58 protein-coding genes (2 of these 58 running past the window's edge) are annotated in these 57,671 nt (G+C 49.0%); 48 read left to right on the top strand and 10 right to left on the bottom strand.

The window, feature by feature from the left end; genetic code table 11:
* The 11 genes from lepB to NV375_RS03205 form a co-directional block, all read left to right on the top strand.
* Positions 1 to 700: the 3' portion of a signal peptidase I gene (gene lepB, locus NV375_RS03255; protein ID WP_258806949.1), read on the top strand. 224 nt of this gene lie to the left of the window's left edge; 700 of the gene's 924 nt are visible here — the last part of the coding sequence; its start codon lies beyond the left edge, outside the window; it ends in the stop codon at positions 698 to 700.
* A 2-nt stretch (positions 701 to 702) separates the two neighbouring features.
* Complete coding sequence (gene rnc, locus NV375_RS03250; protein ID WP_258806948.1) at positions 703 to 1,407, top strand: ribonuclease III; 705 nt, start codon at positions 703 to 705, stop codon at positions 1,405 to 1,407.
* Entirely contained in the window at positions 1,400 to 2,326 is a 927-nt protein-coding gene (gene era / locus NV375_RS03245; protein ID WP_258806947.1) for a GTPase Era, read from the top strand. The genes rnc and era overlap by 8 nt, the downstream gene beginning before the upstream one ends.
* Before the next feature lie 5 nt (positions 2,327 to 2,331).
* On the top strand, positions 2,332 to 3,024 hold the full coding sequence (gene recO, locus NV375_RS03240) for a DNA repair protein RecO (protein WP_258806946.1): 693 nt from the start codon (positions 2,332 to 2,334) through the stop codon (positions 3,022 to 3,024).
* The gene (pdxJ, locus tag NV375_RS03235) at positions 3,024 to 3,785 is read left to right on the top strand and encodes a pyridoxine 5'-phosphate synthase (protein ID WP_258806945.1); all 762 of its coding nucleotides are present in this window, start codon (positions 3,024 to 3,026) and stop codon (positions 3,783 to 3,785) included. The genes recO and pdxJ overlap by 1 nt, the downstream gene beginning before the upstream one ends.
* A gap of 5 nt (positions 3,786 to 3,790) precedes the next feature.
* On the top strand, positions 3,791 to 5,143 hold the full coding sequence (rlmD, locus tag NV375_RS03230; protein WP_258806944.1) for a 23S rRNA (uracil(1939)-C(5))-methyltransferase RlmD: 1,353 nt from the start codon (positions 3,791 to 3,793) through the stop codon (positions 5,141 to 5,143).
* Positions 5,144 to 5,145: 2 nt separating this feature from the next.
* Entirely contained in the window at positions 5,146 to 7,329 is a 2,184-nt protein-coding gene (gene relA, locus NV375_RS03225; protein WP_258806943.1) for a GTP diphosphokinase, read from the top strand.
* Positions 7,316 to 8,152: a nucleoside triphosphate pyrophosphohydrolase gene (mazG, locus tag NV375_RS03220; protein WP_258806942.1), complete on the top strand. Its 837-nt coding sequence runs from the start codon at positions 7,316 to 7,318 to the stop codon at positions 8,150 to 8,152. The genes relA and mazG overlap by 14 nt, the downstream gene beginning before the upstream one ends.
* Before the next feature lie 87 nt (positions 8,153 to 8,239).
* Positions 8,240 to 9,877: a CTP synthase gene (locus NV375_RS03215; protein WP_258806941.1), complete on the top strand. Its 1,638-nt coding sequence runs from the start codon at positions 8,240 to 8,242 to the stop codon at positions 9,875 to 9,877.
* A 30-nt stretch (positions 9,878 to 9,907) separates the two neighbouring features.
* Positions 9,908 to 11,203 (top strand): phosphopyruvate hydratase, encoded by a 1,296-nt coding sequence (eno, locus tag NV375_RS03210; protein ID WP_258806940.1) that lies wholly within the window; start codon positions 9,908 to 9,910, stop codon positions 11,201 to 11,203.
* A gap of 18 nt (positions 11,204 to 11,221) precedes the next feature.
* Positions 11,222 to 11,857 carry a hypothetical protein gene (locus NV375_RS03205; protein ID WP_258806939.1) on the top strand — a complete coding sequence of 212 codons (636 nt, stop codon included), beginning with the start codon at positions 11,222 to 11,224 and terminating at the stop codon, positions 11,855 to 11,857.
* Positions 11,858 to 11,859: 2 nt separating this feature from the next.
* Here the strand turns inward: NV375_RS03205 and NV375_RS03200 are convergent, their stop codons facing one another.
* Positions 11,860 to 12,576 carry a sulfite exporter TauE/SafE family protein gene (locus NV375_RS03200; protein ID WP_258806938.1) on the bottom strand — a complete coding sequence of 239 codons (717 nt, stop codon included), beginning with the start codon at positions 12,574 to 12,576 and terminating at the stop codon, positions 11,860 to 11,862.
* 73 nt (positions 12,577 to 12,649) lie between these two features.
* Between NV375_RS03200 and ftsB the strand changes: the two genes are divergently transcribed.
* The 9 genes from ftsB to rpoS are packed head-to-tail and all read left to right on the top strand — an operon-like array spanning position 12,650 to position 18,960.
* Complete coding sequence (gene ftsB, locus NV375_RS03195; protein WP_126770499.1) at positions 12,650 to 12,949, top strand: cell division protein FtsB; 300 nt, start codon at positions 12,650 to 12,652, stop codon at positions 12,947 to 12,949.
* A 4-nt stretch (positions 12,950 to 12,953) separates the two neighbouring features.
* Positions 12,954 to 13,631, top strand: coding sequence for a 2-C-methyl-D-erythritol 4-phosphate cytidylyltransferase (gene ispD, locus NV375_RS03190; protein WP_258806937.1), 678 nt, complete (start codon positions 12,954 to 12,956; stop codon positions 13,629 to 13,631).
* 12 nt (positions 13,632 to 13,643) lie between these two features.
* The gene (gene ispF, locus NV375_RS03185; RefSeq protein WP_258806936.1) at positions 13,644 to 14,126 is read left to right on the top strand and encodes a 2-C-methyl-D-erythritol 2,4-cyclodiphosphate synthase; all 483 of its coding nucleotides are present in this window, start codon (positions 13,644 to 13,646) and stop codon (positions 14,124 to 14,126) included.
* Entirely contained in the window at positions 14,119 to 15,177 is a 1,059-nt protein-coding gene (gene truD / locus NV375_RS03180; RefSeq protein ID WP_258806935.1) for a tRNA pseudouridine(13) synthase TruD, read from the top strand. Before ispF ends, truD begins: the two co-directional genes overlap by 8 nt.
* Positions 15,174 to 15,929 (top strand): 5'/3'-nucleotidase SurE, encoded by a 756-nt coding sequence (surE, locus tag NV375_RS03175; protein ID WP_258806934.1) that lies wholly within the window; start codon positions 15,174 to 15,176, stop codon positions 15,927 to 15,929. Before truD ends, surE begins: the two co-directional genes overlap by 4 nt.
* A 23-nt stretch (positions 15,930 to 15,952) precedes the next feature.
* The gene (locus NV375_RS03170) at positions 15,953 to 16,588 is read left to right on the top strand and encodes a protein-L-isoaspartate(D-aspartate) O-methyltransferase (protein ID WP_126770490.1); all 636 of its coding nucleotides are present in this window, start codon (positions 15,953 to 15,955) and stop codon (positions 16,586 to 16,588) included.
* The gene (locus tag NV375_RS03165; RefSeq protein WP_258806933.1) at positions 16,585 to 17,163 is read left to right on the top strand and encodes a YqaA family protein; all 579 of its coding nucleotides are present in this window, start codon (positions 16,585 to 16,587) and stop codon (positions 17,161 to 17,163) included. Before NV375_RS03170 ends, NV375_RS03165 begins: the two co-directional genes overlap by 4 nt.
* Positions 17,099 to 17,989 carry a peptidoglycan DD-metalloendopeptidase family protein gene (locus NV375_RS03160; protein ID WP_258806932.1) on the top strand — a complete coding sequence of 297 codons (891 nt, stop codon included), beginning with the start codon at positions 17,099 to 17,101 and terminating at the stop codon, positions 17,987 to 17,989. The genes NV375_RS03165 and NV375_RS03160 overlap by 65 nt, the downstream gene beginning before the upstream one ends.
* A complete protein-coding gene (rpoS, locus tag NV375_RS03155; RefSeq protein ID WP_126770484.1) occupies positions 17,986 to 18,960 on the top strand; it encodes an RNA polymerase sigma factor RpoS in 975 nt (324 codons plus the stop codon). The genes NV375_RS03160 and rpoS overlap by 4 nt, the downstream gene beginning before the upstream one ends.
* A 24-nt stretch (positions 18,961 to 18,984) precedes the next feature.
* On the opposite strand, the gene mutS is transcribed toward rpoS, so the two are convergent.
* The gene (gene mutS, locus NV375_RS03150; RefSeq protein WP_258806931.1) at positions 18,985 to 21,573 is read right to left on the bottom strand and encodes a DNA mismatch repair protein MutS; all 2,589 of its coding nucleotides are present in this window, start codon (positions 21,571 to 21,573) and stop codon (positions 18,985 to 18,987) included.
* Positions 21,574 to 21,623: 50 nt separating this feature from the next.
* Between mutS and NV375_RS03145 the strand changes: the two genes are divergently transcribed.
* The 3 genes from NV375_RS03145 to NV375_RS03135 are packed head-to-tail and all read left to right on the top strand — an operon-like array spanning position 21,624 to position 24,275.
* Positions 21,624 to 22,106, top strand: coding sequence for a CinA family protein (locus NV375_RS03145; RefSeq protein WP_258806930.1), 483 nt, complete (start codon positions 21,624 to 21,626; stop codon positions 22,104 to 22,106).
* A 58-nt stretch (positions 22,107 to 22,164) separates the two neighbouring features.
* Positions 22,165 to 23,223, top strand: coding sequence for a recombinase RecA (recA, locus tag NV375_RS03140; protein WP_258806929.1), 1,059 nt, complete (start codon positions 22,165 to 22,167; stop codon positions 23,221 to 23,223).
* Between the two features lie 17 nt (positions 23,224 to 23,240).
* Positions 23,241 to 24,275, top strand: coding sequence for a patatin-like phospholipase family protein (locus tag NV375_RS03135; protein ID WP_258806928.1), 1,035 nt, complete (start codon positions 23,241 to 23,243; stop codon positions 24,273 to 24,275).
* An 86-nt stretch (positions 24,276 to 24,361) separates the two neighbouring features.
* Here NV375_RS03135 and putP read toward each other — a convergent pair whose 3' ends face one another.
* Genes putP through pspF form a run of 7 tightly spaced genes read right to left on the bottom strand, consistent with a single transcriptional unit; the run spans position 24,362 to position 32,318 of the window.
* Positions 24,362 to 25,882, bottom strand: coding sequence for a sodium/proline symporter PutP (gene putP, locus NV375_RS03130; protein ID WP_258806927.1), 1,521 nt, complete (start codon positions 25,880 to 25,882; stop codon positions 24,362 to 24,364).
* A gap of 4 nt (positions 25,883 to 25,886) precedes the next feature.
* Positions 25,887 to 26,687 (bottom strand): ATP-binding cassette domain-containing protein, encoded by an 801-nt coding sequence (locus NV375_RS03125; protein WP_258806926.1) that lies wholly within the window; start codon positions 26,685 to 26,687, stop codon positions 25,887 to 25,889.
* Positions 26,680 to 27,678, bottom strand: a complete 999-nt coding sequence (locus NV375_RS03120) for an oligopeptide/dipeptide ABC transporter ATP-binding protein (protein ID WP_258240292.1) — start codon at positions 27,676 to 27,678, stop codon at positions 26,680 to 26,682. Before NV375_RS03120 ends, NV375_RS03125 begins: the two co-directional genes overlap by 8 nt.
* A complete protein-coding gene (locus tag NV375_RS03115) occupies positions 27,675 to 28,571 on the bottom strand; it encodes an ABC transporter permease subunit (protein WP_258806925.1) in 897 nt (298 codons plus the stop codon). The genes NV375_RS03120 and NV375_RS03115 overlap by 4 nt, the downstream gene beginning before the upstream one ends.
* Complete coding sequence (locus NV375_RS03110) at positions 28,558 to 29,589, bottom strand: ABC transporter permease (protein WP_258806924.1); 1,032 nt, start codon at positions 29,587 to 29,589, stop codon at positions 28,558 to 28,560. The genes NV375_RS03115 and NV375_RS03110 overlap by 14 nt, the downstream gene beginning before the upstream one ends.
* The gene (locus NV375_RS03105; protein ID WP_258806923.1) at positions 29,586 to 31,244 is read right to left on the bottom strand and encodes an ABC transporter substrate-binding protein; all 1,659 of its coding nucleotides are present in this window, start codon (positions 31,242 to 31,244) and stop codon (positions 29,586 to 29,588) included. Before NV375_RS03105 ends, NV375_RS03110 begins: the two co-directional genes overlap by 4 nt.
* A complete protein-coding gene (pspF, locus tag NV375_RS03100) occupies positions 31,245 to 32,318 on the bottom strand; it encodes a phage shock protein operon transcriptional activator (protein ID WP_258806922.1) in 1,074 nt (357 codons plus the stop codon).
* 228 nt (positions 32,319 to 32,546) lie between these two features.
* Between pspF and pspA the strand changes: the two genes are divergently transcribed.
* The 12 genes from pspA to NV375_RS03040 all read left to right on the top strand — a co-directional run bounded on the left by pspA (position 32,547) and on the right by NV375_RS03040 (position 44,938).
* Entirely contained in the window at positions 32,547 to 33,218 is a 672-nt protein-coding gene (gene pspA, locus NV375_RS03095) for a phage shock protein PspA (RefSeq protein ID WP_258240295.1), read from the top strand.
* Between the two features lie 86 nt (positions 33,219 to 33,304).
* Positions 33,305 to 33,544: an envelope stress response membrane protein PspB gene (pspB, locus tag NV375_RS03090; RefSeq protein WP_126770462.1), complete on the top strand. Its 240-nt coding sequence runs from the start codon at positions 33,305 to 33,307 to the stop codon at positions 33,542 to 33,544.
* A complete protein-coding gene (gene pspC, locus NV375_RS03085; RefSeq protein WP_258806921.1) occupies positions 33,541 to 33,942 on the top strand; it encodes an envelope stress response membrane protein PspC in 402 nt (133 codons plus the stop codon). The genes pspB and pspC overlap by 4 nt, the downstream gene beginning before the upstream one ends.
* A gap of 144 nt (positions 33,943 to 34,086) precedes the next feature.
* Positions 34,087 to 35,337 carry a methionine gamma-lyase gene (megL, locus tag NV375_RS03080; protein WP_258806920.1) on the top strand — a complete coding sequence of 417 codons (1,251 nt, stop codon included), beginning with the start codon at positions 34,087 to 34,089 and terminating at the stop codon, positions 35,335 to 35,337.
* On the top strand, positions 35,330 to 36,124 hold the full coding sequence (gene phhA, locus NV375_RS03075; protein WP_258806919.1) for a phenylalanine 4-monooxygenase: 795 nt from the start codon (positions 35,330 to 35,332) through the stop codon (positions 36,122 to 36,124). Before megL ends, phhA begins: the two co-directional genes overlap by 8 nt.
* Before the next feature lie 44 nt (positions 36,125 to 36,168).
* The gene (locus NV375_RS03070) at positions 36,169 to 36,513 is read left to right on the top strand and encodes a 4a-hydroxytetrahydrobiopterin dehydratase (protein WP_258806918.1); all 345 of its coding nucleotides are present in this window, start codon (positions 36,169 to 36,171) and stop codon (positions 36,511 to 36,513) included.
* Positions 36,514 to 36,620: 107 nt separating this feature from the next.
* A complete protein-coding gene (gene tyrR, locus NV375_RS03065; RefSeq protein ID WP_258806917.1) occupies positions 36,621 to 38,192 on the top strand; it encodes a transcriptional regulator TyrR in 1,572 nt (523 codons plus the stop codon).
* A 247-nt stretch (positions 38,193 to 38,439) separates the two neighbouring features.
* Entirely contained in the window at positions 38,440 to 39,516 is a 1,077-nt protein-coding gene (gene hppD / locus NV375_RS03060; protein ID WP_258806916.1) for a 4-hydroxyphenylpyruvate dioxygenase, read from the top strand.
* Positions 39,509 to 40,654 (top strand): homogentisate 1,2-dioxygenase, encoded by a 1,146-nt coding sequence (locus tag NV375_RS03055; protein WP_126770450.1) that lies wholly within the window; start codon positions 39,509 to 39,511, stop codon positions 40,652 to 40,654. Before hppD ends, NV375_RS03055 begins: the two co-directional genes overlap by 8 nt.
* 3 nt (positions 40,655 to 40,657) lie before the next feature.
* Positions 40,658 to 41,677, top strand: coding sequence for a fumarylacetoacetate hydrolase family protein (locus NV375_RS03050; protein WP_258806915.1), 1,020 nt, complete (start codon positions 40,658 to 40,660; stop codon positions 41,675 to 41,677).
* Between the two features lie 24 nt (positions 41,678 to 41,701).
* Entirely contained in the window at positions 41,702 to 42,343 is a 642-nt protein-coding gene (maiA, locus tag NV375_RS03045; protein WP_258806914.1) for a maleylacetoacetate isomerase, read from the top strand.
* A 102-nt stretch (positions 42,344 to 42,445) separates the two neighbouring features.
* Positions 42,446 to 44,938 carry a prolyl oligopeptidase family serine peptidase gene (locus tag NV375_RS03040; RefSeq protein ID WP_258806913.1) on the top strand — a complete coding sequence of 831 codons (2,493 nt, stop codon included), beginning with the start codon at positions 42,446 to 42,448 and terminating at the stop codon, positions 44,936 to 44,938.
* A 78-nt stretch (positions 44,939 to 45,016) separates the two neighbouring features.
* On the opposite strand, the gene rne is transcribed toward NV375_RS03040, so the two are convergent.
* On the bottom strand, positions 45,017 to 48,073 hold the full coding sequence (rne, locus tag NV375_RS03035) for a ribonuclease E (RefSeq protein ID WP_258806912.1): 3,057 nt from the start codon (positions 48,071 to 48,073) through the stop codon (positions 45,017 to 45,019).
* A gap of 514 nt (positions 48,074 to 48,587) precedes the next feature.
* On the opposite strand from rne, the gene rluC reads away from it, so the two are divergent.
* The 13 genes from rluC to tmk all read left to right on the top strand — a co-directional run.
* Positions 48,588 to 49,577 carry a 23S rRNA pseudouridine(955/2504/2580) synthase RluC gene (gene rluC / locus NV375_RS03030; RefSeq protein ID WP_258806911.1) on the top strand — a complete coding sequence of 330 codons (990 nt, stop codon included), beginning with the start codon at positions 48,588 to 48,590 and terminating at the stop codon, positions 49,575 to 49,577.
* 6 nt (positions 49,578 to 49,583) lie between these two features.
* Complete coding sequence (locus tag NV375_RS03025) at positions 49,584 to 50,258, top strand: HAD-IA family hydrolase (protein WP_258806910.1); 675 nt, start codon at positions 49,584 to 49,586, stop codon at positions 50,256 to 50,258.
* Positions 50,255 to 50,842: a nucleoside triphosphate pyrophosphatase gene (locus tag NV375_RS03020; RefSeq protein WP_258806909.1), complete on the top strand. Its 588-nt coding sequence runs from the start codon at positions 50,255 to 50,257 to the stop codon at positions 50,840 to 50,842. The genes NV375_RS03025 and NV375_RS03020 overlap by 4 nt, the downstream gene beginning before the upstream one ends.
* Positions 50,843 to 50,887: 45 nt before the next feature.
* Positions 50,888 to 51,412 carry a 23S rRNA accumulation protein YceD gene (yceD, locus tag NV375_RS03015; protein ID WP_258806908.1) on the top strand — a complete coding sequence of 175 codons (525 nt, stop codon included), beginning with the start codon at positions 50,888 to 50,890 and terminating at the stop codon, positions 51,410 to 51,412.
* Positions 51,413 to 51,430: 18 nt separating this feature from the next.
* The gene (rpmF, locus tag NV375_RS03010) at positions 51,431 to 51,601 is read left to right on the top strand and encodes a 50S ribosomal protein L32 (RefSeq protein ID WP_034729259.1); all 171 of its coding nucleotides are present in this window, start codon (positions 51,431 to 51,433) and stop codon (positions 51,599 to 51,601) included.
* Between the two features lie 21 nt (positions 51,602 to 51,622).
* Positions 51,623 to 52,648, top strand: a complete 1,026-nt coding sequence (gene plsX / locus NV375_RS03005) for a phosphate acyltransferase PlsX (protein ID WP_258806907.1) — start codon at positions 51,623 to 51,625, stop codon at positions 52,646 to 52,648.
* A 7-nt stretch (positions 52,649 to 52,655) separates the two neighbouring features.
* The gene (locus tag NV375_RS03000) at positions 52,656 to 53,624 is read left to right on the top strand and encodes a beta-ketoacyl-ACP synthase III (protein ID WP_258806906.1); all 969 of its coding nucleotides are present in this window, start codon (positions 52,656 to 52,658) and stop codon (positions 53,622 to 53,624) included.
* A 13-nt stretch (positions 53,625 to 53,637) separates the two neighbouring features.
* Positions 53,638 to 54,558, top strand: a complete 921-nt coding sequence (fabD, locus tag NV375_RS02995; protein WP_258806905.1) for an ACP S-malonyltransferase — start codon at positions 53,638 to 53,640, stop codon at positions 54,556 to 54,558.
* The gene (gene fabG, locus NV375_RS02990; protein WP_258806904.1) at positions 54,555 to 55,295 is read left to right on the top strand and encodes a 3-oxoacyl-ACP reductase FabG; all 741 of its coding nucleotides are present in this window, start codon (positions 54,555 to 54,557) and stop codon (positions 55,293 to 55,295) included. Before fabD ends, fabG begins: the two co-directional genes overlap by 4 nt.
* Before the next feature lie 126 nt (positions 55,296 to 55,421).
* Positions 55,422 to 55,661: an acyl carrier protein gene (acpP, locus tag NV375_RS02985; protein ID WP_026862150.1), complete on the top strand. Its 240-nt coding sequence runs from the start codon at positions 55,422 to 55,424 to the stop codon at positions 55,659 to 55,661.
* A gap of 72 nt (positions 55,662 to 55,733) precedes the next feature.
* Complete coding sequence (gene pabC, locus NV375_RS02980) at positions 55,734 to 56,507, top strand: aminodeoxychorismate lyase (protein WP_258806903.1); 774 nt, start codon at positions 55,734 to 55,736, stop codon at positions 56,505 to 56,507.
* Positions 56,495 to 57,514 (top strand): endolytic transglycosylase MltG, encoded by a 1,020-nt coding sequence (gene mltG / locus NV375_RS02975; protein ID WP_258806902.1) that lies wholly within the window; start codon positions 56,495 to 56,497, stop codon positions 57,512 to 57,514. Before pabC ends, mltG begins: the two co-directional genes overlap by 13 nt.
* A gap of 3 nt (positions 57,515 to 57,517) precedes the next feature.
* Positions 57,518 to 57,671 carry the 5' portion of a dTMP kinase gene (tmk, locus tag NV375_RS02970; RefSeq protein ID WP_258806901.1) on the top strand. The gene runs 479 nt beyond the window's last position, so only the first 154 of its 633 coding nucleotides appear in the window; it begins with the start codon at positions 57,518 to 57,520; its stop codon lies off the right edge, out of view.

The following is a 57,671-nucleotide window of genomic DNA, read 5'->3' as shown; positions in this document are numbered from 1 at the left end:
GGTTCTACGTTCGTTTCTTTACGAGCCGTTTCGCATTCCCTCAGCGTCGATGATGCCGACCCTGTTAGAGGGTGACTTTATTTTGGTTGAGAAATTCAGCTATAGCTTGCGTGATCCAATTTGGCGGCACGAGTTGATTGAAGTTGACACGCCTGAGCGTGGCGATGTTGCGGTCTTCAAATTCCCGCCGGAGCCAAGTCTCGATTTTATCAAGCGCATTGTCGGCCTCCCAGGCGATCGGATTATTTATCGGAATAAAACGTTGTACATTCAGCCGGCCTGTGAAGAAGGTATGCAGGATTGTCCTGAGCTTGAGGTGATTGAGCGCAATCTGGAAAGTACTGATGGTATCTTTTTCAATGGCGCGACGCCGTTGCAACAGTTCCGTGAACAGTTAGGGGCTGTCTCGCATGCTACCCTAGTGGATCCGACGGTAGGTAATCGCTCGAAATATTATTTTCAGCAGCAGGGTACCGCACGAGATGAATGGATCGTGCCAGAAGGGGCCTATTTTGCCATGGGCGATAACCGCGACAACTCAGAAGACAGCCGTTATTGGGGTTTTGTATCGGAAGAAAACTTGGTTGGTCGAGCGGTATTTATTTGGATGAGTTTTGAAATGGATCGGAAACCAACCAGTGCCTTACCGCAGTGGGTCCCATCAGGCATTCGTTGGCAGCGACTTGGAGGAGTAGAGTAATCGTGAGCTTACCAAAGCCACCCTTACGCGAGCTAGAGAAAGCCTTTGGTTATACCTTTCGTGATCGTGAGCGTGCTCAACAAGCGCTCACGCACCGTAGTGCCGCCGCACAGCATAATGAGCGACTCGAGTTTTTAGGCGACTCGGTGCTTGGTATTATCGTGAGTGAAGCTTTATTCGAGAAATTCCCCAAGATTGATGAAGGTGATTTAAGCCGCATGCGAGCGACCCTTGTGTGCGGTCGTAATCTAGCGAAAATTGCGCAGCGCTTTGAAGTTGGTAAGTTTCTCGTTTTGGGGCCTGGCGAAATGAAAAGTGGTGGGCATCGCCGCGAATCGATTTTGGCCGATGCAATGGAAGCTTTGCTCGGTGCGATGTACCTTGAAAGTGACTTAGAAACATGTCGCAAGGTAGTACTCAATTGGCTGGCTCAACAACTGCAGACGATTCAACCGGGCGCTGGGCATAAAGATCCGAAAACACGCTTGCAAGAGTTTTTGCAGGCGCAGCAATTACAGTTACCCGTTTATGATGTGGTGACGATTCAAGGGCAAGCGCATAACCAACGTTTTACCGTAAGCTGTACCGTTGAACCGTTAGCTGAACCTGTTTTAGGTTCTGGCACGAGTCGTCGTAAAGCAGAGCAGCAAGCTGCCACACAAACTTTAGAAATGTTGCAAGCGCAACAGGAGACAAACCATGTCTGACAAGTTGCCAGAGCAAGATGCGGACTTCACCTCAGCGTCTGCATTTGTGGCGATTGTAGGTCGTCCTAATGTCGGTAAATCGACTTTAATGAACCGCATTTTAGGCCAAAAAATTAGTATCACTTCGAGCAAGCCCCAGACCACCCGCCATCGGATTCTTGGGATTGAAACTGAAGGCGAACGGCAAATCGTCTATGTCGATACGCCGGGCTTGCACACGGACGAGAAAAAAGCCATTAATCGCATGATGAACCGCGCGGCAACGAGCTCAATGAGTGGCGTTGAAGTTGTATTATTCGTTGTCGAAGCCGAGCGATGGACGCAAGAAGATGAACTGGTTTTAGCGAAATTAAAGAAATCCCAACGGCCCGTTATTCTCGTGGTGAATAAAGTCGATCAAGTGAAAGACAAAGAAGCTTTATTGCCGTTATTACAAAGCCTGTCAGAGCGCCACACGTTTGCCGAAATCATTCCATTATCGGCCAAAACCGGTGCACAAGTAGATGCGTTACGTAACGTTGTTCATGCCTATGCAAAGCCGGGAGTTCATCATTATCCAGATGATTACGTGACGGACCGCTCGTTACGTTTTATGACGGCGGAAATTATTCGCGAAAAATTGATGCGTTTTACTGGCGATGAACTGCCGTACAGTACCACCGTTGAAATTGAGCGATTTCAAACTGCGCCCACAGGGACGACGCACATTAACGCGTTGATTCTCGTTGAGCGCGATGGCCAAAAGCGCATGGTAATTGGTGCTGGCGGAAGTAAACTCAAGACTGTTGGCACTGAAGCACGACGGGATATTGAACGCCTCATCGATGGTAAAGTTCACCTTGAACTTTGGGTTAAAGTAAAAAGTGGTTGGGCCGACGACGAGCGTGCCTTGCGAAGTCTCGGTTATAACGAGGACTAAGCGCAGTGGAACCGGCCTTTGTTCTGCACCGTTGGCCCTTCCAAGATTCAAGCTTATTGGTTGAATTGTTGACTCAGGAGCACGGCCGTTATCGGGTTGTCGCCAAAGGTGCGCGGCGACCCAAGAGTCAATGGCGGGCTATTTTACAGCCCTTCACACCGCTTTATGTAGTGACCCAAGGTCGCCACGAATTGCAAAACCTTCGTCATGCAGAAAGTCGCTCAAACGCTTATCCATTGCAGGGTAACGCACTCTATAGCGGCTTTTACCTGAATGAACTTATCCAACGTCTTACTTCCAGCTATCAGTCCGTCGACGGACTATTTGACGACTATCAAAATGCACTTGACGCATTGAGTCAGCGCCTTCCAATAGAGCCGGTGTTGCGTGAGTTCGAATGGCGTATGTTGTGCCATCTAGGCCACGCTTTTGATTGGTGTGCTGATACGCAAGGTGATCCAATTGCCGCGCATAAGCATTATCGATTTAATGCTGAGCAAGGTTTTACGCCGCTCGGAGATGCCATGCCAGGAACCTATTCAGGAGCTACCTTACAACGCTTAGCGGCGTTTGAGCTCACTGATGCGCACCTGCTAAACTCGATGAAACAAATCATGCGGCATGCGCTTGCTCCTTATTTAGGTGAGCAGCCATTGCGCAGCCGCGAACTGTTCGCACAAATGAAAAGGAAAGACTGATGCATCATGCGCCTTTAGGCAACTCAATTTTATTGGGAGTTAACATCGACCATGTGGCGACCGTGCGGAATGCACGTGGTGTAAGTTACCCCGATCCGGTGGCTGCTGCAGCTATCGCCGAACAAGCCGGCGCGGATGGCATCACCATTCATTTACGCGAAGATCGTCGACACATTAACGATCGTGATGTTGAAGTGCTCGCGCAAACCCTGCAAACGCGCATGAACTTGGAAATGGCGGTGACGGAAGAAATGCTGAAGATTGCTTGTCGCATTAAGCCCGCCTACGTTTGTTTAGTGCCGGAGAAGCGCGAAGAATTAACCACTGAGGGTGGTTTAGATGTCGCTGGGCAGCAAGATAAAATCACCGCAGCGGTAGAACGTTTGGGTGAAAAAGGCATACAAACTTCGTTGTTTATCGATGCTGACGAACAACAAATCGATGCGGCTGTAGCAACCGGTGCTGGTATTATTGAATTGCACACGGGCCACTATGCCGAGCAAACGGAAGTAAGTGAACAGCAGCGCAGCTTGCTGTTGCTCCATGATGCGGCCAAGTATGCACAAGCGAAAGGGTTGCAAGTGAACGCTGGGCATGGTCTGCATTATCACAATACAGCCGCTGTTGCGGCTTTACCGGAGTTGGTTGAGCTTAACATCGGTCATGCGATTGTCGCACGGGCGGTTTTAGTGGGCTTAGATCAGGCTGTGCGCGATATGAAAGCGATTATGTTACAGGCGCGTACCGCTGGGCCAAATTAATCGTCATGGCGCAATTTTATTCAAGTCGTAAGCCGGGGCGCAAGGCTACGGCGCATACCAAAGCTCCTGCGCTGCAGCAGCAACTTGTGGTAGGACTCGATCATCAAGGTCGCGGCGTGGTGCGTGGCGAACGTGGTGTACGCTTTGTGCGCGGCGCTCTGCCTAACGAAGTGATCGATTTACAGCCGCAGGGCAAGTATGACGCTCAGCTGTTACGAATTCACCGCGGCGCTGACGAGCGTGTTGATGCCCCTTGTAAATACTACGGTGAGTGCGGTGGGTGTGATTTACAGCACCTCGCCTTACCAGCGCAGCGTCAGCATAAACAGCGTGTGGTACGTGAGTTGTTGCATAAGTTTGCCGGTATCGACGCGCAACATTGGTTAGAGCCGCTCACCGATCAACCCTTAGCGTATCGGCGGCGTCTGCGTTTGGCGACACATTGGGATGCGAAACGCAGGCGTTTTCAGCTTGGACTCCGAGCACAGGCGAGTAAGACAATCGTAGCAATGGATAACTGCGTAATTGCCGTTCCTGAACTTAATGAGCTTTTAGAACCTTTGCGCGCCTTGTTGCCGCAGCTGAAGCTGGTCAGCATGCTGGGCCATATCGAGTTGCTGCAAACTGAGCAACGATTGATCGTATTACGACTGCAGGCGACTCCTGACGACGCTGACCGCCAAGCGCTTGCGACGTTTGCAAACCAGCACGGAGTTCAGGTGTGGTTACATTGTGGTGCACCGAACAACGTGCCAACGCCATTGTCTTGTGAGAAAACAGCGAGTGAACATAGCACGCCGCGTTACCAAACCTTAGGTGCTGAACTCGACTTTCAACCTGGCGACTTTTTGCAGGCCCAAGCAACGTTGAGTGAGAAGATGGTAGGGCAGGCATTAGCTTGGTTAGATCCACAGGCAGGCGAAGCGATTCTTGAACTGTATTCTGGCAGTGGCAACTTTACTATTCCGCTGGCGTTAGCCGGCGCGCAAATCACCGCTATCGAAGGGGTTCCCTCGATGGTGCAGCGTCTGCAGCGCAATGCCGAACGTTATGCGGTGAAGGTCTCGGCGTTTCATGCTGACCTAGAGCAAAACTGGAACACTTACCCATGGGCTGGGCAAAGCTATCGTAAGGTTTTACTTGATCCGGCACGCGCAGGTGCGCCACACGCCATACGTGAAGTTGCAAAGTTGCAGCCGCAACGCATCATCTACGTATCATGCGCACCAGATACCTTAGCGCGTGATGCAAAAGTGCTGGTCGAGTCAGGCTACCAATTGCGTCAGGCACAAATCATTGACATGTTCCCGCAAACCCATCACATTGAGTGTTTGACGTGGTTTGAACGGGAGGCATAGTCGTGGTGTATGTGCGCAGTACCCATGTTGATAAACCGGAACAACACGGTGACTGGTTACAGCATGTGACAGCCGAAGTAACAAAAACGCAGCTGCTAGAGCATTACCAGCAGCTGCAGGCTCACCTGCAAGCAAAGAAACATCCTGAGTGGCTGTTGAAAGGGCAAGAGATGGTCGAAATTTTGGCCGCTTTAAACCTCGACACTGACTCGTTATTAGCAGCACTCTATAGCCCCGCCTATCAGGCTCAGGCAATCAGTCGTGAGACGATCGTTAAAGACCATGGCGAAACCCTTGCTGCATTGCTTGATGCGGTGCAACAAATGCAAATGATTAGTGATTTGCAGCATTTTCAGCACGGTAAGCCGAATGTTGAACAGATCGACAACGTCCGTCGCATGTTGTTATCAATGGTGGCTGATGTCCGTGCAGTGCTGATCAAGTTAGCCGAACGCATTTGCGCTTTGCGCGAAGTGAAAAGTGCCGACGAGGAAACGCGTGTCTTAGTCGCCAAAGAATGCCAGGACATTTATGCTCCGTTGGCAAACCGTCTTGGTATTGGCCAATTAAAGTGGGAGCTCGAGGATCTGGCCTTCCGCTATTTACATCCCACCACCTATAAAACCATCGCCAAACAACTGCATGAGCGCCGCGTCGATCGCGAAAACTACATCACCGACTTTGTCGCGAAATTGCAACAAGGCTTGCAGGTTGAAGGGGTGCAAGCCGATGTGTACGGGCGACCAAAACATATCTACTCGATATGGCGGAAAATGCAGAAGAAGCATTTGAGCTTCGAGCAGCTCTACGACATTCGTGCGGTGCGTATTATTACGCACTCTTTGAAGGATTGTTACGCGGCATTAGGAGTTGTGCATAGCCAATGGCGACATATTCAATCGGAATTCGATGACTACATTGCAACGCCCAAAGCGAATGGTTACCAATCGATCCATACCGTGGTGATTGGACCCGAAGAAAAACATGTGGAAATTCAAATTCGCACTGCCGATATGCATGATGATGCCGAACTCGGAGTTGCCGCACATTGGCTGTACAAAGAAGGCAACACAAGTAAACAAAGCGGCTTTGAAGAGAAGATCGCATGGCTACGTAAGCTGCTTGCGTGGCATGAAGATATGGCAGAGAACGACGACCTGGTGGCCGAGATTCGCTCGCAAGTGTTTGAAGATCGGGTCTACGTGTTTACGCCCAAAGGTGAAGTTATCGACTTGCCGCACGGTGCTACGCCGCTTGATTTCGCCTATTACATTCACTCACAAGTGGGGCACCGTTGCGTAGGTGCTAAAGTCGATGGACACATTGTTCCGTTCACTTATACGCTCAAAAATGGTGAACGTGTCGAAATTTTGACCCAAAAGAATACCAAGCCCCGCCGTGACTGGCTGAATCCGGCTTTGGGTTATTTACGAACCTCGCGCGCGCGCAGCAAGGTCGTTACTTATTTTAAGAAACTGGATCGTGATAAAAACCTGAAAGCCGGGCGTGAGTTGCTGGAAACAGAGTTGCAAAAATTAGAAATTCCGCTGAGCCAAGCGAGCACGGTACTCGATCGCTTTAACTTTAATCAACTTGATGATTTGCTTGCCGCGATTGGCGCTGGTGATGTGCGGCTTAATCAGGTGGTCAATCAACTAAAACCTACACCTGATGCTGCGACCGAGCGTTTGGAGCGTCTCCAGCGCAAAAACCAGCGTAAGCCAGGTAAACATAGTGATGTAAGTGTTCAAGGCATTGGTAACTTAATGGTGCAGTTTGCAAAATGTTGCCAGCCATTGCCCGGCGAACCCATTATGGGCTTTGTCACCCAAGGGCGCGGAGTGAGTGTGCATCATCGTGACTGCGAACAGTTGAAGCACCTACTAGAGGTACACCCCGAGCGCGGCTTGCAAGTGCATTGGAGTCGGCAGGAGCAAGGTCGTTATCGTGCCGATTTGCGTATCGATGCCGATGATCGTAATGGTTTACTGCATGACATTACCGCTATTTTGGCTAACGAGAAGACCAGCGTGGCACAACTTGATTCACAGCTTGATACGACGACTCAACAGGCGCGTATTTCGCTAGGTGTATTCATTGAGGGTCAGGCGAGTTTGCAGCGAATTATTGACCGTTTATTACAAGTTAAAGGTATTCATAAGGTAGAACGCAGTGGCAGTCACTAAGGTAGAAGAACTGAACATCGACTCGACGGTATTTCCTGGCGTGGCAGCGCTGCTGGAAGTGATGCGCCAATTGCGCGATCCGGAGCATGGGTGCCCTTGGGATTTAAAACAAACATTAACGAGTTTGATCCCATACACCATCGAAGAGGCTTATGAAGTCGCCGCAGCTTTAACTGAAGGAAACCTAGCGGCGATAAAAGACGAGCTGGGCGACTTGCTGTTCCAAGTGGTGTTCTATACCCAGTTGACCAGCGAAGCAGGGCAATTTAGTTTTGATGAAGTGGCCGCGCAAACTGCCGACAAATTGATTCGTCGTCATCCGCATGTGTTCGGTGATGAAAATGCGCAAACCGATGCCGAAATTAAAGCCCAATGGGAAGCGATAAAACAGCAAGAGCGGGTCGAGAAAGGCGAGGTTGAATCGGTGTTTCAGGGCATACCTGATAATTTACCGGCCATTTTACAAGCGCAGAAGTTGCAAAAGCGTGCCGCGAACGTTGGCTTTGACTGGCCGAACATTGCTCCAGTAGTGGCAAAGATACAAGAGGAAATCGCTGAAGTCGAAGCGGAACTCGATGCTGAGCACATTGACCAACAAGCACTTGAAGACGAGATTGGTGATGTACTTTTTGCCGTAGTAAACCTTGCGCGACATGCTCAGGTTAACCCCGAGCATGCATTGCGGCGAACAAACCTAAAGTTTAAACGCCGTTTTCAAGCTATCGAACAGCGTCTCGCTGAAGCGGGTAAAACAGCAGAAGATATGAACTTAGAAGAACTTGAAGAGTGTTGGCAGCAAGTAAAGCGGGACAGCTTAGCTTAATTTTAAATTGTCGGAATTAAGTCGTTAAGGTATACTGTTTTCCCGTCTTGAAGCAATTCCCATTTAACCTGACGACTTAGGTTTCGCATGACAACTAATTATATTTTCGTCACCGGCGGTGTTGTATCTTCGCTGGGTAAAGGTATTGCTGCAGCTTCTTTGGCGGCAATTCTTGAAGCACGTGGCCTACAGGTCACAATCCTCAAACTGGATCCGTACATTAATGTCGATCCTGGTACCATGAGTCCAATTCAACACGGTGAGGTTTTTGTCACCGAAGACGGGGCCGAAACCGATCTCGACTTAGGTCATTATGAGCGTTTTATACGCACCCGTATGACCAAAAAGAATAACTTCACAGCAGGGCGGGTCTATGAAGACATTATTCGTCGTGAGCGTCGCGGTGAATTCTTAGGCGCGACCATCCAAGTTATTCCGCATATTACGAACGAAATCAAGCGTCGCATTATTGAAGGTGGCGAGGGGTATGACGTTGCTATCATTGAAATTGGCGGCACCGTTGGTGATATTGAATCGCAACCTTTCCTCGAAGCGATTCGACAGTTGGCTACCGAAGTCGGACGTGACCACACCATGTTCATGCATCTGACGTTGGTACCATTCTTAGGCGCTGCCGGCGAAGTAAAAACCAAGCCAACTCAGCATTCAGTGAAAGAGTTACGCTCGATTGGTATTCAACCAGATATTCTGGTTTGTCGCTCGGATCGTGCTTTACCCGCCAACGAACGCGCGAAAATCGCCTTGTTTACCAATGTTGAAGAACGCGCCGTTATTGGTCTGAAAGACGTTGATAGCATTTATAAGATCCCAGCGATTTTGAAGTCGCAAGGCTTAGATGAGCTGGTAGTCAATCGTTTCCGCTTAGACCGTCCGGAAGCCGACCTGTCGGAATGGGAGCAGGTTCTTTATCAAGAGTCGAACCCAAGTGGTGAAGTTACCGTAGGCTTTGTTGGTAAATATATTGAACTACCGGATGCCTATAAATCGGTAAACGAAGCGTTGGCGCATGCTGGCTTAAAAAATCGTTTAACGGTGAATATCCGCTATATTGATGCGCAAGATATCGAGACCAAAGGTGTTGCGAAATTAGCAGATGTTGACGCGATTATCGTTCCGGGTGGTTTTGGCGAACGCGGTATTCAAGGCAAAATCATGGCTGCGCAGTATGCTCGTGAACAGAAGATCCCGTATTTGGGAATCTGCTTAGGCATGCAAATCGCATTGATTGAATATGCTCGCCATGTTGCCGGTCTGGAAGGCGCTAACAGTACCGAATTTGACGCCGACGCAAAACATCCAGTGGTAGGTTTGATCACTGAGTGGATGGATGCACAAGGCCAAAAGGAACTCCGCGATCAGCATTCGGATCTTGGCGGCACGATGCGCTTAGGTGCGCAGCCATGCAACCTGGTAGCTGGCACTAAGGCATACGAACTTTATGCGAAAGACGTCATTCAGGAACGCCATCGTCATCGTTATGAAGTTAACGGCACCTACATCGAAAAGCTTGAAGCTGCTGGTTTGAAAATTTCTGGCTGGTCTCATGATAACCGTTTAGTTGAAATCATTGAGATCCCTGAGCATCCTTGGTTTATTGCAGCACAGTTCCACCCGGAGTTTACTTCAACCCCGCGTGATGGACACCCGCTGTTCCGTGGCTTTATTGAAGCTGCAGGTAAGTATCAGAAGCAACGTCGCGGCTGAAGGTCGCCGAAACAGGAGAGAAGTTTTAGCATGGCAACGATTCAATCAATTGTCGCTCGTGAGATTATGGATTCGCGCGGTAACCCAACTATTGAAGTTGACGTTCATTTAGCCGACGGACATTGGGGACGCGCAGCCGCGCCAAGTGGTGCTTCTACCGGCTCACGCGAAGCCTTGGAACTGCGTGATGGCGACAAAAGTCGTTATCTCGGCAAAGGGGTTTTACAAGCGGTAGCAAACGTCAACGAACGCATTGCCCCGCGGTTGAAGGGCGTGGATGCGACTGACCAAAGCACCGTAGACCAAATCATGCTGGACCTCGATGCAACCGAGAATAAAGCGAGCTTGGGTGCGAATGCGATTCTTGCTGTGTCATTGGCAAACGCCAAAGCGGCTGCGGCTAGCGCGGGCGTTCCACTGTACGCACATATTGCTCAGTTGAATGGCACTGCTAATAAGTTCAGTATGCCATTACCGATGATGAACATCTTGAATGGTGGTGAGCACGCTGATAACAACGTCGACATTCAGGAGTTTATGATTCAACCGGTTGGAGCACCAAGCTTCCGTGAAGGCTTACGCATGGGTGCTGAAATTTTTCATGCTCTTAAAAAAGTATTGCAAGAGCGTGGCTTAAGCACAGCGGTGGGCGATGAAGGTGGCTTTGCGCCAAACTTAAGCTCAAACGAAGAAGCCTTGGCCGTGATTGTTGAAGCTGTTGAGAAAGCCGGCTATCGCATGGGTGATGACATCACTCTTGCACTTGATTGTGCGGCGTCAGAGTTTTATCGCGACGGCAAATACCACTTGTCAGGTGAAGGTAAATCCTTCACGGCTGCTGAGTTTGCTGATTATTTAGCGGGTTTATGTGAGCGTTACCCAATCATTTCGATTGAAGATGGTCTTGACGAAAGTGATTGGCAAGGCTGGAAAATTCTCACCGATCGCTTGGGCGATAAAGTGCAATTAGTGGGCGACGATCTGTTTGTTACCAACACCAAAATTCTCAAGCGTGGTATTGACGAAGGGATCGGTAACTCTATTTTGATTAAATTCAATCAAATTGGCAGCTTAACTGAGACCCTTGCGGCGATTCGAATGGCGAATGACGCTGGTTTTACCGCCGTGATTTCACATCGTTCGGGCGAAACTGAAGATGCGACGATTGCTGATTTGGCGGTTGGAACCGCAGCCGGACAGATTAAGACCGGTTCGTTATGTCGCTCCGATCGAGTGGCGAAGTACAATCAACTTTTGCGTATCGAGCAGGAGTTGGGTGGTGAAGCTCCTTACCGTGGTCGCGCCGAAGTGCGGGCTGCTAAGTAAGCGACTGGTGCCCAAACAGTGAGTGAACAACGCGATATATTCGAAGTTGTTGAACAGCGACCGGGTTACGATCCGGTCGCTTTTCCTGAGCTCTGTACAGCGCTTTATGAGCGTGAACTCGCTGTATTATCGCAACTTCAGGTAAATTCCGCTGCCGGTCTTCAGCGGCGTCTACGTAGTTTAAGTTATTACATTCGCAATGCGGCTCGGGCCATGCTTAGTTGCGGTTGTCCATGCGAATTAGATGTCCAAAATGCGAGTTGGCAAGCGCCACAGAAACGGCAACTCAAAAGTACCGCCACTCGAGGACGTAAGCTTGAGAAGTGGCTGCAAAGTATAAATGTGCAGCTCGGCACGACAGTCCCCATTTTGAATTTAGATCCGCACCTGCAACAAGTAAGACTTGATTCAATTGATCGCATTGATCGTGAACAAGGTCGGGTTCATTGCAACGAGTTTGGTTGGTTCTTATTCACTGGCGAAAACTGTGAAAGCGAAGGCGATCATCTGTTGCTGGCAAAACCAGAGTTAACGTGGTTACAACCTGCGGTTTGCGGCCATCAATGGTCGCACAAAGGCCGCATTGACCCACGCACCTTGTCGCTTCGCGAACTCCTCCTCGCCACCGCGATTGATTGGCAGTTATTAAGTTAAGCCTAGCGACCAATAATCACCATTATTCCTGCGCCAATAACGAGCAATAGCGTTAACCGGCGAAATCCTTGTTCAGAGAGTTTACCGCTTAAACGATGGCCACCATAAGCTCCTAACAAAGCGCCCACGATCAAGACCAACAATGCGAGCGGATCAATCGTTGCATAGCGACCTTGCAGGCCAAAAGAAACCACGTTCGTCATTCCAAGTGCTAAAAAGAAAACCGCTAAAGTTGCACGGAATTCACTACGTGCAAGACGGTTTGCGGTTAAAAACAATACCACTGGCGGTCCGCCAAGCGTAAGCGCTCCATTCGCGAAGCCTGACAGGAGTCCAATCCCCGTTTGTTGTGGGAGTCTTGCGGGTAGTCGTAGTTGAATACCAAACCAAAACAGGAGCCCAGCGCTGATCACAAAGATTGCCATTCCTAGTTGCAAGGTCGCTAATGGCACGTAGGCGAGGGCGTAATTACCAAGCAAAGTACCGAATATCCCCGCTACAAAAAGGGGGCCCCAACGCCGCAGCGCTAAATAGTGGCGTAATAGCCATGCTAAATAGACCGCAAGTGCGACATTGATTAACGATAACATTGGGGTGAGCATGGTGAGCGGGAGCAGTAGGCTTAGTAGCGGCACGGCAACCAAGCCCGAGCCAAAACCGGTAATTCCTTGTAAAAAGGCTCCCGCAAACATGATCAATGCGATAAGGTAGTAGTCCATGTTAGCCTGTTAACATTTGGTTCGATGCGAAAGAAAGGTATACTTAGCACAATCATACCATGCGAGGGTGGCGATGCGTCTGTTAAAAGTCTTTCTCCTAGTGCTTTTGGTCGCACTGCAATACCGACTCTGGTTTGGCAAAAATAGCTTACCGGAGTATTGGCATTTGCAAGAAGACGTCGCGCGGCAAGAACAAACGAACCAGAAGTTACGCCAGCGCAACCAAGTGTTGATTGCTGACATTGAGGACTTGCGCGAAGGCGAAGTAGCTCTCGAGGAGCGTGCTCGCAACGAACTTGGCCTCATTAAACAAGACGAAACTTTTTTCCGATTAATTCCGAATAAACAACCTACCACTTATGACCCAGAATAACAGCGTGGCAGCTATCGTCCCGGCGGCGGGAATTGGGCGACGCATGCAAAGTACGCGGCCGAAGCAGTATCTGCAGATTGCGGGCGCTACTGTGCTAGAGTTGACCGTTAAATCGCTTAGCCAAGATCCGCGCATTAGCCACATTTTTATCGCCACCAGCGCTGAAGATGCGTATTACCCGACGCTGAATTTTAACACTTCCACCCCTATTACCCGAGTTGAGGGCGGTCCAACGCGTGCTGCTTCGGTGCAAAGTGGTGTTGCTGCAGCTGCGGCTGCTGGTTTTGTTTGGGTAGCTGTTCACGATGCGGCGCGTCCTTGTTTGAGTGCTGAGGAACTCGCATCGGTGCTAGACCATGCCTTAGCCGACGAGGTAGGTGCGCTACTGGCACTGCCCGTGGCAGATACTTTGAAGCGTGCGAGTGAGCAGCACCGCGCGCTCGTTACAGTGGCACGCGAGCAACTTTGGCAAGCGTTAACGCCGCAAGTTTTCCGCAGTGCAGAGTTGCTATCTGGCTTTATTCGGCTAGGCGTTGATAACCCTCAGTTAACCGATGAAGCGTCGGTGATCGAAGCTTTAGGTAAGCAACCAAAGTTGGTGCAAGGTAAACGCAGTAATATTAAGATCACCTTGCCGGGCGACGAACAGCTCGCCCATCTTTGGCTTACGGCAAAAACTTAAGAAGGAGACGAAATGCGCATAGGGCATGGCTACGATGTACACAAATTTGGTAGTGACAAGCCTTTAGTACTAGGTGGTATAAAGGTTGACTATGAGCAAGGTTTAATTGCTCATTCCGATGGTGATGTCGTCCTGCACGCGATAACGGATGCGGTTTTAGGTGCTTTGGGTAAAGGTGATATTGGTCACCACTTTCCTGATACTGACGCAACTTACGCGGGCGCTGATAGCGCGGAACTTCTTGCCAAGGTGGTGCAAATGGCTGCGCAAGAGGGCTATGTCTTGGGCAATCTCGACGTTACGATCGTGGCGCAAGCGCCCAAGCTGGCTCCCGTTATTACCGATATGCGTCGTCGTATTGCAGCAACGTTACGTGCCGATGTAAGTCGAGTCAATGTGAAAGCGACGACGACCGAGAAACTGGGTTTTGTTGGTCGCAAAGAGGGAATTGCCTGCCATGCAGTGGTGCTGATGCAGGAGGCGCCACTTGATTGAAGCAAACTTAGCTGAACTGAGTTATATGCATGGTCGCCCACAAGTGAGTGGCAGCTATAAGCAACAACCTAGCGACTTTCAAGTAACTGAGCTCCTTGACGTGACTGCCGAAGATGAGGGTGAGCATCAGTGGTTATGGGTTTATAAGAAGGGCGCTAATACAACTTTTGTCGCGCGTCAATTAGCTGAATTTGCCGGTGTTAGCGAACGCAACGTTAGTTATGCTGGCCTCAAGGACCGGCACGCTGAAACCTGGCAGTGGTTTTCAGTACAACTGCCGGGCAAAGCATTGCTCGACTGGCAGCAGCTTGAGCATCCAGAGTTTCGTGTCGAACGCGCTTTCCTGCGCAGTAAAAAACTGAAAATGGGTTTGCATCAGGGGAATGCATTTCGTTTGCGCTTGCGTCAGGTGAGCGATGTTGAGGCGCTGCAAGAGCGCTGGCAACAGCTTGTGCAACATGGTGTGCCAAACTATTTTGGTGAGCAACGGTTTGGCCGTGACGGGCAAAACCTGGTGAAGGCTGAAGCTTGGCTGACCGGTGAGATAAGTAATAAAAAGGCAAAAAAGTGGAGCCGTCAACAACAGGGAATGTTGTTATCGAGTATCCGCTCTTACCTATTCAATGTGCTTCTCAGTCAGCGTATCGAACACCAGCGACTTACCCCGGAGATCGGGGATTTTATGCTACTCAGCGGGACGCGTTCGTTTTTTCAAGTCGACCAACTCGATGGTACACTTATCGAACGTTGGCGTAGTGGTGATATTCATCTTTCGGGCCCTTTGCCGGGCGGCTATAAAGAACCGTGGCAAGAGCATTTGAGTCCGTTTGAGCATGAACAGTTACAAGGTTATCAAAACTTAGTTGATGGTTTACGCCAGAAGCGCGTGGATCTAGCGCGCCGGCGATTGCTATTAAAACTTGAGCAAGCAGCTTTCGAGTGCGTCGATACCGATACCGTCGAGGTAATGTTTAGTCTGCCGACGGGGAGTTTCGCCACCAGCGTACTTCGTGAATTAATGCAAGATGTGACAGAGGATGAAGCAGTATGATGAAGTTATTAGTGAGCAACGATGATGGCGTTCACGCACCAGGTATTGCAGCGCTTTACGAAGCGCTTAATGAAATTGCACAGGTGCGGGTTATTGCGCCAGATCGGAATTGTAGCGGTGCTAGTAATTCGTTGACGTTACATAACCCGTTACGCGTACAGAAACTTGATAATGGCTTTTTCTCGCTTAATGGTACTCCCACCGATTGCGTGCATTTGGGAACCAACTCACCACTTGCGGATGATGTCGATCTTGTTGTGTCGGGTATTAACGATGGGCCCAACATGGGCGACGATGTGCTCTATTCGGGAACCGTTGCTGCCGCTATGGAAGGGCGTTACATGGGCCTCCCGGCCATTGCAGTATCCATGGGCGATCGCACGCATGATTACTATGAAACTGCGGCTCGTGTGGTAGCTGATATCGTAAATAAAATGGCGGATAAACCGCTACGCCTTGACACAATTCTAAATATTAACGTTCCAGCGGTACCTTATGAGGAACTCAAAGGCATTAAAATTACTCGATTAGGTCGTCGCCACCGCGCTGAGACCATGGTTGAATCAAGCGATCCATTTGGCCGTAAAATTTATTGGTATGGTCCAATTGGTGGGCATCAAGATGACGGTGAAGACACTGATTTTTACGCTGTACGCGAGGGGTATGTCTCGATTACCCCCATCAGTTTGGACATGACAGCGAGAAGTCACCAAGTTACGTTAGCGGCGTGGCTTGACGAAACGACAGACTAATTATAACAACAAGAAAAACGACAATGATTCAAAATTTTCAGGGAATGGCAAAACGCTTGGTTGCGTTGCTGCGCGAGCAGGGGATCAGCAATGATCAGGTATTAGAGGTCATTGCGAATACTCCGCGTCATCTATTTATGCCGGAGTCTTTGGCGCATAAAGCCTATGAAAATACGGCGTTGCCGATTGGCAAGGGGCAAACAATCTCGCAACCTTTAATGGTGGCATCAATGACGCAACTTTTGATGCAGCATCATTGCCATAAAGTGCTGGAAATTGGTACCGGCAGTGGTTATCAAACCGCGATATTGGCGCAGTTAGTGGATAAGGTTTTTTCTGTCGAACGTATCGCTGAATTGCAATATCAAGCGAAGCGCCGCTTGAAAAAGCTCGATTTACACAACGTTAGCATGCGTCACGGTGATGGTTGGCAAGGCTGGCAAAGCAAAGCGCCGTTTGATGGCATTATCGTGACAGCCGCCGCTAGTGACATACCCCATGCACTAATGGAACAACTTGCCGATGGTGGGGTGATGATTATTCCTGTGGGGAGCATCAAACAGCGTTTAGTGGTGATTCGCCGGTTTGGTGATGACTACGAACATAAGCAACTCGGCGACGTTAAATTTGTGCCCCTTGTACCAGGAAGTTTGGCATGAAGCTGTTTAGTGCTCTTTATGATCGTGTCTTGCAATGGTCGCAACATCGTCGCGCACCCGCTATTTTGGTCGGCTTGAGTTTTACTGAATCTGTCATTTTTCCAATCCCACCGGATGTTATGTTGGCCCCAATGGCCATGACGCAGCCGCAACGTGCATGGTTTTTCGCATTTTTAACGACAATTGCATCGGTATTGGGTGGTATTGCCGGTTATTGGCTGGGATACTTTGCTTTTGAGCCCTTGGTGTTACCGCTCGTCGAGTGGGCTGGTTACCAAGAGAAACTAGCAACAGTGACAGATTGGTTTCAAAACTACGGGTTTTGGATTATTTTTATTGCGGGATTTTCGCCACTTCCTTATAAGCTTTTTACGGTGAGTGGTGGCATGCTGCAGGTTATGTTTATCCCGTTTGTGTTAGGCTCGTTGATAAGTCGCGGTCTACGTTTCTATTTGGTCGCTTGGCTGTTGAAAACAGGAGGGCCGAAGATGGCATTAAAGCTAAGAACTTATGTCGACCGTATCGGTTGGGCTATGGTCATCATCGCCGGAATTGCTTATGTATGGACGCGTTAGCTTCGTTCTCAGTCTCAGTTGTGTGCTGCTCCTCGTAGGCTGTGCTCAACGCCAGCAACCAGCTCCTGTTGAGAAAGTTTACCAGGGGCGCAGCATTTATGACTATGAAGCGAACAGCCTTGCTGGCAGCTCTTATCTGGTGCAAAAGGGCGACACACTCTATTCAATTGCCTTTCGCGCTAATATTGACGTGCGGATGCTGGCGCGCCTTAATGGCTTGCGTGAACCCTATACCATCTTCCCCGGTCAGCGCTTAACCTTAAGGGAAAGCTCACGACAAGCGAAAAAATCCCAACCTTTGACTACGACAAAGCGAATAGATCCACCACAAAGCGTTGATAAGACTCCTAAGAAAGAGTATGTTGAAGACAAAAGTAAAGAAAAGGTTACGAACTCGCCAGCTCTCCCAAGGCCGGAAATTAAGCGCGAAGTGTTCCCGAAAAGCAATGCGATTGCTTGGCGTTGGCCCACGGAGAACCAAGTTATTCGAGAGTTCACCGCTGCAGTGACAGGCCCTAAAGGCATCGACTTCACTGGCAAGAAGGGCGACATTGTGAAAGCCGCAGCGGCAGGTAAAGTGGTTTATGCTGGTAATGCGCTAAAAGGATATGGAAATTTAATTATCCTGAAACATAACGATGATTATATAACTGCGTACGCTCACAATGACAAGCTGTTAATAAAAGAACAACAGTGGGTCAGCGCAGGGGAAGCCATTGCCGAAATGGGTAATTCTGACGCCGAACGGGTGAAACTTCATTTCGAAGTCCGTTATCGCGGTAAGTCAGTAAATCCTCGGCATTATTTACCACGGGGGTCACAATGAGTCGACGGGATGAGGTGGATGACATCGATGAACAAGCAGTGATGTCAGAAATGGAAAAATCTGCGGCCGCTGACACTAGTGATGATGATAGCGAATTCGAAGAAATCATCGCTAATCGGGCGACTTACCAGAAAAAAATGGATGCAACACAGCTCTATCTTGGCGAAATTGGTTTCTCGCCGTTATTAACAGCTGAAGAAGAAGTTCATTTTTCGCGCCTTGCCCGCAAAGGCGATAAGGCGGCGCGTTGTCGTATGATCGAAAGTAACCTAAGGCTCGTGGTAAAAATCGCACGGCGCTACACCAATCGTGGTCTACCTTTACTCGATTTGGTTGAAGAGGGGAACCTTGGTCTGATCCGCGCTGTTGAAAAGTTTGATCCTGAGCGTGGTTTCCGATTTTCCACCTATGCGACGTGGTGGATCCGCCAAACGATTGAACGCGCCATTATGAACCAAACGCGGACGATTCGCTTACCTATTCATGTCGTGAAAGAGCTAAACAGCTATTTACGTGCATCACGTGAACTCGCACATAAACTCGACCATGAGCCCACGGCTGAGGATATCGCTGAGCAACTTGATGTTTCGGTAGCGGACGTGAGCCGTATGTTGCGTCTCAATGAGCGCATTGCATCGGTCGATACGCCATTAGGTGGCGACAACGATAAAGCTCTCGTTGACTTGCTGACGGATGAAAATGATCACGGTCCTGAAGGTGTCATGCAAGATGATGATCTGAAGGAGCACATTGTTGAATGGCTTGCTAGCCTGAATACCAAACAACGTGAGGTTTTAGCGCGGCGCTTTGGGCTCATGGGCTATGAACCCGCCACGCTTGAGGACGTAGGGCGCGAAATCGGTCTAACACGTGAGCGTGTACGCCAGATTCAAGTTGAAGCCTTACGTCGTTTGCGCGATATGCTACGGCAACAAGGTCTTAGCCTCGACGCACTGTTTCAGTACGACTAACAACCTTCCATGGTCACAAGCAACTTAAGATGACTTAAGTTGCTGTTGCCATCGCGCCAACCACTGCAAAGCTTCTATAGGTGTCATGCCATTGACTTCCAGCTGTTCCAGTTCTTGAATCAATGGGTGAGGCGGCGGCGCCACTTCTGATTTACGCTCGAGCGACAATTTTTGTTGTTGCGGTTGCTCTTGAGTGTGCGATTTTTCTAATTCCAATAAAACGTGTTTGGCACGCTGTAAGACGGGCCTTGGAAGACCCGCAAGTTGGGCAACCTGTACACCGAAACTACGATTTGCTGCACCATCACTGACCCGATGTTCAAACACGATGTGATCGTCGTGTTCAGTTGCTTCAACATGCACATTCCTGCAGCCTGGTAATTGCGCGATACTCTGCGTAAGTTCAAAATAGTGCGTTGCAAACAGCGTCAAAGCGCGATTTTGTTGCAGCAAAGCTTCTGCACAGGCCCAAGCCAACGCTAAGCCGTCATAGGTCGACGTACCACGACCAATCTCATCCATAAGCACTAAACTTTGCGGTGTAGCATTATGCAAAATGGTTGCGGCTTCGGTCATTTCGACCATAAAGGTTGAGCGTCCAGAGGCAAGATCATCTGATGCCCCAATCCGCGTGAAGATGCGATCGATAGGACCGAGTTGCGCTGCCGCAGCGGGTACATAGCTGCCGCAGTATGCGAGAATAGCGATCAGCGCTGTTTGCCGCATATAGGTTGATTTACCGCCCATATTAGGGCCCGTAATCAATAGCATGTGATCTTGCGCATCGAGGCGCACGTCATTGGCAATAAAGGGTTCTTCGAGTTGTGCTTCGATGACCGGGTGGCGCGCTGCCTGCAACTCTATGCCGCGCTCTGCTGTCAATGACGGACGGCAATAATTGTGGGTGAGGGCTTGTTTGGCAAAACTGTGCAATACATCGAGCTCTGCCACCGCGCGAGCGGTGCGTTGCAAACTACTAAGCTGTTCAGCCGCTTCATTGAGTAATGCATCGTACAACCATTTTTCGCGCGCTAACGCACGTGATTGCGCTTGCAAAACTTTGTCTTCGTAAGTTTTCAACTCGGGAATAATGTAGCGTTCGGCATTTTTAAGCGTTTGTCGTCGTTGATAGTCCGCAGGAATATGCGCAGCTGCTGCACGACTCGCTTCAAGGTAATAACCATGCACTTTATTGTAGCCAACCTTCAAGGTTTGAATACCAGTGCGCTCACGTTCACGCGTTTCTATTTGTTTTAAAAAGTCAGTGGCGCCAGCGGCAAGAGCCCGTTGTTCGTCAAGTTCTTCGTCAAAACCGTCGGCTAAAACACCGCCGTCGCGAATGAGTAAAGGAGGCGATTCAACCAAGGCAGCTTCGAGTGTACTGCGCAGTTCAGGCAATTCGGCCAGTTGTGCATGCCAAGGCATGAGTGCACTGAGATCATTCAGTTGTTGACGCACTTCTGGCAGTGCTTGCAGCGCACTACGTAAGCGCGTCAGATCTCGCGGTCGTGCGCTACGCAGGGCAATGCGTGAGAGAACGCGTTCGAGATCGCCAATGGCGCGTAACTGTTGGCGTATGGTAGCTAAATCTTGGTCTTGTAAGGTCGCCACGGCATCGTAACGGCTTGCTATTTCTTTGCTGTTGCGAATCGGGCGCTGTAACCAACGTCTCAACAAGCGTGCACCCATGGCTGTGGCGGTGCGATTAATGGTATTGAAAAGTGACGTCGTACCGCCGCTAAGCGATGTAACCAGTTCTAGGTTGCGTTGTGTTGCGGCGTCCATCTGCACCGCGTCAGAACTCTGCTCCGCATGAATGGCTTGGATATGCGGTAAAGCTGCGCGCTGCGTTAGTTTTACGTAGTTTAATAAAGCTCCGGCTGCGCCTAACGCCACAGGCAAGTGGCTAACCCCAAAACCGTCAAGGTGTTGCACAGCAAATTGACGGCACAAGAGTGCGTGGGCACTATCGCTCGCGAACTCCCAGTCAGGGCGTGCGCGGCGCGCTTCACACGGGTGCCATGTTGTTTGCCATTGCACCGTGTCTGGATACAGCAGCTCGGCCGGTTGTAAGCGCTGTAGCTCGGCTTGTAGTGCCGCTTCGCTGGCCACTTCACTGACGCTGAAACGACCGCTTGCCAGATCAAGACTGGCAATTCCAAAATGGTGCTGGCCTTCGCGTTCTTGTGGGGCTACAGCAACGAGTAAGTTTTCGCTGCCTTCATTGAGCAACGCTTCATCAGTTACGGTGCCCGGCGTAAGTACCCTTACCACTTTGCGTTCAACGGGGCCTTTGCTGGTGGCGGGGTCACCTACTTGTTCACAGATAGCCACTGATTCACCAAGCTGCAAGAGTCGCGCAAGATAGTTTTCTGCCGCATGATACGGCACGCCAGCCATTGGAATCGGCTTACCATTACTCGCACCGCGTTGAGTTAGTGAAATGTCTAACAGCTCAGCCGCTTTTTGCGCATCTTGGTAAAATAATTCGTAAAAATCCCCCATGCGATAGAATAAAAGCGTGTCGGCGTGTTCCGCCTTAATACGCAAGTATTGCTGCATCATGGGTGTATGCGCAGAAAAGTCTGTACTGGGAGTTGTCGCTTGCGGCATGCCTGTTATTATCCGTAGTAGCGTTATTTTTAAAAGGTGCCAATGGCAAAATGGTAACACAATCTCATTATGATCTGGCAGTAGAAATCGGTCGTTGGTTGCAACAACGCAACTGGCGAATTGCTACCGCAGAATCCTGCACGGCAGGAGGGATAGGGTATGCTTTAAGTGCGGTTGCCGGGAGCTCGGCGTGGCTTGAAGGCGGCTTCATTACCTACAGTAATACGCTGAAAGAACGTATTCTCGGTGTGCCAAACGAGGTACTGCAAAGCGCCGGCGCGGTATCGGCGGCGACGGCAGAAGCAATGGCTGTAGGTGCGCTTCGGTTGGCGTCGACTGAAGTTGCCATTGCGGTGACTGGCATTGCGGGGCCTAGTGGCGGCAGCGTGGACAAACCTGTCGGATTAGTATGGTTTGGACTCGCATGGAAGGGCGGTCAAATGAGCTGGAAGTGCCATTTCGAGGGCGATCGCTCGGCGGTGAGGGAGGCTACTATCAGCGAAGCTCTGCGGTGTTTTGAAAAAATCTCTTGATACTGTATAAAAATACAGTATACTCAATTTTAACGCATTCAATAGAACGGACATTACCATGAGCAACGATAAACAAAAAGCACTTGATGCGGCGCTTAGCCAAATCGAACGTCAATTCGGCAAAGGCTCTATTATGCGCTTGGGTGATAACCAAGCGATGGATATTGCGTCAGTACCGACCGGTTCTTTAAGTTTAGATATCGCGTTAGGGATTGGCGGGTTGCCTTTTGGTCGTGTGGTAGAGATCTATGGTCCAGAGTCGAGTGGTAAAACGACACTTACATTGCAAGTGATCGCTGAGGCTCAGAAAATGGGTAAAACCTGTGCTTTCGTTGATGCAGAGCACGCACTCGACCCAGTCTACGCTGAAAAGCTTGGTGTTAACGTCGATGAACTCTTGGTATCGCAACCTGATACAGGTGAACAAGCATTAGAAATTTGTGACATGCTGGTACGTTCAGCAGCAGTCGACGTGGTTATTGTTGACTCGGTTGCAGCACTCACACCAAAAGCAGAAATTGAAGGTGAAATGGGTGACAGCCATGTAGGCTTGCAAGCGCGCCTTATGTCACAAGCGCTACGTAAGCTAACGGCGAATATTAAAAAATCAAACAGCCTGTGTATCTTTATCAACCAAATTCGCATGAAGATTGGGGTAATGTTTGGTAACCCAGAAACCACAACTGGTGGTAATGCATTGAAGTTCTACTCATCAGTGCGTCTTGATATCCGTCGCACCGGTGCTGTCAAAGAAGGTGATGAAGTCGTAGGTAATGAAACCCGCGTGAAAGTTGTGAAGAATAAAGTAGCCCCACCATTCAAGCAAGCTGAATTCCAGATTATGTACGGTACTGGTATTTCTAAAGAGGGTGAGCTTATCGATCTTGGCGTGAAGCAAAAGATTGTAGATAAAGCTGGTGCTTGGTATAGCTATAATGGTGATAAGATTGGTCAAGGCAAAGCCAATGCAATGAAATTCTTGATCGAGAATAAGGCTATTGCTGAAGATATCGAAAAGCGTCTACGCGAACAGTTACTCGCTAAACCTGTAAAGGGTGGCGATGCAGCGAAAAGTGAAAACAAAGACGCTGAATTAGCTGATGATGATTTAGTTTAATAAGGAATAGATTTGCGATGAGTTATGTCAAAGTTGCTCTCGCACTAGGCTCTGGTGCAGCACGTGGCTGGTCCCATATCGGCGTAATCAAAGCGCTTCAAGAGATGGGGATTGAAGTCAATATGGTTGCAGGAACATCAATCGGCTCCCTTGTGGGGGCCGGTTTTGCTTCTGGCCGTATCGATGAGCTCGAAGAATGGGTTCGGGATATGGGACGTTGGCAAGTCTTTAACTTGCTCGATTTTGGTTTTAGTCATGGCGGTATTATCCAAGGCGAAAAGGTCTTCAGCCATGCTCGTGAACGCTTTGGCTCGGTAGAGATTGAGGATCTCGATATTATCTATGGAGCGGTAGCGACGGATCTTTATACAGGGCGCGAGGTGTGGTTACGAAAAGGCGATATCTACCACGCTGCCCGTTCTTCGTGTGCGATGCCAGGCTTACTTGCGCCAGCGGCGCATAATGGTCGATGGTTGGTTGATGGTGGCTTAGTAAATCCGGTTCCAGTGTCACTTTGTCGAGCGCTTGGCGCCGATTTTGTGATTGCGGTGCATTTAAACTCACAATTGAATGCAGCAGCAATTGAGGCTCGTGGCAAGCACGCTCCTCCTCATCCAGAGCCGCAAGCCGATATCCATGGTGTATCTACGAAAGTACAAACAACAGCAGTCGACACCGGTGCAGCTCATGAGAAGACTGATTTAGCGAAAGAAGATAAAGACAAAGAGGATGAAGGCTTCTTTAAGAGCTTCCTCACCGCTAGTGGACAGTATTGGGATAACGTAGTTGATAAGTTTAGTGGTCCATCACATAAAGCGCCAGGTATGTTTGGGGTGATGGCCGGTGCAATTGATATCATGCAGGAACGAATCACCAAGGCTCGTATTGCCGGAGATCCGCCGGATATTTTGGTCCAACCTAAACTTGGTCACATTGGTCTATTAGAGTTTGAACGTGGTAATGAAGCAATCGATATTGGCTATGAAACGACAATGCGCATGAAAGACTACATTTTGAGTGAATTAGAACTTTATGCTGAACGTCGTGGTTAATTTGTAGCTGGTGCTTTATAGATAAAAAAACGCCGCATTCTCAAGAGTGCGGCGTTTTTGCTTTTCAGAGCTTCGATCAAGGCATGTTATTGATCGAGTTGACGTTCCATTTCATCAAAGGTGTTTTGCAGTTCCTGTGTAGGTTTAGCCGTTGCCAAGCTGACCACAATGATGGCCACTGTACAAAGGATAAAGCCTGGAATGATCTCGTAAACATAAGAACTTAAAGCTTCACCGTCGATGACTGGTGCATAAATCCAAAACAGCACAGTTGCCGCACCTACGACCATACCCGCAAGTGCACCGTGGCGATTCATGCGCTTCCAGAACAAGCTGAGAATGATGACCGGGCCGAAGGCGGCACCGAAGCCTGCCCAGGCGTTAGCAACTAAGCCAAGGATGGTATTCTCAGGGTTCCACGCCAATGCAATGGCGACCAATGAAACGATGAGTACTGATATACGTCCAACAAATACCAGTTCTTTATCGCTAGCATCGCGACGTAAGAAGGCTTTATAGAAGTCTTCCGTTAGCGAGCTCGAGGTGACTAGCAGTTGCGATGAGATGGTACTCATAATCGCGGCCAAGATTGCTGCCAGCAAGAAGCCTGCAATTAAAGGGTGGAATAAGAATTGCGAGAAAATAATGAAAATGGTCTCGGGATCGGCCAAGGTCATTTTGGTTTCAGCAACATAGGCAATACCAACGAAACCAGTGACCATAGCGCCGATAATAGAGACCGTCATCCATGAGATACCGATGCGGCGTGCCGCTTTGATATCCTTCACTGAACGAATGGCCATAAAGCGCACGATAATGTGCGGTTGCCCGAAATAACCTAGACCCCATGCCAGAAGCGATATGATACCGAGAAACGACAACTGATTTACGGTTGAGTCGGCAATAGATCCGTCACGGAAATAGTCGAGGAAGTCGGGGTTAATCGAACGTACTTGCTCAGTCACGGAGGCCATGCCACCGAGGTCAAATATCGCAACGATTGGCACCAAGACCAACGCAACGAACATGATACACCCTTGCACAAAGTCGGTCATACTTACCGCTAAAAAGCCCCCGAAAAGGGTATAAGCACAGACCACACCAGCGGTTACCCACAGGCCTAAGCTGTAGTCCAAGCCAAAGGCTGAACTGGCAAAGAGCTTACCACCGGCAACTAAGCTCGCCGAGGTATAAAGGGTGAAAAAGATAATGATCACGACGGACGAGAATACGCGTAATAAGCGCGCTTTATCGTCGAAGCGATTGGCAAAATAATCCGGAATGGTAATTGAATCGTTTGCCACCTCGGTGTACATACGCAGCCGCGGGGCTACGATGATGTAGTTAAGGTAGGCACCTACGACCAAACCCACTGCGATCCAAAGCTGGGATACCCCTGAAACATAAATCGCACCGGGTAAGCCCATAAGCATCCAACCGCTCATGTCTGATGCACCGGCTGAAAGGGCAGTTACACCAGGGCCTAAACGACGGCCTCCAAGCATGTAACCTGAAACATCATCGGTCGATTTCTTATACGCGTACAGACCAATCCCCAGCATTGCTATGAAATAGAGCGCTAATGATATAAGCGTACCTGTTTCCAAAGCTTTACTCCTTCGTTGTTGAATGTAACGGCACTTTATATTTATGTTCCGAATGCAACAGCGTTTTCGTTAGTTGCTCTTCGGGATGATTTATCAGTGCCTTAGTTGTTCCAAACTCGATCATTTTACCACGATGCATTATTAAGATCTTGTCTGAAACGTGTTTCACGATCTCCGCCGAATGTGAGACGAAAATGAATGAAATACCCATATCTTCTTGAAGATCGAGTATAAGATTAATGATTTGAGCTCTAATCGATGGGTCCAATGCGACGAAGGCTTCATCGGCAACAACGATTTGCGGTTCTAAAACAATTGCCCGCGCAATACATACGCGCTGCTGCTGGCCACTCGCTAACATGTGTGGATAAAAATGATAGTGGTCAGGCAATAAACCAACTTTCCGCAGTACCTCGTGAACTCGCTGTTTCTGCTCCTGAGGGCTCATTTGCGTGTTAAAAATAAGTGGTTCGCAAAGTTGCTTACCGACCGTTATTTGCGGGTTCAACGAGCGCAGGCTGTCTTGAAATATCATCCGAACATGGCGACACCGTTGTTGGTCTGTCATGCTCGACATGGCTTGCCCGTTAAGGAAAATCTCGCCCGCTGAGGCGCGTTCGGCACCGGCAATTAACTTGGCTATCGTCGATTTACCTGATCCTGTTTCGCCCATTATCGCGAGCGTTTCTCCACGCTCTAGGCTAAAGCTTAAAGGTTCAAGTGCGCAAATACGTTGCCCCGGCATCCAACCGTCTTTATGCACGTAGTATTTCGAAATAGCTTGAACGTCCAGTAGTTTAGTCATGTTCGCTATCCTTATGGAGTGGATAGTGACAAGCAAATTGCACTTGCTGTTGCTTGGTGAGCGCTGGCTGATGAATACAAGCTCGTCTTGCATAAGGGCATCGAGGGCCAAGCCGACAGCCGATGGGCATGTGTTGCAATGTCGGAATAGCACCCGATAAGGTTGGTAGGCGCGTTTTTGGCGCAATGTCTTGGTCAGACAGGCTCATACTTAACATGGCATCGGTGTACGGGTGATAAGGCTTCTGCATGACTTCTTCAGTCGGACCGGTTTCCATGAGTTGACCGCAATAGATCAGACTAATGCGTTGGCTTTCGGGGATAACTGCGGTCAAATCTTGCGTAATCATTAAGATCGACATACCTTGACCCGCACTAAGCTTCGCTAATAAACGGTATATTTGACCACGGGTGCTCGGTTCCATTGCTGTGGTGGGCTCGTCGGCAATGAGCAACTTAGGATTGTGTGCAATTGCCATCGCAATACTGATTTTCTGTGCCAGTCCTTCGGAGAGTTCGTGCGGATAACGTTCCATAACATCGGCGGTATCTTTGATGCCAACCCGATGCAGTAAACGCTCAGCGCGGGTCTGTCGATCTGCGCGCCGCTTCAAGTAAACACCACTTAGTTCACCGGTTGGAATACTTTCGCGCAGTTGTGCGCCGACTTTATCATTGGGATCGAGATAACTGCTTGGATCTTGGAAGATCATCGCCATATCACGACCGGTCACAATGCGCCGTTGGGCGGCGTTCAGTGCCAACAAATCATAATGCCGCCACCACAGTCGGTCCGCTGTGATTTTCCAACGTGGATTAATAAATCCAAGTATCGCTTTCGCCAATAGACTTTTACCCGAGCCGGATTCACCCACTAAGGTGTGAATCTCACCCTCGGCTAGCTGCAAATTAAATCGATCGAGCACTCGTACAGGGCCATTTTCAGTTTCGAGTTCAATCGATAAATTGCGAATGTCTAATATGGCACTCATGAATTTCTCACTCGTTCAGCAATCGCTGCACGGATACTATCGCCCAGTACATTGATTGACAAAATCGTCAAGAACAAGGCTAAACCAGGTAGCACCATCATCCAAGGAGATACGTAGACTTGGTCAAGGCTGCGCGCAAGCATTGTTCCCCATTCCGGTGCCGGAGCCTGTACGCCAAGGCCCAAAAAGCCAAGGGCGGCTATATCTAAAATTGCAGTCGATAGGGCAAACGTGGTTTGCATTACCAGTACGCTGGTAATATTTGGAAAGACGACGCGCGTTAACATGTACCAGCGGGTTACCCCATTAAGTCGTGATGCGGTAACGTATTCTTTATAACGCTCATCGTAAATAGCGTTATGCACCACGTGGATGAACTGAGGAATCAACACCAGCGTTATGGCGAACATAACATTAATTAACGATGGCCCCAGCATTGCAATGATGACCAACGCAAGCAGGAGTGACGGGATCGAAAGGATCACATCGAGCAAATGATTTAACGTTGACGATTGCACTCCCCTAGACATTCCAGCCCAGGCGCCAATACTAATTCCGATGACTGCCGCAATGACTACGGCGATAAGCGGATAACCAAGACTGTAAACAGAGCCGGCGATAATCCGCGAAAGAATGTCGCGGCCAAGATCATCGGTGCCGAAGAGAAAGTTAATTTCACCGGATTCATCCCAGCTCGGTGGCTGCAATATTGCATCAGCAAATTGGGCGTCGGGACTATAGGGAGTGAGCCAAGCGGAACCGAGCATAACGACTAACGCTAGGCTGAGTATGTAAAACGCTACCACGGCGAAAGGGTTACTATTGACATGTAACCAAAGCTGCCGCAACGGCGAGGGTTCGCGTTGTTGAAAGTAAATATTAGCGTTCGGCATAAAGTTCCTTTCGTACTTGCGGGTAGCGCCAAGCATGGAACAGCTCTACAGCAACATTGACCAGCAGGATGAGCGCAGCGATGGCGAAAAGACCGCCTTGCATAACTGGGTAATCACGCTCATAAATACTTTTTACCAGCCAGCTTCCGACACCGGGCCAGTTAAAAATCACTTCCGTGACAATAATATTACTCATCAGAATACTAAACATGAGGCCTAATTGCCGAACGACGGGCTGCATGGCATTGGGTAGGGCATGGCGTAGCAAAATGCGGGTTTCGCTGAGGCCACGTGCGCGAGCTGAGCGAATATAGTTTTGCTGCAAGACTTCAAGCATGCTGTTGCGCGTAATGCGCATGAGCATGGTCGCTGGCATGATGGCTAGTACAATGACTGGTAACCACAGATGATTTATTGCATCAGCGAGGGCCGCACCTTTATAGGGGGAGTTACTTAGTAGTATGTCGAGTAAAATGGAGCCGCTTTGCACATCAATGTCGAACAATGGATTCACTTGGCTGGAAATTGGCGTCCAGCCTAATTTGACTGCAAAAAATAGAATAAACAGCTGGGCAAGCCAGAAGACAGGAATTGAATAGGCGCTCAACGATAATCCCATCACCACGCGGTCCATGCTGCCACGTTGTTGGCCTGCGGCGTAAAGACCAAGCGGTGCGCCAATAGCCATTGCTAAAGCCATCGCCAGAACACTAAGCTCCAATGTTGCGCCTAGCAGCGGCAGCAAGTCAGTAAAAACGTCGCGTTGGGTAGATAACGACTGTCCCCAGTCACCGCTAATGAAGTGTCCTAGGAACGCTAAATATTGCGAAAACAAAGAGCTATCAAAACCGCGCTCACTCACTAGACGTTGGTAGGCGAGGGCGTCACTCGCGCGAACTCCCGTCATATTAGTTAATGCGTCACCGGGAAAAAAGTAGTTTAACGCAAATAGGAATACGGTCAGTAACCACAGGGTCACGAACAATAGAATTAAGCGGCGTAAGGTATAGCGGATCATTGTTGTTCCTCGCTTACCGCAGCACTAGCTTGACTTTGCCGATAGGCATGGCGAAAGCTTAAGCCGCCGTATGCGGGTACCTCAACACCATGAATGTCGCTGCGAAAAGCCTGAAAGCGCATTGAGTTGGCAATGGGGACCAAGGGCACTTCGCGGTAAATCCAGTTTTCCGCCTCATGATAGAAGCCTTTGCGCCGTTCAAGGCTATCTACAGTAATAGCGCGGAGTATTAGTTCGTCGAATTTCGGATCGCACCAATTGGCACGATTGGTTCCGACGTTAAGGGCCGCGCAGCTTAGTAACGGGCGAAAAAAATTATCAGGATCGGCATTATCGGCAATCCAGCCGATCAAAACACTATCATGTTCGTCCCGCGCAAGACGCCTCCGGAAGGCATTCCACTCATAGGATACGATATTGGCTTGAACCCCTACTTGTGCCAAATCGGCTTGAATCAGCTCAGCCATTTTTTGTGCATTTGGATTGTAAGCTCGCTGCACGGGCATGGCCCAAATATCAAAGCTGAAGCCTTCTGGGAAGCCAGCTTCCGCAAGTAGTTCACGGGCACGCTCAGGGTTGTAACCATAGGTTAAGTCGACGGGACTATAAGCCCACGATGTCTCTGGCAAAATACCAGTGGCGAGACGCGCATTGCCATTGTAAACAGTTTGAATAATAGCCTGTCGGTTGACAGCATGGGCGAGGGCGCGGCGAACTTTAACGTTATCAAATGGCGGCCGTTCGGTATTAAATGCCCAGAAGGCAATATTGGGATTCACTGTGCTGGTGATTTTGATCTCATCACCAGTATCCAATAGTGCCAGCTCTTCAACCAGTGGATAAGGAATGACATCACATTCACCGGTCAATAATTTCAGCATACGTTTATTGGCACTTTGCGTTATCGAGTAGACCAATTGCTTGATTGCGGCAGGTTCACGCCAGTAATTATCGTGGCTTCGATAGCGTATGATCAAATCTTTACGGAAGTCTTCGAAGACGAATGGGCCCGTGCCAATTGGGCGTTTGTCCAGCTGTGCTGGCGTGCCGCGAGCGAGCAGTTCAGCGCCATACTCAGCGGAAAGAATGATGGCAAAATCGGTCGCCAGATTAGCTAAAAACGAGCTGTCGCTGCGCGCCAGCTCAAATTCGACAGTGTGCGAGTCGATGGCTCGAACCTGTGTAATAAGCTTATTTAAGCCGCTGGCGGTAAAGAACGGGTAACTCCCGCCGTTAACGTTGTGATACGGATGGTCTTCGTGTAGCCAACGTCGAAAGCTAAACACCACATCATCAGCGTTAAACGATCGAGTGGGAGTGAACCAAGGAGTGCTATGAAACTGGACATCGTCGCGTAAGCTAAAGCGATAGCGTTTACCTTTGTCTAATGCTTGCCACGCGGTGGCAAGTGCGGGAACAAAGGCTTGTTGCGTTTCGTCATAGTCGATCAAGCGGTCGTAAAGCTGGGCTGAGCTTGCGTCGATGGTGGTGCCGGAAGTACCTAGCTGTGGGTTAAAGCTTTCTGGATTGCCTTCCGAGCAATAAACGATACCTTCTTGTAAGGGGGCGGCATCGTGCACAGCAGGGCTACAGCCGCTTAGCAAAGCAGATAATGTCGCGAAAGGTACCACAATTGCGATTTGAGAGAAGCGCATTTAGCTCGTTGACCCGTCTAGTAATGAGTATTTTTTTAAATAACCACGCAACTGATGATAGGTTAGGCCGAGCAGTTCCGCAGTTTTCTTCTGATTAAATTGTGCATGGCTCAGCGCTTGTTGTAAAACTTCGGTTTCAAAGTTAGCCACTGCATCCTTAAATTCAATCGGGCCTTGATTGAAATTAAGTGGTTGACTCGTGGATTCATTTGTACTTGCGGTGACTTCCACAGATGGTTGGGTTGCCGATGGGGCTTCGCCATTTGTTCGGTGCGCCGCAACTTGTGGCCTCCAAGGACTAGCAAAGGGGTCGACGATGATGTCATCAAGTGGAATAGCACCGCTACCTAAGCGATACACCGAGCGCTCGACGACATTTTTAAGTTCGCGGATATTTCCCGGCCAGTGATAATCAAGTAATGTTTTTTTAGCGCGCTCAGTAAAGCCACTAAAAAGTTCAAAGTGAAGCTCGCGAGCCATTTGAATTGCGAAATGCTCTGCCAACACAAGAATATCTTCTCGACGTTCGCGCAATGGTGGCAGCGTGATGACATCAAAAGCTAGACGGTCGAGCAAGTCAGCTCGAAACTGCCCCTGTTCGGCCAAAGAAGGAAGATCTTCGTTGGTCGCTGCGATTAAGCGAACATCAGTACTCACAGTTTTACTTCCGCCAACGCGCTCAAACTCACCATACTCGATGACACGCAGGATTTTTTCTTGCACTAAGGCTGAGGTATTTGCCAACTCGTCAAGAAAAAGTGTGCCTTGGTCGGCGCGCTCGAAGCGGCCTTCATGACGCTTTTGTGCGCCGGTAAAAGCACCAGCTTCATGGCCAAAAAGTTCACTTTCTAATAGGCTTTCGCTTAACGCTGCGCAATTGAGTTTAATGTAATTTTGCTCCCAGCGTTCCGAGAGAAAGTGCAAGCGGGCGGCGATCAGCTCCTTGCCCGTACCGCGTTCGCCGATAATTAAAACAGGCTTATTGAGTGGTGCGATCTGCGAAACCTGTTCTAAGACGGCAAGAAAGCTGTTGGCCTCACCGATAAGGTTATCCGCTTCTCTTGAGCGACGCATGAAGAGCCCCTTTATTGTTGTTGTCTGTTGGCAACTGCTTATGGTGGCAAATTTGACTAATTATTAGTGTATTTGATAACCGTGGCGGGTCAAACAAAAATTTGCTTTAAGGTGATAAATAGCTAAAAATCAGCCAATTAAGGCGATTTGAAAAAGTTGGCACGGTACCTGCATTATTCTTAGCGACCGTAAAGTAACAGTTTCGAATCACAAGATGAGGACACGAACATGGGTATCTTTTCACGTTTTACTGATATCGTAAATTCGAACATCAACGCCATTTTGGATAAAGCAGAAGATCCGGAGAAAATGGTTCGTTTGATTATTCAAGAAATGGAAGACACTTTGGTAGAAGTGCGCTCTACATCTGCGCGCTTGATTGCCGAGAAAAAAGACACTGAGCGTCAAATGGGGCGTTTTCAAACCGAACAAGCGGAGTGGGAAAAGAAAGCGGAACTTGCCTTGAGCAAAGACCGTGATGACCTTGCGCGTTTGGCTTTAGTCGAAAAACGCAAAGCCAACGATGCGGTGACAAGCTTAGAGAGCGACATCGAACGCATCAATGAGCACTTGAATAAGCTCAATGAAGAAGTCGGTCAGTTGCAAGAGAAACTTGCGGACGCGAAAGCTCGTCAAAAAACCATCATCATGCGTCAGCGCGCTGCGAGCAGCCGTTTAGAAGTGAAGAAGCGCATTGACAGTGGCAAAATTGATGATGCTATGCTTCGTTTCGAGCGTTATGAGTCTAAAATTGATGACTTAGAGTCTCAGGTTGAAGCCTATGATATGGGTAAAAAGAGCTTACGCGATGAATTTGCCGAGCTCGAAGGTGAAGACCAAATCTCTGATGAGCTTGAGGCAATGAAAGCTCGTGTTAAGAAAGACAAAAAAGCTGAGTAATTGATTCGCAGGCATGGCATCACCCGCAGTTTGCGGGTGTACGCCAGCGGCGAAGTGACCAGAAGTGAGTATAGGGAACCCTTATTATGGCCGATGTACTTGTACCGATGATTGCAGTGCCCCTGATTTTGTTCATGATTTTTGTGGCACCGATCTGGGTCATCATGCACTACCGCAGTAAAAAGAAAATTAGCCAGGGCTTGTCGCAAGAAGAAATTCAAGATTTGCAGCAGTTGGCCCAGAAAGCAGAACAGATGCGCGAGCGCATCAAGACGCTAGAAGCTATTCTTGATGCCGACGCTCCAACATGGAGAGAACGCAAATGAGTTACGACAACGACAAAAAGCCGCGTAAACAACTGTTGCGTGACAAAGCCAATGCCAAAGTTGCCGGCGTGTGTGCCGGTATCGCAAACTACTTCAATATTGAAGCATGGTTAGTGCGGATTATTGTCGTGACTGCAGTGATTTTTGGCCATGGCTTTGTGGTCATTCTTTATATTGCTGCTTGGATGATTTTGGATGAAACGCCAGCACCACAAGCAACTGATAGTCATAAGCCGGTCGGTGTTAAAACGCGTGTTTACCAAGCAGGCGAAGCGCCGCGACGAGCTTTTCACGATATTGATGAAGAGTACCGTGAGTTAGAGACGCGCTTACAGGCCATGGAACGCTACGTTACTTCAAACGCATACCAAGTCGATCGCGAGCTTAAAAACCTTTAATTTGATCCAGCTCAAGACGCAAGTGGAAAATTTGCGTTACACCCGCAGCGCAACTTCGTCGCCCTGACAAGTTGCGTTGCGCATGGGCAGCATGCACTCTTGCATTGTCGACAAAGTGCTCGACGAGAGGAGAAAGAACTGCCAATGCGCAATAACCATAACGACAAATCGCAATGGCAGCCAGCGACCATGACCATTCACGGTGGTAAACGACCGGATGAGCATGGCGCTTTGGTTGCACCGCTTTATCAAACCGCGACGTTTTCATTTGCGAATACGGCGCAGGGCTCTGCGCGTTTCGCTGGCGAAGAGAACGGCTACATTTATTCGCGTTTAGGTAACCCCACGACCGATGAGCTCGAAGCTCGCGTTGCACAACTTGAGGGCTATCCCGCCGGCGCTGCTTGTGCAACCGGCATGGGGGCGGTGTCAGCGGCAATGTTAGCGTTTCTCGAACAGGGCGATCACGTTGTTGTTGCCGACGCCATCTACGGTTGTAGTTTCGCGCTCTTTTCGCATGTGTTCGCGAAGTTTGGCATTAGTGTCGACTTTGTGGATATGACAGATGCCAACAACGTTGCTGAAGCGATGCGTAGTAATACCAAGATGGTGTTTGTCGAAACCCCGGCTAATCCGCATTTAAAGATCATCGATATTGCCGCGGTAAGCGCTATTGCGCACCGCCAACAAGCACGGGTCATTGTCGACAATACCTTTATGACGCCACTGCTGCAGCGTCCGCGTGAGCAGGGTGCAGATATTGTCATTCACAGCGCGACCAAATACCTCAATGGCCACGGCGATGTGGTTGCGGGGGTCATTTGCGGCAGCGCCGAAGATATTGAACTGATTAAAATGACCACACTCAAAGATATGGGGGCGACAATGAGCCCGCACGATGCGTGGTTAATTTTACGTGGCCTTAAAACACTCGATGTACGAATGGAGCGACATTGCCGCAATGCCATGCAAGTTGCGGAATACTTGCAACAGCATCCGCAAGTTCGGACGGTTTACTATCCCGGGCTTGCCGACCATCCAGCGCAACGCTTAATGGGTACGCAAATGCATGGTCCGGGTGCGGTGATTGCTTTTGAATTGGAGGGCGACATTGTTAGCGCCCGACAAGTACTGGATAGCCTTGAATTGATTACTATTGCCGTGAGTCTTGGTGACGCTGAAACCTTAATTCAGCACCCAGCCTCGATGACACATTCGCCCTACACACCGGAAGCGCGCGCGAAGGCCGGTATAAGCGACACATTAGTGCGAATTTCGGTGGGTTTAGAAGCGGTGGAAGATATTATTGCGGATTTAGCGCAAGCATTTAAAAAAGCACAACAACAAACGAAAGAACACACAGTACAGCAAGGGGAAACTTTGACTTATGGGTAAACAAAGCCAATACGTTTCACGCCAGCCAGACGAAAATGGGATTATCGACTGGAGTGACGAAGAGAACGCGGTATGGCGCGATTTGGTTGCTCGCCAGTTGAAACACATACCGGGTAAGGCCTGTGATGAATATATACATGGTCTCGAACTGCTTGATCTTCCGCAGGACCGCATCCCACAGTTGCACGAGATTAACCAAGTGTTAGAAGCCACCACTGGTTGGCAAGTAGCACAGGTTCCAGCGCTCATTCCGTTTGATGAGTTTTTCCGACTGTTGGCCAACAAGCAATTTCCTGTGGCAACTTTCATTCGTACACGGGAAGAGTTTGATTATTTACAAGAGCCAGATATTTTTCACGAAATTTTCGGTCATTGTCCACTGTTGACGAACCCTGCTTTTGCGCATTTTACGCATCAGTACGGTAAGCTTGGACTTGATGCAACGCCGAAAGAGCGCGTTTATTTGGCACGGCTCTACTGGTTCACTGTTGAATTTGGCTTGTTAAATACCGCTGATGGACTACGCATATACGGCGGCGGCATTTTGTCGTCACCGGGCGAAACGGAGTACGCGATCAACAGTGATAAGCCAGAGCGTAAGCCTTTGGTGCCGCTTGATGCACTACGCACACCTTATCGCATCGATATCATGCAGCCAATCTACTACACTATCGAATCTACCGATAAACTGTTTGAGATCGCAGATCTTGATATTATGGCGCTGGTACGTGAAGCGATGGAGCTTGGTTTGTTCGAGCCGAAGTTTCCGCCGAAAGATGCCGCTTAGCCCTTCGTCAATTAACTCTTTTTGAAGACAACTTGGAGTCATAAATGTCTGATTTGAAACAGCAAAAGTGTGAAGCCTGTAATGCAGAGGCGCCAAAAGTTAGTGATGAGGAGCTCGCGGAGTTAATGCGCGAGATTCCTGAATGGACGCCTGTGAGTCGCGATGGCGTAATGCAATTAGAGCGCGAGTTTAAGTTTAAAAACTTCAAGCAAGCGTTGGCCTTCACTAATCGTGTGGGTGACATTGCTGAAGCCGAGTTCCACCATCCGACGTTGACCACTGAATGGGGTAAAGTCACGGTAACTTGGTGGACCCATGCGATTAATGGCTTACACAAAAACGATTTTATTATGGCAGCCCGCACTGATGCCGCGCTTGACGCAGAATAAGTTCGCTTAAGCCTGAATTTGAAGTTAAAAAGCCTCAACCTAGTGACGGGTTGAGGCTTTTTTGTGTATACTATTGTTTACATTTTCCGTTTCAACAAGAAGTAGCAATGCGTCTCGAGATTACCTGTGATGATCGGTTGGGCTTGTGCCAAGATGTGCTGCAGATTTTGCGTGACCGCGAAATTGATCTGCGCGGTATCGAAGTCGACCCAAAAGGCAAAATATTTCTGAATTTTCCCGAGCTCGAATTCAAAGACTTTCAGCACTTGATGCCAGAAATTAGGCGTATTCCGAATGTGAAGGACGTGAAAACCGTCGCCTTCATGCCTTCGGAACGTGAGCATTTTGAGTTTAGCCTGCTACTCAACAAATTGCCTGATCCGGTGTTATCGGTTGATGCCAAAGGTACCATTGATATTGCGAATGATGCGGCAGTGCTATTGCTTTCGGATACACGCCAGCATTTGCCGGGTACGCCAATAGCGCAGTGGCTTAGTGGCTTTAATGTTCAACGTTGGTTGGAACGCGAGCCTACCGAACCACATACCACGCAAGTGACCATTAATGGCGCGAAATACTTTGCCGAGTTAATGCCGATTTGGGTCAAGGATGAGCATGGCGGCACAAGCTTTGCTGGTGCCGTGCTGACCTGTAAACCCCAACCTTTGAGCCAGCAATGGCAACGCACGGGGCAGCACGATGCGTTTCATCAACTGCTTGGTGAACATCCGAGCATGCGTAAGCTCATCAAAGAGGCGCGACGCATGGCAGAACTTAACGTGCCGTTGCTTATTGAAGGCGAGACTGGGGTGGGAAAAGAATTGCTCGCACGCGCCTGCCACCAAGCAAGCCCGCGTGCCGAACAGCCGTTTTTAGCGGTCAATTGTGCAGCGTTACCCGATAATGTCGCCGAAAGCGAGTTGTTTGGCCATGGTAAGGGGAGTTTGGGCCCACATACCGAAGCCAAAAAAGGGATTTTCGAACAGGCGAATGGGGGCACAGTTTTGTTGGATGCCGTCGGTGAAATGTCAAACGGCTTGCAAGCAAAGCTACTGCGTTTTATTCAAGACGGTAAATTTCGTCGCATCGGCGAAGAAGCAGAAGTTACCGTTGATGTTCGTATTATTTGTTCGGCCCGTGATGATTTATTAGAGCGGGTTGAGGCCGGAAGTTTCCGTGAAGACCTTTACTACCGCTTAAATGTACTGACGCTTTCGCTGCCGCCCTTGCGTGATCGCAAAACCGATATTCCACTATTGGCAGATCATTTTACTTTGCAGGCTTGTCAACGGTTGGGCCGTAGTCTGGTATTGCTAACGCCGGACTGTCGCGAGTTACTACAGCGTTACCAATGGCCAGGTAACGTTAGACAGCTTGAAAACGTTTTATTTCGGTCAGTTTCGATGCTCGAAGGGGAGCGCTTGAGCGCCGCTGATCTGCATTTACCGGAAGCAGGATCACTGCAGGAGAATGTCGCGGTCGATCTAGAAGAAGGAAGTCTAGACGAGGCGGTGAAAAAATTTGAAGCAACGATTTTACGACGTTTATACCCGAGTTACCCGAGTACGCGGCAACTTGCGAAGAAGCTAGGCTTATCGCACACCGCTGTGGCCAATAAACTGCGTGACTATGGGATTGGCAAACAACGGCGTAGAACTAGTAAAACTTCTAGCAAGTAAAGATTTATTAACGCATTAAAGAGGCGAATGTACGTGTTTAGCTACACTACATTCGTCGATGTGCATAACCTTTCCGCAATACTATTGATCTGTATCAAAACCTTTACAAAAAGAGTCCATCGCGCTGCCCGAGTGATCTGCACTGAGTTACTGGCACTTCCGACCTTCCCATAGTAGAACTTAGGTACTACAAAACCATTCGTCGCATTCACACTAAGAATGCCGCCGCAAGAACGAGGACTACAGAATGACAGATATTAATTATAATCCACTGCAAACAGACGGCTTTGAGTTCGTTGAGTATACCGCTCCAAATGCCGAGGGTATTGCCGCACTTAAGGACCTGTTCGATAAGCTCGGCTTTACCGAAGTTGCGAAACACAAGAGCAAAGAAGTTTGGTTGTTTAAACAAAATGACATCAATTTCATCATCAACGCTGAATCTGGTGGTCAAGCTGAAGCTTTCGCCAAAGACCATGGCCCAAGCGTATGCGGCATGGCGTGGCGCGTGAAGGACGCCCAACACGCATTCGAACATGCAGTAGAAAATGGCGCTAAGCCATTCCAACGTCAACTTGGCGCCAATGAAGCAGAGTTTCCTGCGGTTTATGGTATTGGTGAGAGCGTGCTGTATTTTATTGATAAGTACGAAGGTCAGGGTGTCTACGCTGATGATTTCGACTTCTACGAGAACTGGGAAGAAAAAATGCGTGAACACGCAGCAGGCTTGTACGAAGTTGACCACCTTACCCACAATGTTTTCCGCGGTAACATGGATACTTGGGCTGGGTTCTACGAGCGTATCGGCAACTTCCGCGAAATCCGTTACTTCGACATCGAAGGTAAGCTTACAGGCCTGTTAAGCCGCGCGATGACAGCTCCATGTGGCAAAATCCGCATTCCAATTAACGAATCACACGACGATAAGTCGCAGATCGAAGAGTATTTACGTGAGTACAAAGGCGAAGGCATCCAGCATATCGCTCTAACCTCTGACAATATTTATCAAACCGTACGCGATTTACGTAAAATTGGTATGGATTTCATGCCAACGCCTGATACGTATTACGAGAAAATTGACGAGCGCGTAGAAGGTCACGAAGAAAACGTTGAAGAGCTTCGTGAACTACAAATTCTAATTGATGGCGCGCCGATGAAAGACGGTATCCTATTGCAAATATTCACCCAGACCGTGATTGGTCCAGTGTTCTTCGAAATCATCCAACGTAAAGGTAACGAAGGCTTTGGTGAAGGTAATTTTAAAGCGCTGTTTGAATCCATCGAAGAAGATCAAATCCGTCGAGGAGTATTAAGCGATGCGTAAATGGATCAGCTTTCCGAAGCAGGTTGGAGTGAGCTCTAAACAAGCTCACGCTGACTTTCCGGAGCAGGCGATCTATGAACGTGAAGTCGGGCGTAGTGGTTTTTTTGGCCCGGCTACGCACTTTCATCATCGCCATGCCCCAACGGGTTGGAGCGAGTGGGAAGGGGATTTACGCCCGCGCAACTTCGATTTTAATAAGTTGGATAACGTTGGCACAGAATCACCATGGCAAGTGCCGCTTTTGTTACACAATGCGCAGTGTAAATTTCGAATTTGGCACTGCAGTGAAAAAATGGATTTTTTGGTTCGCAATGCCGATGGTGATGAGCTGTTGTTCATTCATGAAGGCCGCACCGAGCTGTTCTGTGACTACGGTCATATCACCTTAGAAAAGGGCGACTATTTCAGCATCCCGCGTTCGACATCGTGGCGCTTGGAGCCGTTGGAACCACTTCAGATCGTGATGATTGAGGCGACCAATAGTGCTTATCAGTTGCCAGAAAAAGGCTTGGTGGGGAATCATGCGATCTTTGATCCGGCATGTTTAGACACGCCCGATATCGATGATGCGTTCAAAGCACAATACAGCGAAGATGAATGGCGTGTTGAAGTAAAACGGCATGGCAAGGTGTCGCGCATTACTTACCCGTTTAATCCACTTGATGCTGTTGGTTGGCATGGTGACTTAGCTCCTGTGCGAATTAATTGGCGTGATATTCGACCGTTAATGAGTCATCGTTATCACTTGCCGCCTTCGGCACACACAACCTTTGTTGCCGATGGCTTTGTGGTGTGTACATTCGTTCCTCGCCCGATTGAGTCAGATCCAGGTGCGTTAAAAGTACCGTTCTATCACAACAATGATGACTACGACGAAGTACTGTTCTACCACGAAGGTGACTTCTTTAGTCGTGATAACATTGATAAAGGCATGGTAACCTTCCATCCGGCAGGCTTTACTCATGGCCCGCATCCTAAAGCATTCCAAGCCGGCTTAGAACACCGCAAAAAGTTCACTGATGAAGTTGCGGTGATGCTTGATACGCGTAATCCGCTCGACATGGGCGATGTATGTGCTGGGGTCGAAAACCCAGACTATGTGTACAGCTGGCAAGCAAAAGACGAAAAGGCTAAATAATCTATGAAATTTGCAACCTATCGAAATGGTACACGCGATGGTCAACTGATGTTGGTCAGTCGTGATCTTAAGAAAGCTGTTGCGGTTCCAGCTTTGGCTGCGACCTTACAAGAAGTTCTAGATGATTGGGAAGGCATTGCACCAGAGCTCGAGAAGGCTTACACCGCATTAAACAACGGTGAACTAAGCGATGCTGTGGACTTTGATGAAAGTCTCTGTGAATCGCCATTGCCGCGCGCTTATCAGTGGGCAGACGGCAGTGCCTATGTGAACCACGTTGAACTTGTGCGTCGTGCACGGAACGCCGAAATGCCGCCAAGCTTTTGGACCGACCCGCTGATGTATCAAGGTGGTTCAGATGATTTCTTGGGACCTAAAGATGACATCGAAATGGCTGACACCGCGTGGGGCATCGACTTTGAGGGCGAAGTTGCCGTTATTACAGATGATGTGCCAATGGGCGTGAGCGCGGAAGATGCGGGTCAATATATTCGCTTACTAATGTTGGTTAATGACGTTTCATTACGCGGCCTTATTCCAAATGAGTTGGGTAAAGGCTTCGGATTCTTCCAGTCAAAACCGTCGTCAGCATTTTCTCCTGTTGCCGTAACCCCCGATGAATTAGGTGACGCATGGCACGATAACAAAGTGCACCTGCCGCTACTAAGTGTTTATAACGACACTGATTTCGGTAAGCCAAATGCCGGTGAAGATATGACCTTTGACTTTGCGCAGTTGGTTGCTCATGCGGCAAAAACGCGCCATCTAAGCGCGGGCGCCATCATCGGCTCCGGAACTGTGTCGAACAAGCAGGGCACTGACCACGGTAGCGCTATCAGTGAAGGTGGCGTTGGTTACAGCTGTATTGCTGAGGTTCGCATGATCGAAACGATTCGTGACGGTAAACCAAGCACAGGCTTCATGCAGTTTGGTGATACTATTAAAATTGAAATGAAAGACGCCCAAGGAAATAGCATTTTTGGCAGTATTGACCAAAAGGTCGTACAGTATAAGCCTGAATAACGTTTCTTAGACGGAGTCGAACGTATGGAACTCTATGGATACTGGCGCTCAAGCGCCAGTTATCGCACGCGGATTGCACTCAACTTTAAAAAGTTGGATTTCAATTATTTGCCTGTGCACTTGCTGAAAGATGGTGGGCAGCAACATCAACGTGCTTATCGCCAGTTAAATCCAAATGGCTTGGTGCCAACGTTGGTTGATGGTCAAGTGATTCTGCATCAGTCGTTGGCGATCATTGAATACTTAGAAGATAAGTACCCAGAACCAAGCTTGTTACCGGGTACTCCACGTCAGCGTGGAGCCATAAGAGCTCTGGCGCTTGATTTAGCAAGCGAATTGCAGCCGTTGATTAATTTGCGTGTTCAGCAATACCTGAAGAATGAACTTGCAGTGAGTGATGCGCAAAAGCAAGCTTGGCTCGACCATTGGTTTGCTGAAAGTTTTACTGCTTTTGAGAAGAATCTCGAAGAAGTGTCAGGCACGTACTGCGTCGGTGACGATTTCAGTTTGGCCGACGTGTGTTTAGTCCCACAAGTGTTTAGCGCACAACGGTTCGGTATTAAACTCGATGATTATCCGCTGCTAATGGGCGTGTATGGGCGCCTATTAGAGCTGCCATTCGTGGCGGCCGCACACCCTAGTCAACAACCCGATGCCGAAGCCTGATCGCAAGAAATTAGAACTTCATCGCATGCCATCAATGCCCAGCTCGTAAGTTGCTGGGCATTTTGGTTTAATGAGCTTGAATTAACTACAGGGATCCATCGAATGAAAACAAAATTTGCCGTTTCGCTGCTCGCTGCTTTTGTTGCAGCTTCTTGTGCAGCTACACAACCTGAGGCGAGCTCTGCTTCAACTCAGCAAGCTCCAACGACGTTAGAACTCCAAGCTCCTGCTGTGCAAGCTCAGGCAGAGCAGGGGGAATTGACCATTAAGCAAATCATGGCTGACCAAGACTGGGTGGCGCGTTCGCCAAGTTCAGCCTACTGGATGGCGGACGGCAGCGGCGTGCTGTACCAACAAAAACGTGAAGGTAGTGTGGTGACCGATTGGTACCACTTGCCTTTAGGTGGTGAAGAAGCGCATAAAGTGCCGCTCGAAAAGTTGCACAACTATGCTTACAACGATGGTGTTTATAATAACGAGCGCACGCTTCTCGCCTATACCTTTGAAGGGAACGTTTTTGTTCGTGATCTGGCGCAGGGTGAAACACGGCAGTTGACCCGTGACGAAGCACGACAGTCGCAGTTGATGTTTTTAACCGATGGACGCTTGGCGTATCGTGAAGGTAACGACTTTTATGCGGTGAATGTGCAAACGGGTTTAACTGAACAACTCGTAGCATTAGCAACGCGCAGTGAACCCGAAGCTGTGAGCGAACCCAAAGATTTTATTGCTCAAGAGCAAGTTGATCTGATCGAGTTCGTACAAAAAGAACGTCGTGACCGACAAGACCGCGCAGATCAACGTGAACAGCTTGCTGATGCCAACAGCTCATTAGCTCCGCAGCCTTTCTATCTTGGTGAGAACAAGCAAATTGTAGCTGCCAGTTTGTCGCCAGCAGGCGACAAGATGATTGTTGCTATCACAACACCGCAAAGTTGGCGCGATGACGGCGACATTATGCCTAACTATGTTGCTGAAGATGGTCGAGTTAAAGCTGAGTCGGTGCGCCGTCGTGTAGCAGATGCGAAGCCAGTTGAACACCAAGTATTTATGCTGGACTTGACGAACGGCGAACAAACCCAGTTCACCTACAATACCTTACCGGGTTGGAACGAAGATGTACTGGCCGAGGTGAAAGCGGAAAACCATGCTGCTGAAGGCAAAACTTACGAGAGTAAACAAGAACCACGGGCAATCACTTTGATGCAAGATTGGGGTTGGAGTAGTGGCGCCATTCGCTGGTCAGAGCAAGGTGAAAATGCGGTTGTGATGCTCGAAGCATGGGACAACAAAGACCGTTGGATTGCGTCAGTTGATTTTGCCGGTAAACAGTTGGTAAATCAGCATCGTTTGCATGACGAAGCATGGATTAACTATACGCATAATGAGTTTGGTTTTGTGCCAGGCAGTGCTGACACCATTTGGTTCCAGAGTGAAGAAGACGGCTATGCTCACCTCTATACTAAACAGTTAGGCGGGGAACAAAAACAACTCACCTCTGGTAAGTTTGTGACTGAACACCCATTCGCTGATCCTGTTACGCAAAGTCTGTATTTTACCGCTAACAAAGAACATCCTGGCATTTATGAGTTGTACCGTGTTGACTTGACGGGGGGAGAAGTGGAGGCCCTCACCGATCTCGATGGTATCGTTGAGTCGTTTAGCCTTAGCCCGAATCGAGACAATGTGCTCTTTAGTTATTCAAGTGCATTACAGCCAAGCGAACTCTATAGTGTCGCACTTGGTGGGGCTGCCGAAGCTGAGCGTTTAACAACTACCGTGACAGAACAATTCCGTAGTTTCGATTGGACGGTTCCGGAAATCGTGCCAGTGCCTTCGAGCCATGTTGATGAACCTATTTACACGCGGGTTTATTATCCTGAAGGTTATGATGCCGAACGTGCCGAGCAGTATCCAGCGGTGGTATTTATTCATGGCGCGGGCTACTTGCAAAACGCGCATGCGGGTTGGTCAGGCTACCAACGCGAGTTCATGTTCCATACGTACTTAAATCAACAAGGCTTTGTGGTATTCGACCTCGATTACCGTGGCTCCAAGGGTTATGGACGTGATTGGCGTACAGCGATTTACCGTCAAATGGGCACACCTGAAGTTGAAGACCTTGTTGACGTCGTTAAATGGGCTGGTGAAAACACCAATGTCGATACCGATCGCATGGGTACTTATGGTGGTTCGTACGGTGGCTTCCTGACGTTCATGGCTCTTTTCAATGAACCGGGCTTATTTAAAGCGGGTGCAGCGTTGCGTCCTGTTTCAGATTGGGCACATTACAACACGGGTTATACGTCGAATATCTTGAACTTGCCAAGCAATGACCCGATCGCGTATCGCCGCAGCTCGCCTATTTACTATACCGAAGGTTTAGAAGATGCATTGTTGATCAATTCACCGATGGTGGACGACAACGTCTTTTTCCAAGATAGCGTGCGGTTGGTTCAGCGTTTGATTGAACATGAAAAAGAAGATTTTGAAACGGCTATTTTTCCTGTCGAGCCGCACGGTTTCCGTCAGCCTTCGAGTTGGTTAGATGAATACCGCCGTATTTTTAAGTTATTTGAAGAGAACTTAAAATAATTCGAGGGTGGACTTGAAAAGGTAATAAAAAAGCCGGGCAGTGAACACTGTCCGGCTTTCTTTGTTTTAAGGGCTTGCTTACGCGTTAGGCAAGCACTTCGTCATTTCCGCTCGTGCTATCGAACGTGCTTGACTGAAACTCGCCACCCAACTTGCTTTCTGAAAACCAGCGCGCTGGCTATCATCAGCTACCGCGAGCGGGGTGAAAGCATCGCTACGGGTTTCTGCTGTGGCTTTAGCCATTGGTGCAGAAACGACTTTGCCTTTGACTTTACTCCGACGTGTAACTGGCTCGTCGGCCTGTACTTCTGGCTTTTCCGCAGAATGCTCTACAGGTTGCTCTGCAGGTTTCTCGGCGGCTGCTTTTTGCTCGCTGTCCGTTTTTGGCGCTTCAGGCGACGCTTCTACCGCCTCTTCAGTCGAGGTTTCTGTGTGTGCAGTCGTCGCTGGAGCTTCAACTTCTTCAGTTGGGCTTGTCGCTGTAGCAGGCTCCTCGTCAGGCTTGTCATCTGCTGATGATGTTACGTCAGCTGGTGTTGCTTCTGCGGTTGTCGCTTGAGCATCAGCGTTTTCTTCTTGCATCTCGTCAGTTGCTGAGTTTTCGGCTGTTGCGCTGTCTGTTGCAGAGCTGTCTGGCGCTGAGCCCTCGGTTGCAGAATTCTCGCTTGGTTCTGTGAGTGATAGCTCAGTTTGCACCGCATCGTCATTATCAGCATCCGTATTACTTTCTGATGATGTCGACTCAGCTGCTTTTTCCTCTTTGCGGCGTTGTCCGGCTGCGCGTTGATGACGAGGACTACGGCGTGAACGATTGCGACCTTCGCGCTTCTCGCTGTTGTCTTTACTTTCGTCAGATACAGCCTCTTCAGCGGCGATGGTTTCGCCTGTCAGCTGCTCTTCAGCTTGGTTATCAGCAGTTTTAGCTTGTGGCTTGGCTTCAGCTTTTTTCGCTTGTGCTTGCTCGGCAGGCTTCGCGCTGTCCGCTTTAGTTTTATCGCCTTCGACTGCTTGTGGAGCTTTATCCTCTTTGCCAACACGAACCGACTTTTCTAGTTTGCGCCGCTGCCGACGTGGCTTAGGTGCTGCTTCTTTCGTTGGAGCTGAAGCTTTGTCTTCCGCTTTGTTATCAGCAGCTTCAGTTTGTGTTGCTGCTTGCTCTTGCTTTGGAGCGTTCGCATTTTGGCGACCACGACCGCGACCACGACCACCGCGACGTTGACCACGCTCCTGCTTCTGTTCAGTAGCCGCGTCTTTGTCATTGGATTTGGTGTTGTCAGTCTTATCGTCAGTTTTCTTGTCATCGTCACGGGTACGCTGACGGTTATTACCACGGCGGCGGTTATTACCGCGCTGATTGTTACGGCCTCCGCGACGATTATTAGAGCGTTCACGAGAAGAACGTTGTTGCTGTTGTTTTTTCTTTTCTTGCTCTTCGTCATCATCACCAAACAGCGAGCTCAACCATTTACCCAAACGTTGCAACAACGACGGGCCAGCGGCTTTTGGTTTGACCGTTGGTGCAGGGGTTGGTGCTGGTGCTGCAGGAGCTTGTAGGCCTTTCAATGCAGGCTCTTCAAAGCTTGGCTTATCTTTATTTAAGACCACTTCGGTTGAGGTGTCTTCCGGTTTCTCGATGAGTTTGAAGCTATTGGCTTCATCGACTTCATCGTTACGCAAGCGCTTAACGTCAAAATGTGGTGTCTCTAGATGTTGGTTGGGAATAACCAAAACAGAAACCGAGTGACGTTTTTCGATGTCGTTAATCGAACTACGTTTCTCGTTTAATAAGTAGGTTGCGACGGTTACTGGAACCTGAGCCTGAACTTGAATGGTATTATCTTTCAGTGCTTCTTCTTCGATGAGACGAAGAATTGAGAGCGCCAATGATTCCGCTGAACGAATAGTGCCATGGCCATTACAACGCGGACATACGTGATTTGATGACTCACCTAACGATGGGCGTAAACGCTGACGCGACATTTCAAGTAAGCCGAAGCGCGAAATACGTGCCACTTGAATACGCGCACGGTCTTGTTTCAAACTGTCACGTAAGCGATTTTCAACTTCACGTTGGTGTTTGACTGGCGTCATATCGATAAAATCGATAACGACCAAGCCGCCGACATCGCGCAAACGTAACTGACGTGCGATCTCTTCAGCAGCTTCTAAATTGGTTTGGAACGCCGTCTCTTCGATGTCGCCGCCTTTCGTCGCGCGCGCCGAATTGATATCAATCGAAGTCAATGCTTCTGTTGGGTCGATAACAATGGAGCCGCCCGATGGTAAACGCACTTCGCGTTGGAAGGCTGATTCAATTTGGCTTTCCACTTGATAGTGGTTAAATAGCGGGACGTCGCCTTGATAGGTTTTTACGCGATTAATAAAGTCCGGACGAATTAACGTTACGTGATCACGAACTTGTTCGAAGACCTTTGGATTATCAATAAGGACTTCACCAATATCGCGACGTAAGTAATCCCGAATCGCACGGAATACCACATTGCTTTCTTGGTGAATAAGGAAAGGAGCAGGGCGTTCGCCCGCAGCTTTTTCAATTGCACTCCAGTGATGGACAAGAACATTAAGATCCCACTCGAGCTCTTCTGCTGACTTACCTACGCCGGCAGTGCGGACAATTAAGCCCATACCGTCAGGAAGCTGCAAATCTTTCATGGCTTCTTTGAGTTCAGTGCGCTCATCGCCTTCAATCCGGCGTGAGATACCGCCAGCCCGAGGGTTGTTGGGCATGAGTACTAAATAGCTACCGGCCAAAGAGATAAAGGTGGTTAGCGCAGCGCCTTTCTGGCCTCGCTCTTCTTTATCAATTTGCACAATAACTTCTTGGCCTTCGGATACAACGTCTTTGATGTTGGGACGGCCAGAGAATGTGTAGCCTTTCGGGAAGTAGGTTTTAGCGATTTCTTTGAGGGGTAAAAAGCCGTGACGCTCAGCGCCGTAATCAACAAATGCAGCTTCAAGACTTGGTTCGATACGGGTAATTTTACCCTTATAGATATTCGCTTTCTTTTGTTCGTGGCCCGGACTTTCGATGTCTAAATCGTACAATCGTTGTCCGTCCACCAAAGCAACACGTAGCTCTTCTTGCTGTGTTGCGTTGATCAACATTCTTTTCATGGTTGTGACTCTTATTTTCGTGCCACAACACAGTACGAGGGCGTTCTCGCCGTCGCTATTTCGAGATTGAATTGTAGACTGCCATCGCGCTATCGCAGCGTAGAATGACACCTCCCGTGGTGTTCTTTAACACTCACGTGAGGTACGCAATTGGTTACCAAGCCGAAATACGCTTGTGTTCGTACCGTGTTGTCGCAAATATGCGTTAACATGACGTGGCTTGGTCTGTTTCAGTTCCATGCCATCAGGATCTCAAAGGACGATTTCATACCTTTGTATCGTGAAGTGGAGGTTGTGTTGCTATAAATAGCTTTGCGCCAAGCCACAACTAATTTTTTTCGTTTATTCTCTCGCGTACTAGGCTGTTATCAGCTCGCGAACCGCTTCATCTTTTTGCTCCGGTGCGGCTTTTCCGGAAGCCATATTATCCCACGAAACCGAACTACAGTACAAGCTAAATTAAAGTAAGCAAAAAGAGCAGTCAGGTGAAAATCAAAATGTTAATATAGCGCCTATGAAAGAGACCTCTGAAAACACAATTCAACACAAAGTACGCTTGGTTAAGATCGAGGCGGATTACGCCGAGCAGCGTATCGACAACTTTTTGCTTGCGCAACTAAAAGGCGTGCCCAAGTCGTTGGTGTATCGCATTTTACGTAAGGGCGAAGTGCGCGTGAATAAAAAACGGGCAAAGCCAGACTACCGTTTACGCGCTGGTGATGAAGTAAGGATCCCACCGGTCCGAGTGGCGGAACGAAACCCATTGCCGTCGGCTAACCTTGAGCAAGTCCAAGCGCTGAACAACCAAGTGCTCTACGAAGATGATGTACTTATGGTTTTAAATAAGCCAGCAGGACTTGCGGTTCATGGTGGTTCGGGGTTGCAGTTTGGACTCATCGAGAGCTTGCGGGCATTAAGACCGGACGCGAAACATTTAGAGTTGGTGCATCGTTTAGACCGCGAAACAAGTGGTTGTATTTTGGTGTCCAAGCGTCGCTCAGCGCTTCGTGCACTGCATGAGCAGTTACGTTCAAAGACCATGGACAAACGTTATTTAGCTCTGGTACGTGGGCAATGGCAGGCACACGTAAAGTTGATTGCGGCACCGTTGCTGAAAAACACGCTTAAATCCGGTGAGCGCATTGTTCGCGTAGACGCTGCGGGTAAGCCGTCAGAAACGCGTTTTAAAGTCTTGCATTCGTTTGCACAATGCAGCCTTGTGGAAGCGTCACCGATAACCGGTCGTACTCACCAGATTCGTGTTCATGCATTACAAGCTGGTCACCCGATCGCGTGTGATGACAAGTATGGTGATCGCGTATTCGATAGTGCGATGCATGACTTAGGGCTCAACCGACTGTTTTTGCATGCGCATCAATTAAGTTTTCAGCACCCGCAAACCGGTAAAACGATAACGGTAAATGCACCGCTCGATGCAATACTACGAAAAGCGCTGCAAGGGTTAGGCCTAAACGAAAAAGCAGTGCGTAACCTCGGGAGCTGATAAAAAGTGGCGAAAGATTACCAACTCATTATTTTTGATTGGGATGGCACTTTAATGGACTCCATCGGCCGCATTGTCTCTTCGATGCAGGCTACCGCAAAAGCCTTGCAGTTGCCGGTCCCACTTGGTGACGCGGTGCGCGACATTATTGGTTTAAGCCTTGAGCCCGCAATTGGACGCTTATTTGGTAACCTTTCAACAGCAGATTATGAACGGTTTTTACAGGTTTATCGCGATCAGTATGTTGAGTTAGATACAACACCGACCCCACTGTTCGCTGGGGTGCGTTCAATGTTGACTGAGCTCAGTCAGCGCGGCTACCAACTTGCGGTGGCTACGGGTAAAGCCAGACGAGGCTTAGACCGAGTGTTATTAGAGAGCGAACTACGCGAGCTCTTTAGCGTGACACGTTGTGCCGATGAAAGTCGCTCAAAGCCTGAGCCTCATATGCTTCACGAAATTATGGCCTGCACAGGTGTGTCGGCGGAAGCGACCCTGATGATTGGTGATTCGATCCATGATTTAAAAATGGCCCAAGCTGCCGGTGTGGATGCTTTGGGCGTTGACTTTGGCGCTCATAGCGCTGAGCAGCTATTGCCGTACCAGCCGCAACAAATCTTAAGCGACTGGTCGCAGTTATTAACCTATTTAGAAGACAAGAAAGCGAGGACTACGGTTTGACCAAGCTCGTATTAGCGTCGACCTCACCTTATCGACGTACGCTACTTGAAAAGGTGGTGCCTGAATTTATTTGTGCGGCACCGCATACCGATGAAAGCGCGCACGAAAATGAAACTGCGCTGGAATTGGTTGAGCGGTTGGCGATTGCTAAAGCGAAGGCATTGGCAGAACAGTATCCGTCGCACTTTTTAATTGGTTCAGACCAGGTTGCAGTAGTCGATGGGACCATTTTGGGTAAACCAGGCAACGCAGATAACGCAATTCAGCAGTTAACGGCGGCGCGCGGCAAGGTAGTGACTTTTTATACCGGGCTTGCGGTCTACGATAGTGCGAAGCAACGCCTGCAAAGTTGTGTTGAACCTTTCGAAGTTCACTTTCGCGATTTAACCGATGCAGAAATTCGTGGTTACGTTGCGCTTGAGCAGCCATTCAATTGTGCAGGTAGTTTTAAGAGTGAGGGACTAGGGATTAGCTTGTTTGAGCGGTTGCATGGCGATGACCCGAATAGTTTGATCGGTTTACCGCTTATTAAACTGCTCGCGATGCTGCGTGAGTGGGGCATGAATCCCTTGATAAAAAGCTGAAAATCACTTGTTTTCGGGCGCTGAATCCTTTAACATTCGCGCCCTATGCAGAAGGTTCGTATTCCTATTTCGGTCGATCCGGTCAAAAGTGCCGGTAAACAATTGAGTTACGTGGGCTTAGTTCCAGGTAAGTCGATGACACGTTTACAAGAGCTTTTGGTAGAACCCTGTGCAGATGTTGATGCCGAACTTGAGTTCGATTTGGACGCGCAAAACATCAAGCACATGAAAGGGCACGCCACGGTTTCAGTCACGGTTGCTTGCGAGCGCTGTGGCGACCCGATGGACGTGGACTTGGTGAGTAATTTTATTTACGCACCGGTGACCAAGCGTCAAACGGCCACCGATATGCCGAGTGATTACGAGGCCATTGAGTTAGATGAGCTTGGTGAGATCCAACTGCATCGAATTATTGAAGATGAGCTGATATTGGCAATGCCTGTGGTGGTCAAACACGACGAGCGCGAATGTCGGGTAGATAGTAATGCAATGCAATGGGGCAAAATTGATGATGCTCCTAGTGATAAGGAAAATCCTTTCGCCGTATTGCAAGAATTAAAGCGTAAATAAACTTAGGAGATAGCGTAAATGGCTGTACAACAGAATCGGAAAAGTCGTTCGAAGCGCGACATGCGTCGTTCTCACGATGCACTGAGCGGCCCTACACTGTCGGTTGACTCTACCTCTGGTGAAACGCATCGTCGTCACCACGTAACAGCTGACGGTTTCTATAAAGGCCGTAAAGTCGTAAACAAGTAATCCAGAATCGGAAGTGAGGCAATGGCCGCACTGACACTGGTACTTGATGCAATGGGGGGCGATCATGGCCCCTCTATTGTTATTGACGCATTGCATGATGCGTTACAACTATTCCCTCAACATCACTTTATTGTGGTCGGCGATGAAGCCGAACTCAAACCTCTCTTACAAGCGAAAAAACTTCTCGAACATGAACGTGTGACACTGCAACATGCCAGTCAAACCGTTACCATGACCGATAAGCCTGGTTACTCGTTGCGCGCTAAACCTGATTCGTCAATGCGAGTTGCACTCGAACTCATTGCGACTGAGCAAGCTGCAGCCTGTGTCAGTGCTGGTAATACCGGTGCCTTAATGACAAAGGCTTACTTCTCGCTGAAAACCTTACCTGGCGTGCTGCGTCCGGCGTTAATGTCGGCGATTCCGCAAGCCTCTGGAAAAAGCGCATTTTTACTCGATCTTGGTGCAAATCCAGTTTGTGATTCCGATACTTTATTTCAGTTTGGCATCATGGGGGCTGTCGCAGCGCGTGAAGTGCTCGGCATTGCAAACCCGCGTGTGGCGTTGCTGAATATGGGCGAGGAAGACATCAAAGGCAACGATGTCGTGAAGTCGACGGCGCAATTATTCCAGCAATCCAATTCGATTAACTATATTGGCTTCATTGAGGGCGATGACTTGTTTGCAGACAAAGCAGACGTCATTGTTTGTGACGGTTTCGTCGGCAATATAGCGTTGAAGAGCTGCGAAGGACTTGCCGAACTGCTACTAAACAATATTCGAACTAATATCAATGCTCACTGGCTAACACGCTGGTTTGTAAAACTTTTCTACCATCGACTGCAACGTTCGTGGGACTGGCTGAAGCCCGACCACTATAATGGCGCAAGTTTGATAGGATTGCGGGGCGTTGTTATAAAAAGTCATGGTGATGCGAACGCGAAAGCATTTTTAAGTGCGATCGAGCAAGCCGTGGAAGAGACGCAACAGGACCTCCCGACACGTATTCGTGATCAGGTGGAAAAAGTTCTCTTAGAGCAAGAATAAGGTTCATATGTTTGCAAGAATTGCAGGAACTGGGCACTATCTCCCCGCGCAGTGCCTGACCAACGCTATGCTTGAGCAACGTGTTGATACGAGTCACGAATGGATTGTTGAGCGTACTGGTATTCATCAACGTCATATCGCAAGTGCCAGTGAAAACGCAGTAACCATGGGTGTTGCTGCCGCACGAGAGGCACTTCAAGCTGCTCGTCTGCCGATTGAAGATATTGACCTTATCGTCGTGGCCACGACCTCTAATGATCGGGCTTTCCCAAGTGTGGCTTGCGAGATTCAGGCAGCTTTAACAGAACAAAATATTCCAGCGTTTGACGTTGCCGCTGCCTGTTCCGGTTTTTTATTTGCCATGAGTGTTGCAGATCAATACATCCGTAGTGGCACTTATAAAAATGTATTGGTGATTGGTACCGATGTACTCTCACGCTTATGCCGCCCAGATGATCGCAATACCATCATTTTGTTTGGTGATGGCGCCGGCGCAGCCGTGCTGCAAGCGAGCACAGAACCGGGAATTTTATCAACACACCTGTACAGTGCTGGCGAGTTTGCTGATTTATTGGGCGTGAACCACGTACAACGACACAGCGACGAGAGTGCTGAAGCACTGAGCGAAGCGTGGATGTACATGAAAGGCAACGAGGTCTTCAAAGTTGCGGTAAGTAAACTCAGCTCGTTGGTCAGTGAAACCTTGGCGGCAAATAATATGTCGCCTAGCGATTTGGATTGGCTGGTGCCACATCAAGCAAATCTGCGGATTATTAAAGCCACTGCAAAAAAATTAAAAATGCCGATGTCACAAGTGATCACAACGTTAGAAGACACTGGTAATACGTCGGCAGCATCAGTACCCATTGCACTCGATGTCGCCATTCGCGATGGGCGCATTAAGCGCGGACAAAATTTATTGCTGGAAGCCTTTGGCGGTGGATTCGCTTGGGGTTCAGCACTTATCAATTATTAGCAAGGAAACGACTATGCGTGCATTTGTTTTTCCCGGACAAGGTTCTCAAACGGTTGGTATGTTGGCCGATCTCGCAACTGAGTATCCGCAGATCGAACAAACTTTTGCTGAAGCAAGCGAGGCTCTCGGCTACGACTTATGGGAGCTAGTGCAGCAAGGACCTAGTGAAAAGCTGAATGAAACTCAGCGCACTCAGCCCGCTTTACTTGCCGCAAGTGTGGCGATTTATCGCGTTATTGAAGCGCAAGGCGTGCCGGCACCGGAGTGGTTGGCAGGCCACAGTTTAGGAGAATATTCAGCGTTAGTGTGCAGCGGTGCGATGGACTTTGCCGATGCAGTGCGGTTAGTCGCCAAACGCGGCGCACTAATGCAGGAGGCAGTTCCCGCTGGGGTTGGCGCGATGGCGGCTATTATCGGCTTAGATGATGCTCTGGTTGAAGAAGCGTGTGCGGCGGCAGCCGGTGACCAAGTTGTGAGTGCAGTGAATTTTAATTCGCCAGGACAGGTGGTCATAGCCGGCCATGCCGAAGCTGTTGAACGCGCTGGTGAAGCGTGTAAAGAGGCGGGGGCAAAACGCGCATTACCATTGCCGGTAAGCGTACCTTCGCATTGTGCGTTGATGCAGCCAGCGGCCGAAAAACTGGCAGTCGAGCTAGGAAAAATCACCTTACGTACGCCTAATATCCCCGTCGTGAACAATGTCGATGTTAGCGTTGAGCGCGAAGCCGACGCTATTCGCGACGCTTTAGTGCGTCAACTATACTCGCCGGTACGTTGGACCGAAACTATTCAATATTTGGCTAAGCAGGGCGTTACAGAACTCTGCGAAATTGGCCCAGGTAAAGTGCTAAGTGGACTTACGAAGCGCATCGATAAGGCATTACAAAGCGATGCAATTAACACAATTGAAAGTATTCAAAAGGTGCAATCATGACAACAACAATGGAAGGGCAAGTCGCTCTCGTAACTGGTGCGAGCCGAGGTATTGGCAAAGCCATCGCTGAGCAACTGGTAGCGCAGGGCGTAAAAGTGATTGGTACAGCCACCAGTGATAGCGGTGCCGAGGCTATTTCCGCTTATCTCGGCGAGCATGGTGAAGGCCGCCGTTTGGATGTTACTGATGCAGAAAGTATTGCCGAAACGCTAAAAGCAATCGATGAGAACTATGGTCAACTTGATATCTTGGTCAATAATGCGGGGATTACGAAAGACAACCTGCTCATGCGTTTGAAAGATGATGATTGGGATGCGGTGCTTGATACCAACTTGAAATCGGTCTATCGCTTGAGCAAAGCTGTTCTTCGGGGCATGATGAAACGTCGCTTTGGCCGCATTATTAATATTTCATCGGTGGTGGGAACAACCGGGAATCCTGGACAGACCAACTACTGTGCCGCAAAAGCTGGTTTGGTAGGTTTTAGCAAAGCACTGGCACAGGAAGTTGCTGGACGTGGTATAACAGTTAACTGCGTTGCGCCAGGTTTCATTGATACCGATATGACGAAGGCCTTGACTGAAGATCAAAAACAGGCGATTTTTGCAAACATTCCGGCGGCGCGTTTGGGGCAGCCAGAAGAAGTTGCTGCCGCAGTGGTATTTCTAGCGTCGACTGGAGCCGCTTACATCACCGGTGAAACTATTCATGTGAATGGTGGTCTTGCAATGGTGTAAGTAAACAGCAGACCAAGGGGTATGACCTCTCGGCATTTGGGCATTTTTTCCTTTATTAATGCCGCTGCATTCACTACACTAAGCGCAAATTTGAACTCGATACCTAAATGAAGGGACATTGTAACAATGAGTACTATTGAAGAACGCGTAAAGAAAATCATCATCGAACAGTTGGGCGTTAAAGAAGAAGAAGTAAAACCTGAAGCTTCTTTCGAAAACGACCTTGGTGCAGATTCACTTGATACTGTTGAGTTGGTGATGGCTCTGGAAGAAGAATTCGAAACTGAGATTCCAGACGAAGAAGCAGAAAAAATCAAAACTGTTCAAGCGGCAATCGATTACGTGACGAATCACGCAAACGACTAAGCCAAACGGTTGCAAAGGGCGGAATGAAAATTCCGCCTTTTTTGTATCTGGCGTAAGGAACTCAAGATCTTTATGTGGCTAAACGGGCAACAAATCGCGAATAACGACCTCGATCGTGGCTTACAGTTTGGAGATGGCCACTTCACCACGTTGACCCGTGAAAATGGCCGGCTGCGCTGGTGGCCTCAGCATTGGCAGCGATTGGTGTCGGCGAGCGCGCGTTTGCGGATGGGGTTGCCCGATGAGGCCGAGGTCTTAGAGTGTCTAGCGCAAATTGACGCCCCTGATGCCATTATCAAAATAATCATTACACGCGGCTCAGGTGCGCGTGGTTATGGCTACACCCAAGCTGTTACCAGCAACTGGTATGTCACACACTCACCATTACCAGAGCGCAAAACATACCCACTAAATTGTGCGATTGCGCAGTTTTCCTTGGCGCGTTCCAGTTTTTTTGCCGGACTAAAAACCCTCAATCGATTAGAACAAGTGATGCTCAGCGCTGAGCGCGACAGTAGATTGCTTGACGAGCTCATCGTGTGCGACAGTGAAGGCTTTGTTATAGAGGCGACATCAAGCAATATCTTTTTGCGTAGAGAGGGTGAGTGGCATACGCCAAAACTTGATTTTGCAGGCATTGACGGCATAGTTCGGCAGCAAATTTTAGCCGGTCGCCCCATTGGGAACGTGCACATATCTCGCGTGAACGTGCACGATTTATCCAATGTCGAGCAAGCATTCGTAACTAATACTGTTTTGGGCTTGCGTCCACTAGCGAAGATCGGCGACCATAAGTTACCCGAGCAACAACTTCCTAAGGCGCTAAAAACTTGGTGGCAAAGCTAAAACGACTCATACTGATCAGCTTCTTTGCGGGTATACTTCTACTCACCTTGTTTGCTTGTGGTGGCGCTTATTGGAGTCACCAACTTCTCGATTCGCCGTTAGACATTGGCGATGAACCCGTGCTGCTGGAAATCAAACCAGGAATGCATGCAAAGACCGTCTTACAACAGCTCAAGCGGCAAGCAATATGGCCGCATTCCAGCGAGCTGAGTTACGTTGCGAGTCGTTTATGGGCAAACCCCGAGCGAATGCAAGCGGGGGTTTATCAGCTGCGATCTGGACAGACGTTGCGACAGTTTTGGCAACAGTTACAAGCTGGGCGGCAACATCAATTTGCGGTGACCTTGGTCGAAGGCCAAACGCTCGTGCAATGGTTAGAAATCCTCGGAGCGCATGATTATTTACAGCCGCTAACGTCCTCACCAACTGAGTTATTAACGCAAGTGGCAAGTGATGCGAATTGGCCGAGTTTGGAAGGCTTGTTAGCTCCCGACACGTATCATTTCTTTGCCGGAACTTCAGCCCTAAAAATTCTCCGCAAGGCGTATAAAACGCAGCAACAACGTTTATATAGTATCTGGGAAGGCCGGGCAGATGAATTGCCCTATACAGAGCCTTACGAGTTGCTTATTATGGCTTCGATTATTGAAAAGGAGACAGGGCTAACGGGCGAACGCGATAAGGTAAGCTCAGTTTTTGTGAATCGCCTACGTAAAGGTATGCGCTTACAATCCGACCCTACAACCATTTATGGTATCGCTGATTTTGATGGTAATTTGACCCGCGCTCACTTAAGGGAAGAAACAGCGTATAACACGTATCGTATTGATGGTTTACCGCCAACACCAATTGCGATGCCAAGCTTGGCAAGCTTACGAGCAGCTGCTCACCCCGCAACTACAGATTATTTCTATTTTGTCGCAGACGGTTCGGGCGGCCACGTTTTTTCACGAACCCTAGAAGAGCACAATAAAGCAGTTAATCGTTATCAACGAGGAATTCATTAGCCCATGCAGGGAAAGTTTATTGTTGTCGAAGGCCTTGAAGGGGCAGGCAAAAGCTCAGCAATTGCGAGCTTAGTGAGCCATTTACAAGCAAAAAGTATTGCCACGCTTACTGTTCGCGAGCCTGGTGGTACGCCACTGGCTGAAGCTTTGCGTGATT

This window comes from Pseudidiomarina sp. CB1, assembly GCF_024752025.1.
Lineage (GTDB): Bacteria > Pseudomonadota > Gammaproteobacteria > Enterobacterales > Alteromonadaceae > Pseudidiomarina.
Note: the sequence above shows the minus strand (reverse complement) of the source record. Positions and strands in the feature narration are given on the sequence as shown.

Bases quoted from the DNA above. Each gene is read 5' to 3' on its own strand.
- NV375_RS03160 (WP_258806932.1), top strand. From the start codon at position 17,099: ATGTCGACCGTATCGGTTGGGCTATGGTCATCATCGCCGGAATTGCTT.
- rlmD (WP_258806944.1), top strand. From the start codon at position 3,791: ATGGCGCAATTTTATTCAAGTCGTAAGCCGGGGCGCAAGGCTACGGCG.
- NV375_RS03135 (WP_258806928.1), top strand. From the start codon at position 23,241: ATGAGTTATGTCAAAGTTGCTCTCGCACTAGGCTCTGGTGCAGCACGT.
- pspF (WP_258806922.1), bottom strand. From the start codon at position 32,318: ATGCGTCGCTCAAGAGAAGCGGATAACCTTATCGGTGAGGCCAACAGC.
- pdxJ (WP_258806945.1), top strand. From the start codon at position 3,024: ATGCATCATGCGCCTTTAGGCAACTCAATTTTATTGGGAGTTAACATC.
- fabG (WP_258806904.1), top strand. From the start codon at position 54,555: ATGACAACAACAATGGAAGGGCAAGTCGCTCTCGTAACTGGTGCGAGC.
- yceD (WP_258806908.1), top strand. From the start codon at position 50,888: ATGCAGAAGGTTCGTATTCCTATTTCGGTCGATCCGGTCAAAAGTGCC.
- rne (WP_258806912.1), bottom strand. From the start codon at position 48,073: ATGAAAAGAATGTTGATCAACGCAACACAGCAAGAAGAGCTACGTGTT.
- mutS (WP_258806931.1), bottom strand. From the start codon at position 21,573: ATGCCGCAAGCGACAACTCCCAGTACAGACTTTTCTGCGCATACACCC.
- NV375_RS03200 (WP_258806938.1), bottom strand. From the start codon at position 12,576: ATGGACTACTACCTTATCGCATTGATCATGTTTGCGGGAGCCTTTTTA.
- era (WP_258806947.1), top strand. From the start codon at position 1,400: ATGTCTGACAAGTTGCCAGAGCAAGATGCGGACTTCACCTCAGCGTCT.
- pspC (WP_258806921.1), top strand. From the start codon at position 33,541: ATGAGTTACGACAACGACAAAAAGCCGCGTAAACAACTGTTGCGTGAC.
- recA (WP_258806929.1), top strand. From the start codon at position 22,165: ATGAGCAACGATAAACAAAAAGCACTTGATGCGGCGCTTAGCCAAATC.
- rpmF (WP_034729259.1), top strand. From the start codon at position 51,431: ATGGCTGTACAACAGAATCGGAAAAGTCGTTCGAAGCGCGACATGCGT.
- NV375_RS03170 (WP_126770490.1), top strand. From the start codon at position 15,953: ATGATTCAAAATTTTCAGGGAATGGCAAAACGCTTGGTTGCGTTGCTG.
- eno (WP_258806940.1), top strand. From the start codon at position 9,908: ATGGCAACGATTCAATCAATTGTCGCTCGTGAGATTATGGATTCGCGC.
- NV375_RS03040 (WP_258806913.1), top strand. From the start codon at position 42,446: ATGAAAACAAAATTTGCCGTTTCGCTGCTCGCTGCTTTTGTTGCAGCT.
- NV375_RS03215 (WP_258806941.1), top strand. From the start codon at position 8,240: ATGACAACTAATTATATTTTCGTCACCGGCGGTGTTGTATCTTCGCTG.
- ftsB (WP_126770499.1), top strand. From the start codon at position 12,650: ATGCGTCTGTTAAAAGTCTTTCTCCTAGTGCTTTTGGTCGCACTGCAA.
- NV375_RS03145 (WP_258806930.1), top strand. From the start codon at position 21,624: ATGGTAACACAATCTCATTATGATCTGGCAGTAGAAATCGGTCGTTGG.
- NV375_RS03120 (WP_258240292.1), bottom strand. From the start codon at position 27,678: ATGAGTGCCATATTAGACATTCGCAATTTATCGATTGAACTCGAAACT.
- hppD (WP_258806916.1), top strand. From the start codon at position 38,440: ATGACAGATATTAATTATAATCCACTGCAAACAGACGGCTTTGAGTTC.
- rluC (WP_258806911.1), top strand. From the start codon at position 48,588: ATGAAAGAGACCTCTGAAAACACAATTCAACACAAAGTACGCTTGGTT.
- plsX (WP_258806907.1), top strand. From the start codon at position 51,623: ATGGCCGCACTGACACTGGTACTTGATGCAATGGGGGGCGATCATGGC.
- NV375_RS03055 (WP_126770450.1), top strand. From the start codon at position 39,509: ATGCGTAAATGGATCAGCTTTCCGAAGCAGGTTGGAGTGAGCTCTAAA.
- NV375_RS03000 (WP_258806906.1), top strand. From the start codon at position 52,656: ATGTTTGCAAGAATTGCAGGAACTGGGCACTATCTCCCCGCGCAGTGC.
- NV375_RS03050 (WP_258806915.1), top strand. From the start codon at position 40,658: ATGAAATTTGCAACCTATCGAAATGGTACACGCGATGGTCAACTGATG.
- NV375_RS03105 (WP_258806923.1), bottom strand. From the start codon at position 31,244: ATGCGCTTCTCTCAAATCGCAATTGTGGTACCTTTCGCGACATTATCT.
- pspB (WP_126770462.1), top strand. From the start codon at position 33,305: ATGGCCGATGTACTTGTACCGATGATTGCAGTGCCCCTGATTTTGTTC.
- surE (WP_258806934.1), top strand. From the start codon at position 15,174: ATGATGAAGTTATTAGTGAGCAACGATGATGGCGTTCACGCACCAGGT.
- ispF (WP_258806936.1), top strand. From the start codon at position 13,644: ATGCGCATAGGGCATGGCTACGATGTACACAAATTTGGTAGTGACAAG.
- fabD (WP_258806905.1), top strand. From the start codon at position 53,638: ATGCGTGCATTTGTTTTTCCCGGACAAGGTTCTCAAACGGTTGGTATG.
- megL (WP_258806920.1), top strand. From the start codon at position 34,087: ATGCGCAATAACCATAACGACAAATCGCAATGGCAGCCAGCGACCATG.
- pspA (WP_258240295.1), top strand. From the start codon at position 32,547: ATGGGTATCTTTTCACGTTTTACTGATATCGTAAATTCGAACATCAAC.
- NV375_RS03125 (WP_258806926.1), bottom strand. From the start codon at position 26,687: ATGACTAAACTACTGGACGTTCAAGCTATTTCGAAATACTACGTGCAT.
- NV375_RS03110 (WP_258806924.1), bottom strand. From the start codon at position 29,589: ATGATCCGCTATACCTTACGCCGCTTAATTCTATTGTTCGTGACCCTG.
- acpP (WP_026862150.1), top strand. From the start codon at position 55,422: ATGAGTACTATTGAAGAACGCGTAAAGAAAATCATCATCGAACAGTTG.
- tyrR (WP_258806917.1), top strand. From the start codon at position 36,621: ATGCGTCTCGAGATTACCTGTGATGATCGGTTGGGCTTGTGCCAAGAT.
- pabC (WP_258806903.1), top strand. From the start codon at position 55,734: ATGTGGCTAAACGGGCAACAAATCGCGAATAACGACCTCGATCGTGGC.
- NV375_RS03165 (WP_258806933.1), top strand. From the start codon at position 16,585: ATGAAGCTGTTTAGTGCTCTTTATGATCGTGTCTTGCAATGGTCGCAA.
- rpoS (WP_126770484.1), top strand. From the start codon at position 17,986: ATGAGTCGACGGGATGAGGTGGATGACATCGATGAACAAGCAGTGATG.
- maiA (WP_258806914.1), top strand. From the start codon at position 41,702: ATGGAACTCTATGGATACTGGCGCTCAAGCGCCAGTTATCGCACGCGG.
- phhA (WP_258806919.1), top strand. From the start codon at position 35,330: ATGGGTAAACAAAGCCAATACGTTTCACGCCAGCCAGACGAAAATGGG.
- NV375_RS03115 (WP_258806925.1), bottom strand. From the start codon at position 28,571: ATGCCGAACGCTAATATTTACTTTCAACAACGCGAACCCTCGCCGTTG.
- NV375_RS03070 (WP_258806918.1), top strand. From the start codon at position 36,169: ATGTCTGATTTGAAACAGCAAAAGTGTGAAGCCTGTAATGCAGAGGCG.